At 36.9% G+C, this 57,671-nt stretch carries 57 protein-coding genes (2 of these 57 only partly in view); all 57 read right to left on the reverse strand.

What is annotated here, in order from left to right; genetic code table 11:
• Positions 1-961 carry the 5' portion of a glycosyltransferase gene (locus NSQ40_RS26745; protein ID WP_003202137.1) on the reverse strand. 71 nt of this gene lie to the left of the window's left edge, so only the first 961 of its 1,032 coding nucleotides appear in the window; it begins with the start codon at positions 959-961; its stop codon lies beyond the left edge, outside the window.
• Positions 962-1,169: 208 nt separating this feature from the next.
• Positions 1,170-2,372, reverse strand: coding sequence for a glycosyltransferase (locus NSQ40_RS26750; protein ID WP_033796570.1), 1,203 nt, complete (start codon positions 2,370-2,372; stop codon positions 1,170-1,172).
• 85 nt (positions 2,373-2,457) lie between these two features.
• Complete coding sequence (locus NSQ40_RS26755; RefSeq protein WP_018764959.1) at positions 2,458-3,075, reverse strand: acyltransferase; 618 nt, start codon at positions 3,073-3,075, stop codon at positions 2,458-2,460.
• The gene (locus NSQ40_RS26760) at positions 3,068-3,835 is read right to left on the reverse strand and encodes a glycosyltransferase family 32 protein (RefSeq protein ID WP_033797516.1); all 768 of its coding nucleotides are present in this window, start codon (positions 3,833-3,835) and stop codon (positions 3,068-3,070) included. The genes NSQ40_RS26755 and NSQ40_RS26760 overlap by 8 nt, the downstream gene beginning before the upstream one ends.
• Positions 3,836-3,896: 61 nt before the next feature.
• The gene (locus tag NSQ40_RS26765; protein ID WP_033796569.1) at positions 3,897-4,964 is read right to left on the reverse strand and encodes an EpsG family protein; all 1,068 of its coding nucleotides are present in this window, start codon (positions 4,962-4,964) and stop codon (positions 3,897-3,899) included.
• Positions 4,965-5,116: 152 nt separating this feature from the next.
• Positions 5,117-6,019 (reverse strand): glycosyltransferase family 2 protein, encoded by a 903-nt coding sequence (locus tag NSQ40_RS26770; RefSeq protein ID WP_003202126.1) that lies wholly within the window; start codon positions 6,017-6,019, stop codon positions 5,117-5,119.
• Positions 6,020-6,046: 27 nt separating this feature from the next.
• Positions 6,047-7,159 carry a glycosyltransferase family 1 protein gene (locus NSQ40_RS26775; protein ID WP_033796568.1) on the reverse strand — a complete coding sequence of 371 codons (1,113 nt, stop codon included), beginning with the start codon at positions 7,157-7,159 and terminating at the stop codon, positions 6,047-6,049.
• 11 nt (positions 7,160-7,170) lie between these two features.
• Positions 7,171-8,238, reverse strand: coding sequence for a glycosyltransferase (locus NSQ40_RS26780; RefSeq protein ID WP_033797518.1), 1,068 nt, complete (start codon positions 8,236-8,238; stop codon positions 7,171-7,173).
• Positions 8,201-9,367 (reverse strand): glycosyltransferase family 4 protein, encoded by a 1,167-nt coding sequence (locus tag NSQ40_RS26785; RefSeq protein ID WP_033796566.1) that lies wholly within the window; start codon positions 9,365-9,367, stop codon positions 8,201-8,203. Before NSQ40_RS26785 ends, NSQ40_RS26780 begins: the two co-directional genes overlap by 38 nt.
• A 111-nt stretch (positions 9,368-9,478) precedes the next feature.
• Positions 9,479-11,293, reverse strand: coding sequence for a polysaccharide biosynthesis protein (locus tag NSQ40_RS26790; protein ID WP_003202117.1), 1,815 nt, complete (start codon positions 11,291-11,293; stop codon positions 9,479-9,481).
• 384 nt (positions 11,294-11,677) lie between these two features.
• A complete protein-coding gene (locus tag NSQ40_RS26795; protein ID WP_016112647.1) occupies positions 11,678-12,337 on the reverse strand; it encodes a CpsD/CapB family tyrosine-protein kinase in 660 nt (219 codons plus the stop codon).
• A complete protein-coding gene (locus NSQ40_RS26800) occupies positions 12,327-13,025 on the reverse strand; it encodes a YveK family protein (RefSeq protein WP_003202114.1) in 699 nt (232 codons plus the stop codon). The genes NSQ40_RS26795 and NSQ40_RS26800 overlap by 11 nt, the downstream gene beginning before the upstream one ends.
• Positions 13,026-14,049: 1,024 nt before the next feature.
• On the reverse strand, positions 14,050-14,931 hold the full coding sequence (gene galU / locus NSQ40_RS26805; protein ID WP_041488624.1) for a UTP--glucose-1-phosphate uridylyltransferase GalU: 882 nt from the start codon (positions 14,929-14,931) through the stop codon (positions 14,050-14,052).
• Between the two features lie 83 nt (positions 14,932-15,014).
• The gene (tagH, locus tag NSQ40_RS26810) at positions 15,015-16,688 is read right to left on the reverse strand and encodes a teichoic acids export ABC transporter ATP-binding subunit TagH (RefSeq protein ID WP_003209146.1); all 1,674 of its coding nucleotides are present in this window, start codon (positions 16,686-16,688) and stop codon (positions 15,015-15,017) included.
• Positions 16,689-16,703: 15 nt separating this feature from the next.
• Complete coding sequence (locus tag NSQ40_RS26815; RefSeq protein WP_033796564.1) at positions 16,704-17,507, reverse strand: ABC transporter permease; 804 nt, start codon at positions 17,505-17,507, stop codon at positions 16,704-16,706.
• Positions 17,508-17,509: 2 nt separating this feature from the next.
• Entirely contained in the window at positions 17,510-18,709 is a 1,200-nt protein-coding gene (locus NSQ40_RS26820) for a CDP-glycerol glycerophosphotransferase family protein (RefSeq protein ID WP_033796563.1), read from the reverse strand.
• Between the two features lie 46 nt (positions 18,710-18,755).
• Positions 18,756-19,763, reverse strand: coding sequence for an NAD(P)H-dependent glycerol-3-phosphate dehydrogenase (locus tag NSQ40_RS26825; protein WP_098158662.1), 1,008 nt, complete (start codon positions 19,761-19,763; stop codon positions 18,756-18,758).
• A 133-nt stretch (positions 19,764-19,896) separates the two neighbouring features.
• Entirely contained in the window at positions 19,897-22,401 is a 2,505-nt protein-coding gene (locus tag NSQ40_RS26830) for a glycosyltransferase (protein ID WP_258248642.1), read from the reverse strand.
• A 131-nt stretch (positions 22,402-22,532) separates the two neighbouring features.
• Positions 22,533-23,699: a CDP-glycerol glycerophosphotransferase family protein gene (locus tag NSQ40_RS26835; protein ID WP_141521832.1), complete on the reverse strand. Its 1,167-nt coding sequence runs from the start codon at positions 23,697-23,699 to the stop codon at positions 22,533-22,535.
• Between the two features lie 6 nt (positions 23,700-23,705).
• A complete protein-coding gene (gene tagD / locus NSQ40_RS26840; RefSeq protein WP_003202099.1) occupies positions 23,706-24,101 on the reverse strand; it encodes a glycerol-3-phosphate cytidylyltransferase in 396 nt (131 codons plus the stop codon).
• Between the two features lie 349 nt (positions 24,102-24,450).
• Positions 24,451-25,452, reverse strand: a complete 1,002-nt coding sequence (locus NSQ40_RS26845) for a rod shape-determining protein (RefSeq protein ID WP_003202097.1) — start codon at positions 25,450-25,452, stop codon at positions 24,451-24,453.
• Positions 25,453-25,614: 162 nt separating this feature from the next.
• Complete coding sequence (gene spoIIID / locus NSQ40_RS26850) at positions 25,615-25,887, reverse strand: sporulation transcriptional regulator SpoIIID (RefSeq protein ID WP_018781193.1); 273 nt, start codon at positions 25,885-25,887, stop codon at positions 25,615-25,617.
• Positions 25,888-26,216: 329 nt separating this feature from the next.
• The gene (locus tag NSQ40_RS26855) at positions 26,217-26,351 is read right to left on the reverse strand and encodes a hypothetical protein (RefSeq protein WP_042511388.1); all 135 of its coding nucleotides are present in this window, start codon (positions 26,349-26,351) and stop codon (positions 26,217-26,219) included.
• A gap of 141 nt (positions 26,352-26,492) precedes the next feature.
• On the reverse strand, positions 26,493-27,416 hold the full coding sequence (locus NSQ40_RS26860; protein WP_097795144.1) for a M23 family metallopeptidase: 924 nt from the start codon (positions 27,414-27,416) through the stop codon (positions 26,493-26,495).
• 162 nt (positions 27,417-27,578) lie between these two features.
• Positions 27,579-28,286 carry an ABC transporter permease gene (locus tag NSQ40_RS26865; protein WP_003202092.1) on the reverse strand — a complete coding sequence of 236 codons (708 nt, stop codon included), beginning with the start codon at positions 28,284-28,286 and terminating at the stop codon, positions 27,579-27,581.
• Entirely contained in the window at positions 28,286-29,128 is an 843-nt protein-coding gene (locus NSQ40_RS26870; protein ID WP_003202088.1) for an ABC transporter ATP-binding protein, read from the reverse strand. Before NSQ40_RS26870 ends, NSQ40_RS26865 begins: the two co-directional genes overlap by 1 nt.
• A gap of 188 nt (positions 29,129-29,316) precedes the next feature.
• A complete protein-coding gene (locus tag NSQ40_RS26875; protein ID WP_003202086.1) occupies positions 29,317-30,324 on the reverse strand; it encodes a LytTR family transcriptional regulator DNA-binding domain-containing protein in 1,008 nt (335 codons plus the stop codon).
• A gap of 125 nt (positions 30,325-30,449) precedes the next feature.
• A complete protein-coding gene (locus tag NSQ40_RS26880; RefSeq protein ID WP_003202084.1) occupies positions 30,450-32,066 on the reverse strand; it encodes a long-chain fatty acid--CoA ligase in 1,617 nt (538 codons plus the stop codon).
• Between the two features lie 241 nt (positions 32,067-32,307).
• Positions 32,308-33,321, reverse strand: coding sequence for a stage II sporulation protein D (spoIID, locus tag NSQ40_RS26885; protein ID WP_003202083.1), 1,014 nt, complete (start codon positions 33,319-33,321; stop codon positions 32,308-32,310).
• Between the two features lie 248 nt (positions 33,322-33,569).
• On the reverse strand, positions 33,570-34,874 hold the full coding sequence (gene murA / locus NSQ40_RS26890; protein ID WP_003202081.1) for a UDP-N-acetylglucosamine 1-carboxyvinyltransferase: 1,305 nt from the start codon (positions 34,872-34,874) through the stop codon (positions 33,570-33,572).
• A 35-nt stretch (positions 34,875-34,909) separates the two neighbouring features.
• Complete coding sequence (locus tag NSQ40_RS26895; protein WP_003202079.1) at positions 34,910-35,617, reverse strand: YwmB family TATA-box binding protein; 708 nt, start codon at positions 35,615-35,617, stop codon at positions 34,910-34,912.
• A gap of 52 nt (positions 35,618-35,669) precedes the next feature.
• Positions 35,670-35,906 (reverse strand): DUF1146 family protein, encoded by a 237-nt coding sequence (locus NSQ40_RS26900; protein WP_003202077.1) that lies wholly within the window; start codon positions 35,904-35,906, stop codon positions 35,670-35,672.
• 262 nt (positions 35,907-36,168) lie between these two features.
• Positions 36,169-37,683 (reverse strand): NADH-quinone oxidoreductase subunit NuoN, encoded by a 1,515-nt coding sequence (nuoN, locus tag NSQ40_RS26905; protein ID WP_033797679.1) that lies wholly within the window; start codon positions 37,681-37,683, stop codon positions 36,169-36,171.
• Positions 37,684-37,690: 7 nt separating this feature from the next.
• Positions 37,691-39,193: an NADH-quinone oxidoreductase subunit M gene (locus tag NSQ40_RS26910; protein ID WP_033797675.1), complete on the reverse strand. Its 1,503-nt coding sequence runs from the start codon at positions 39,191-39,193 to the stop codon at positions 37,691-37,693.
• Positions 39,190-41,052 carry an NADH-quinone oxidoreductase subunit L gene (gene nuoL, locus NSQ40_RS26915; RefSeq protein ID WP_033797674.1) on the reverse strand — a complete coding sequence of 621 codons (1,863 nt, stop codon included), beginning with the start codon at positions 41,050-41,052 and terminating at the stop codon, positions 39,190-39,192. Before nuoL ends, NSQ40_RS26910 begins: the two co-directional genes overlap by 4 nt.
• 29 nt (positions 41,053-41,081) lie before the next feature.
• Entirely contained in the window at positions 41,082-41,396 is a 315-nt protein-coding gene (gene nuoK, locus NSQ40_RS26920; protein WP_018764934.1) for an NADH-quinone oxidoreductase subunit NuoK, read from the reverse strand.
• Positions 41,389-41,913 carry an NADH-quinone oxidoreductase subunit J gene (locus NSQ40_RS26925; RefSeq protein WP_016112671.1) on the reverse strand — a complete coding sequence of 175 codons (525 nt, stop codon included), beginning with the start codon at positions 41,911-41,913 and terminating at the stop codon, positions 41,389-41,391. Before NSQ40_RS26925 ends, nuoK begins: the two co-directional genes overlap by 8 nt.
• On the reverse strand, positions 41,910-42,329 hold the full coding sequence (gene nuoI, locus NSQ40_RS26930) for an NADH-quinone oxidoreductase subunit NuoI (RefSeq protein WP_003202066.1): 420 nt from the start codon (positions 42,327-42,329) through the stop codon (positions 41,910-41,912). Before nuoI ends, NSQ40_RS26925 begins: the two co-directional genes overlap by 4 nt.
• A 25-nt stretch (positions 42,330-42,354) precedes the next feature.
• On the reverse strand, positions 42,355-43,356 hold the full coding sequence (nuoH, locus tag NSQ40_RS26935) for an NADH-quinone oxidoreductase subunit NuoH (RefSeq protein ID WP_003202063.1): 1,002 nt from the start codon (positions 43,354-43,356) through the stop codon (positions 42,355-42,357).
• Positions 43,356-44,456 carry an NADH-quinone oxidoreductase subunit NuoD gene (gene nuoD / locus NSQ40_RS26940; RefSeq protein WP_003202061.1) on the reverse strand — a complete coding sequence of 367 codons (1,101 nt, stop codon included), beginning with the start codon at positions 44,454-44,456 and terminating at the stop codon, positions 43,356-43,358. The genes nuoH and nuoD overlap by 1 nt, the downstream gene beginning before the upstream one ends.
• A 4-nt stretch (positions 44,457-44,460) precedes the next feature.
• On the reverse strand, positions 44,461-45,717 hold the full coding sequence (locus NSQ40_RS26945) for an NADH-quinone oxidoreductase subunit C (RefSeq protein WP_341286161.1): 1,257 nt from the start codon (positions 45,715-45,717) through the stop codon (positions 44,461-44,463).
• Positions 45,714-46,232, reverse strand: a complete 519-nt coding sequence (nuoB, locus tag NSQ40_RS26950) for an NADH-quinone oxidoreductase subunit NuoB (protein WP_018764931.1) — start codon at positions 46,230-46,232, stop codon at positions 45,714-45,716. The genes NSQ40_RS26945 and nuoB overlap by 4 nt, the downstream gene beginning before the upstream one ends.
• The gene (locus NSQ40_RS26955) at positions 46,223-46,591 is read right to left on the reverse strand and encodes an NADH-quinone oxidoreductase subunit A (protein ID WP_003202297.1); all 369 of its coding nucleotides are present in this window, start codon (positions 46,589-46,591) and stop codon (positions 46,223-46,225) included. The genes nuoB and NSQ40_RS26955 overlap by 10 nt, the downstream gene beginning before the upstream one ends.
• 389 nt (positions 46,592-46,980) lie before the next feature.
• The gene (locus tag NSQ40_RS26960; protein ID WP_097786663.1) at positions 46,981-47,769 is read right to left on the reverse strand and encodes a DUF975 family protein; all 789 of its coding nucleotides are present in this window, start codon (positions 47,767-47,769) and stop codon (positions 46,981-46,983) included.
• A gap of 191 nt (positions 47,770-47,960) precedes the next feature.
• Complete coding sequence (gene atpC, locus NSQ40_RS26965) at positions 47,961-48,362, reverse strand: F0F1 ATP synthase subunit epsilon (protein ID WP_003202292.1); 402 nt, start codon at positions 48,360-48,362, stop codon at positions 47,961-47,963.
• Between the two features lie 20 nt (positions 48,363-48,382).
• Positions 48,383-49,777 (reverse strand): F0F1 ATP synthase subunit beta, encoded by a 1,395-nt coding sequence (gene atpD, locus NSQ40_RS26970; RefSeq protein ID WP_006096653.1) that lies wholly within the window; start codon positions 49,775-49,777, stop codon positions 48,383-48,385.
• Positions 49,778-50,013: 236 nt separating this feature from the next.
• Positions 50,014-50,874 carry a F0F1 ATP synthase subunit gamma gene (atpG, locus tag NSQ40_RS26975; RefSeq protein WP_003202288.1) on the reverse strand — a complete coding sequence of 287 codons (861 nt, stop codon included), beginning with the start codon at positions 50,872-50,874 and terminating at the stop codon, positions 50,014-50,016.
• 215 nt (positions 50,875-51,089) lie between these two features.
• Positions 51,090-52,598, reverse strand: a complete 1,509-nt coding sequence (gene atpA / locus NSQ40_RS26980; RefSeq protein WP_003202286.1) for a F0F1 ATP synthase subunit alpha — start codon at positions 52,596-52,598, stop codon at positions 51,090-51,092.
• 11 nt (positions 52,599-52,609) lie between these two features.
• The gene (locus NSQ40_RS26985) at positions 52,610-53,152 is read right to left on the reverse strand and encodes a F0F1 ATP synthase subunit delta (RefSeq protein ID WP_018764928.1); all 543 of its coding nucleotides are present in this window, start codon (positions 53,150-53,152) and stop codon (positions 52,610-52,612) included.
• Positions 53,149-53,655 carry a F0F1 ATP synthase subunit B gene (gene atpF / locus NSQ40_RS26990; protein ID WP_003202282.1) on the reverse strand — a complete coding sequence of 169 codons (507 nt, stop codon included), beginning with the start codon at positions 53,653-53,655 and terminating at the stop codon, positions 53,149-53,151. The genes NSQ40_RS26985 and atpF overlap by 4 nt, the downstream gene beginning before the upstream one ends.
• A 126-nt stretch (positions 53,656-53,781) precedes the next feature.
• Complete coding sequence (gene atpE, locus NSQ40_RS26995) at positions 53,782-54,000, reverse strand: F0F1 ATP synthase subunit C (RefSeq protein ID WP_000052064.1); 219 nt, start codon at positions 53,998-54,000, stop codon at positions 53,782-53,784.
• A 61-nt stretch (positions 54,001-54,061) separates the two neighbouring features.
• Positions 54,062-54,781 (reverse strand): F0F1 ATP synthase subunit A, encoded by a 720-nt coding sequence (atpB, locus tag NSQ40_RS27000; protein ID WP_033796583.1) that lies wholly within the window; start codon positions 54,779-54,781, stop codon positions 54,062-54,064.
• A 7-nt stretch (positions 54,782-54,788) separates the two neighbouring features.
• Positions 54,789-55,181, reverse strand: a complete 393-nt coding sequence (locus NSQ40_RS27005) for an ATP synthase subunit I (protein WP_003202279.1) — start codon at positions 55,179-55,181, stop codon at positions 54,789-54,791.
• Positions 55,181-55,405 (reverse strand): AtpZ/AtpI family protein, encoded by a 225-nt coding sequence (locus NSQ40_RS27010; RefSeq protein ID WP_001171217.1) that lies wholly within the window; start codon positions 55,403-55,405, stop codon positions 55,181-55,183. The genes NSQ40_RS27005 and NSQ40_RS27010 overlap by 1 nt, the downstream gene beginning before the upstream one ends.
• A 26-nt stretch (positions 55,406-55,431) precedes the next feature.
• On the reverse strand, positions 55,432-55,545 hold the full coding sequence (locus NSQ40_RS27015; RefSeq protein WP_003202277.1) for a DUF4024 domain-containing protein: 114 nt from the start codon (positions 55,543-55,545) through the stop codon (positions 55,432-55,434).
• Positions 55,546-55,918: 373 nt separating this feature from the next.
• The gene (gene upp / locus NSQ40_RS27020; RefSeq protein ID WP_003202275.1) at positions 55,919-56,548 is read right to left on the reverse strand and encodes a uracil phosphoribosyltransferase; all 630 of its coding nucleotides are present in this window, start codon (positions 56,546-56,548) and stop codon (positions 55,919-55,921) included.
• Between the two features lie 451 nt (positions 56,549-56,999).
• Positions 57,000-57,671: the 3' portion of a serine hydroxymethyltransferase gene (glyA, locus tag NSQ40_RS27025; RefSeq protein WP_003202273.1), read on the reverse strand. It continues 570 nt past the right edge of the window; only the last 672 of its 1,242 coding nucleotides appear in the window; its start codon lies off the right edge, out of view; it ends in the stop codon at positions 57,000-57,002.

Below are 57,671 nucleotides of genomic sequence, written 5' to 3' on the forward strand. Positions count from 1 at the left end.
TTATTATTAACCGCTCATATCTTCCTAGCTTGTTATAAATTTCACTATAATATATAGGTAGTGCCTCTCTCACATGTTTATTTCGTATCATACTTTTTACGTATTTATACCGCTTATTGAAACTTACATCTTTAGATGGTGTAAAATAAACATGTATATAGGACATTACACTATTAATAAACTTTATTGACCTTAATTTACTTATTCTTACTCTATCAATTTTATCAGTATATATTTGGGGTAATTCCATAGTATATACTTCTACAGCCCTCTGAAAATAATCTTTTTCGGATATGTTTCTGGTAGCACTACCAGCTACCTCCTTGTAATGGTAACCTACATAATCTACATATTTCATACGAGTTGCACCACTAAAGAATGCAACGTTAAACATTCCATCTTCCCCCAATGCAATTCCGCTTGGGAATTTAACGTTATTTTCTTTAATTAAATTATTTCTATAGATCTTATTTACAACAGTATTTAAATTATCTGCCTTAAGGAAATAAGGTAATACTTCTTGCTCTATATAATCTTTTTCAAGAACAATATCTATAGGAAATGGATATGTTGTAATTACCTTATGCCCTTCCGTCTCGCCCTTAAAATTTGATATAACTACATCACAATTACTTTGTTTTACTGAGTTATATAGTGTTTCATACATATCCTTTTCTATACAATCATCAGCATCAACAAATCCCACATATTCTCCAGCGGCTAAATGTAAGCCCTTATTTCTTGCAATACTTACACCTTGATTTACTTGATTTATAAGTATTATCCTGTCATCTACTTGTTTATATCCCTCAATGATTTCTCTGCTATCGTCTATCGAGCCATCATTAATAAATATAAACTCACACTCTTGGAGTGTCTGATTTAAAAGTGACTCTATGCACCGAGTGATATATTTCCCTGCATTATAAACTGGTATTATTACACTTACTTTTTGGCTCATGCCTAAATCACACCTTTACGAGAAATCTCTTACGCTATCATCATAAATACACCTTTATTGTTGTCTCCTATACTTGATGTATTGATTGTTTAGGCGCCTATAAAGTGAAACTTTAATTAGTTGAACGAATCGGGCTTTTACGGGCAGTTGATCCCCCACCTAACTCCTTTGTTTTCGCCGAACTTTGAGGTGGAGGTCTTACTACCCGTTAATGCGGGATAATTTTATATAGCTTATTCAACTCAGCGTTATTACTGTAATCTCTATCTCGCAAATTATTAATTAATGTTTTCCTTAGTTCATCATCTCTATATAAATTTTCGATGCCTTCGACTAACCCCTCTACACTTGAATCACATATAATGCCCTCAATTCCATCATCCAATTGGCTGGCTGCAGTAGGATAATTAGTTATCAATATAGGCTTTTCAAGGATTTTAGCTTCCGTAACCGTAACTGCCTTTCCCTCATATCTGGACGGTTGAACGTATAAATCACATAACTTCATATACGGATATGGGTTAGTTTGTTTGCCTAATAGTATAAAACTGTCTTCTAACTGTTGTTCCTTTATCAATTCCTTAAGATTAGATTCATCCGATCCGTATCCTATGACATACCATTTTATATTGTTTAACCCCTTATTATGTAATGCTTTAAGGGCTTTTATAGCAACATCAAACCCTTTCGCATATGACAACCTTCCAACCGATAAAATATTAAAAGCACTGTTACTTTGTTTATTAAAACTTACAGTATCTTCAGCCATCTTCTGAATAAATTTGGGTGAAGTAATATTTTCTATTTGTAAAATTTTATCTTTTAGCGATGGATATACAGTTAAAAACGCTTTTGTGCATTCATCTGATATAGATGCTATGTAATCAAATTTATTCCACATAGCAAAGTCAATTTTATTATCAATTTCTAGTGTGCTATAATCTGTGTGAATCCAAGCTATCTTCTTATCAGCACTTACAGTATCAGCTAAAGGATTATGTGGCCATGCGTAACTAATCGCAAAGTCATACTTTTTTTTCTGTTTAGGCAAAAAATATGCTGCATACTTTGACACAAGCTGCATCTGAATATATCCCGAACCTTCCTTTAACTGTCTTTTTTTCGATATTCTCCCTGCCATATACTTACTTATTATTCTTGTGATTCCTGCCCCAAAATATCCTTCACGTATACATTGCACAATTGACTTCCTAAAGACGGTATATCCACCTATCTGTGGTAGTACGTTAACTTTATTAGGTACTAAATTTAAGAACTCTCCAGTATGATTAAATATCAATAAATCTATGTTGTATGTATCATAGTCGAAGCTTTCCAGCATATTAATTAAGCTTCTTTCTACTCCACCAATTTCCATATCATAGATAGAGATTAAAACATTTTTTTTCATACGCTTCCTCACGTTCATGTTTTGTTTTGATGTAAGTAAATGAAAGCAATCGCAGTATATGAATTCATATGGAATAAACTTTTTATTAGCTGCTTAAACTAGTGCGATCAATACACATATTCTCTCTTTTATTCACAAATAACGTATTAGAAGGAATATGCCCTTTTACAACGCTTCCGGCGGCTATTACGGTATTATCACCTATAACAGTATCCTTCAATATAACTACATTAGAACCAATCCAAACATTCTTCCCTATCTTTACCTCACCTTTTACCAGATGGCTATCTGCAGGGTTTTTATAATTATGATCGTGGTCATTAATACTCACATTTGGCCCTATTTTTGTACTTCTTCCAATCGATATTCTATTTACACAGTTGATATTACAGTTATCATTAATAAATACTTTTTCTTCTATATCTAATACTCCGTCAAAATCCAGTCTAATGCTGGCATTCTTTCTTACAAATACAAACTTTCCAATATTGACTTTTGAACGCTTATTGAAAATCTCAATCTTGCTATTTGCTTGAAGAAAAAAGATTGAACACTTTATATTACGAAAATATATTACCTTATAGAAGGCACCTCTTAATGCACCAATTACATGCGAAATATTCATTAGTATAGTAAAGTACAGTCCTCTATTACGGCTTTCTGCAACTATCGTTTGAACTATTTTCTTGAATACCTTAATCATGTGTATTCTCCTTAAAAGCTTCTTTTCCCATCACATATTTTCTTAGCCTAGCAATGTTATTTCCACCTATGATTTTCGCTAAAATCAATTTTATATTACTCTTGATTCTTACTTTAAGAGGCAACCAACTTTTATAAAAATGATGCATTGCATATGTATTTTCAGTTATAAATTTTCTGCAATTGATATAATCATATGGGGAAAAATAAGTTTGTGGATAAAAAGCTCCCATACCGCTTATTTCTTGATATTCTCCATTTAATTTCAATCCTGCATTTTTTAGTATATTAGTTACAACCGCCACATTGGTTAAATCATCATGTTTTCCATCCTCTTTGATGAATCCTTTTCCTTCATATGAATCCAAAAACATTTTGATCAGCTTATTTCCTTTCATAGCTCCTATAGTACTTGTCGCTATGTAATTTTCTTGTTCAAATCCCCAAAATGAATCATGATGGAGCATATTATCAAAAGGTTTGAATACCTCTACATCGGTATCTAAATAAATACCTCCAAACTTATAAAGAACATATACCCTTACATAATCACTTACAAATGCAAATTTTTTCGAATCATAGGCTTCTTTGACATATAAGTTACATTCTATGTCAAAATTATTTTCATTCCACTCAATAATTTCATATTCTGGGAGGTTCTTCTTCCAGCTATCTATGCATTTTTGTACAATCTCAGGTTTCTCTCTACCACCAAACCAACAATAATGTATGGTTGATGGAATTTTCCTCACGTTCTCCAATTGATACACGCTCCCCCCGATATGCTTAAATTTATACTTAGAAGTAGTGTTACTGAAAAATCTATAAAGATAGATATTTACTTGTATAAATGATACCTAAACTTATTACACTCTCGTAAAAATAATAAATGAGATAACACAATAAAAGTCCGTAATATACGAAATTCCTATCCTTTTTAGAAAATAATACAACAATCCATGAAATTAAAATTAATTGATATAAACTGAAATAAATGGTGAATCTTGCAAATATCCAATTTTGCGTTGAAATAATCATGAACACTAAACCAATTAAAGACATGTTTACAATGTAATCACTTTTCGGAAAGACTTCTCTTAATTTTTCTCTTCCAAGATATGCAAGAACTATTGGTACAGCACTAACTGCAACACGTAATACATTTGCTCCTCCCTCTGCAAAGTCCTTGTAGTGTCCATACTGAGTTGATTCTAATGCCGAGAACAAAGCTGATGAGAATTGGTTAAACCCAATTACTATAATGACCGAGAAGAACAGCAATACGTACGTATCCCATGCCCAAGCCTTTCTCCTAACCAAAAAATAAATTGGGATTAAAACAAGCGCTGACTTATGAATCATAGCTGCTAAAAGTACAACTAAAATATATTTTTTCCAATTTCCATTAAAAATATATTTTGTGGCCAGAAAGACAATAGATGCTGCTAAAAACTGCCTGATTCCATTCATGGATACTAAATACATTCCACCTGTAATATATACAAATAAGGCTAATTCAAGCATCCGGGAGTATTTATAAAGAGTTATTACAATTAATACATTTGTCACTAAGGCGACAAAAAATACCATTATCTGCGGATCTTTTGAGAAGTGTTGCAGAAACATCTGTAAAAGATCAAACCCAAAATCCCCTGAGAAATCAATATTGCTCCAACTGAATTCATTGTGGGCATAGGAATACATGTAAAAATAAGTATCACCAATATTATTTCTAAGTCCCGATACAATAACAAGCGATGCCATTGCCAAGAAACTAAGCATTTTATTTGGTTGAACTGGAACGATCCCATTGCTCATGCTCTTTGCAGAATATCTTGAAAAAAAAGATAAAATGTAAACTACAAAAAGGTTTATCCATAATATAGTCATTCCATAACTCCTTCCACACAGCAAACAAGCAAGTAACTTAGACATGCAAAAGCACTGAAGAAAATAGATATATTTACACATAAATATATTAACAGATTCATTAGCCAATTATTGCAAGCTTACACAACAATTACCGGTATACCTTCAGCTTCTTAATGGCGCTTCGAAACGGTTTTATTACTTGTATTCTGTATATAAAGATAGAGAAGAATCCCGAAAGGTATCGCCAGGAAAGTAGTACCCTTACATGGTGATTCTTTAAGAAAAGCATAATTTCTAATCATCAGATTACTAGATACATAATGTATGGATTCTCGAAATCTCTCCTTAAAAGAAGGAGCATACTGCATAGCAACCTTTCTGAAGAATAAAAACCCACGCGGATTTTTCTTATATTGTTTAATCATGTTCATACTCGAACCATCATCTAAATATTCCACATGGCATAAGACTTCATTCATAATAAGTAAAGGACATTGTTGATCAATTAAAATATACTTATAACTGAGCGGACAGTACTTTTCTCCTGAAAATATAGGATATGGCAAAGAATTTCTTGTCAATTCCGAACGATAAACTAGTTTCTTATCGCCTCTGACCCCATGAAGACCATACAAACCTGACAGTGTGGAAGATTTAATATTAGATGGCATTTTAGTTCCAATGATTTCTCCATTCTGTTTCGCATCCAACCCGACTATTCCAGCACACTTCTTACTTCCATGTGCCTTCCAAAATGAAGCAATCTTTTCAACAGCATCTTCAGCCATATAATCATCCGAGTCTATACACACATTTAATTCTGTATCAATTAATTCATAAGCGGTATTGTGTGCTCCATGCATACCTTGATTTTCTTGGTAATGATAACGAATGGGAACGACATCTTCTACAATCCAAGTATCAATAAGTTCCTTTGTGTTATCATTAGAGCCATCATCAATAATTAACCAAATAAAATCTTTACATTTTTGCCTCTTTAAACTTTCATAACATAAATGAAGGGTATATGCACGATTATATGTAGGCGTAAAAACGGTTAAGAGTGGCGTCATTGCAAACCCTCCTGCATCAAATTTTTATTATTTATAGGCATGTGCATAATAGTAATCTGTCAACCAGTTTGCCATAGTAGCCGTATCATAGCCACTATTTTGCATTACATTTGTTGTATCCTCATGCTCCAATGATGAGGAAAGAATATAATCTGCCCATAATTCCGTTGAACTCTTTAAGCTCATAAATTTCATTCGGTCAGTCAAGTTAGACTCACTAGTAATTGCATCAGACACCACACAATTTAAACCTGCAGCCTGTGCTTCCACTAGTACAACTGGCAAGCCTTCAAAAAGCGAAGGAAAAAGAAAAATATCAAATCCTTGCATCAATTGCGGGATATCGGTTCTAGTTCCTAGAAATCTGACTTTAGAAGACAACCCTAAGTCAGCGACTTTTTTTTCAATGCTTGCACGTAGGGTACCCTCTCCTATGAGAGTCAGTATGGATTCTGGGTTCTTTTTATGTACAGCATGGAAAATATCTATTAAGAATTCATGATTCTTTTGCTTATTAAATCTTCCTACATGCCCTATAACTAACGTATTATCATTTGCCCCAATTTCTTCTCTTACTTTATTTCTTTTACTTTCATTATATTTAAATTCTTCAACATTCACTGCGTTATTTAGAACCGTTACTTCATTAGAATTTGTCTGTTTCTTTCCAAACAACCATTCTCCTGCTTTTTTCGAACATGCAAAATATGCAGTCGGATTGTCTTTCATCATAAATCTTGCATATAGTCGAAAAGGAAGTTTTATATCAATACCTAAATCACTTAAATGACTATGCGCAATACGGCATGGAACACCTGCATTTTTCGCTGCTCTTAATACAAAACTACTGTTCTCATTGATATGGGAATGTACTACTTTATATTCAGGATTAGTAGCAAAGAACTCTTTGAGTAATTTAAAATAACGGCGATAATTTCCAGGTCGTATCTGTGGCATTCGATAAATCTTCCCGCCAAGCTTCATTATTTCATCATCATAATGTCCCTTATCTGTTCTATGTACCATAAAATCAAATTGAATCTTACTACGATCTATTCTTCGATAATAATTCATCAACATAGTTTCAAGCCCGCCGCGATTCATGACGGTAACTACTTGAAGTATACGAATAGGTTTCAAGAGTACCACTCCTATCTCATCATCTTTCTGAGTGAATCTATTGCCACTAACATAAAATAATACCCTGCGGTAAACCTATATTTTACGCAAAAGTAAAACGCCTTCCAAACAATAGGGAAGTGATTCATCTCTAATTGTTTAAAAGAACGCCTTATCCGATTATCATTTAGTATTTTACTTAATCTGTTAAATTTCGTTAATGGAGATATGCGATTACTTTTACTCATTGTATTTAAGCCAAGTCCGAGCGTATTAAGACAAATACGATTATTTAAGGCTAATCGAAAATTTCCTGATAGCTGCTTATCTTCTAAAAATTGCTCGATTATGTCATAAAGGTTAAACCATTGGTTCATCAATTCCGGTTTGTAATTAGACGTGACGGAAGCTGCATTTGTCTTCCAGTAATGATAAAAAGACTTATTTAAAAAAACAAATTTATCAACATAATAAAATGTCTGTATATTAAATAATGAGTCCTCATTTGTACCAATAAAACTTAAATCCACAAACTGAATCGCGTTTTCTTTAATAACCTCAGAGCGATAAAGCTTTGACCAAACAGTTCCCCAAGCATCTAAGAATTCTGGATTTCCTATTTCTTCATTTATAGGACCGATTAAACGTCTCATTACGTTTTCTTTAATTTCTTCGCCTTCATAACAAACTTTTTCAGGAAGATCAAATTTCTTCTCTTTTGAATGACTTCCAAATTCACGAGTATATGTACACATAACAACGTCTGCCTTACCTTGAACTGCTTCCCGATACAAGGTTTCATACATGTCCATGTCTATCCAATCATCCGGATCAACAAACCCAATATATTCTCCACTCGCGGTTTGAATACCTGCATTTCTTGCTGAAGAAACACCACCGTTTTCTTTTTCAATCACTATAATTCTTTTATCTTTCTTTGCGTACTCATTAAGTATACCTGCACTCTTATCTGTTGAGCCATCGTTTACCATAATGATTTCGATATCTTCAAGTGTTTGTGATGTTAGGCTGTTTAAACACCTTCCTAATAAAGTTTCAACATTATAGACAGGAACTATTATACTGATTTTCGGTTTCATCTGTTTCCTCCAGAATGTATTTCCCATAAATAGAACTCAATTCAGATTCAACTTGAATAATCGAATATTTATGCATTTTCTTTTTGCTTTCAATACCCATTTTTACAAGTAAGTCTTTTGATTTGTTCATCTCTAGTACTCTTAAACCAAACATTTGAGCATCTTGATTGGAAATGATATAGCCATTTACTTTATCTTCTACAAGTTCCAAATGTCCTCTGTTCTCACTTGCAATTATCGGTAACCCACAAGCCATGGCCTCCATAATATTAACCGGCAGACCTTCGCGAAGACTCGATGCAACCGCAATATCGCAGACGGATAAAATTTTCGAGATATCATTCCGATAACCAAGAAAGTCCACCATTTCAAATACGCCAATTTGCTTAGCCAAATCTTTACAATCCTCTAGTGAGGGACCGTTTCCAGCCAATAGAAGCCTTGCGTTTGGGACACTATCCTTTATTAAAGCCAATGATCGAATCAAAAATTGTTGATTTTTATTTTTATTAAACTCAGCCGCATAGAACATCAAGAAATCGGTGGGCTTATATCCCATCTCACTCCTCAGACAAAGCTTTTGAATCTCATCAGCTGGTTTAAAGTATTCTGTGTCTACTCCCACTCCGTGTACTTGTTCAATTTCAACTGCTTTGAAACGCCGCTGAACAGCCAGATCATAATCCTCTTGATTTATTGTGATCAGACAGTCTGTGTAATTTGCCATTACTTTTTCAATAGGATAATATAATAACCAATTTATTAGCGGGGCACCTTTACAAAAGTGGAATCCGTGAGCAGTATATAAAACCTTTGTTCCATATTTTCTAGCATTTCTTGCTGCCAAACGTGTAAGGGCTCCCCCCATTGGTGTATGGCAATGAATAATTTTATATCCATTTTTATCAATGATAGCTTTCAACTCTTTATAAGCCTTAATGTTCTTGAGCTGCAAAGGGGATCTTTGAATAGAAAGTTCATACTTCTTATCCACGTATGGAAGGTCCATGTTGCCGGCAGCAGCAACATGAACTTCCCATCCCTGTTCTTTAAACCATTTCATATACGGCAAGTGAAATGCTTTAAAATGAATATCTACTGTTGCACAGAACAATACTTTATTTCCCACATATATCACCCTACACTCGTTATAATCTGTCTAACCAGCCTGTAACCTGTACATACTTCATTTTTCTAAATAGTAAAATACGTATCTAAACGCACGTATTCAAATCGACATTCACACTATATTTTGCGAAGCTATACGGTTATTTGCCAATGCCAATACCTGTTCTCTCAATTCTAATTTCTCAAGATTAGGGTATGTTTGAATAATTTCTTCAATTTCTTTTATATAAAGATTTGATGTTTTACCTATGTAAATTTTAGGATGGATTTGTTGCTCATGCACTTCTTCCTTTTTCAGCAATTCTTCAAAAAGCTTCTCTCCAGGTCTCATTCCAGTGAACTTTATTTGTATCTCATCTAATGAATGTCCTGATAATGTAATTAAGTTTTTCGCAAGATCCACTATTTTGACAGGATCACCCATATCCAAAATGAATATCTCCCCACCTTTAGCTAATGCCCCAGCCTGTATTACAAGTTTAGATGCTTCTGGAATTGTCATAAAGTAACGAATCATTTTTGGATCAGTGACAGTCACTGGTCCCCCTTGCTTAATTTGCTTTTTGAACAATGGTATAACACTACCACGGCTTCCTAATACATTTCCAAATCGTACAGCCACAAATTTCGTACTACTTGTTTTGTCTAAGTTTTGGATTACCATTTCAGCAAGCCTTTTTGTCGCTCCCATTACACTCGTAGGATTCACAGCTTTATCTGTAGAAATCATTACAAACGTCTCAACTCCATGCCAACTTGCTGCTGTTGCTACATTTGTTGTCCCGATCAAATTATTTTTTATCGCTTCTTCAGGATTACGTTCCATTAAGGGTACATGCTTATGTGCAGCAGCATGATAAACAACTTGAGGATGATATTGACTCATGACTGACATCATTTTCATATCATCCTGCACATCAGCAATTTCTGTAGTAAAGATAATATCGGTGTCACTGTATAGCTCTTTTAATTCCATTTCAATGGAATAGATACTATTTTCACCATGACCTAATAAAATCAATTGTTTTGGGTTAAAATGTGCGATTTGACGACAAATTTCAGACCCAATTGAGCCACCTGCACCAGTTACTAAAATAACTTTATTAGTTATAAAATCTGAAATACTTTCAATATCTAATTCAACCGGCTCACGCCCTAATAAATCTTCTACCTGAACATCACGAAATTCATTTACTGAAACCTTTCCAGTCACTAAATCCTCTAACATCGGAAGAATTTGTGTTTTCATTTTTGTCTTAGAACACTCTTGGAAAATCATATTTAATTCTTTCTTACTAAGTGAAGGAATTGCTATTATGATACTGTCGATGCCTAATTTCTGAACAGTAGATTCAATGCGATTCACTCCCCCGACCACTGGTATTCCAAGTATATCCAGTCCGTGTTTCTTTATATTGTCATCAATAAAAGCAACTGGTAGTAATTCTGTTTCATTATTATTCAACAACTGCCGTACAACCATTGTACCTGCAGAACCTGCACCAATAATTAGCGTTCGTTTTTTATTGTCACCCTTTTGGATATAAGCATCTCGGAACATTCGCCATAAAAAACGTGATCCTCCGATCAATAAAACATGGATCATCCAAGTAACAACAAGTAGACGGAAATAAATATCATGGAGTAATATTTTTTGTACTACTGCTGTTGTGATAATAGAAAGTGTAACTGCTTTCAAAATAATGAGTAGTTCGCCTATACTTGCATACTCCCATGCTTTTTTATATAGCTTATAAATAAAAGAAAAAATATGATGGCTAAGAAGCAAGGTCATCGCACTTGCTACAATAGGCAATGTTATAACGTGGAAATCAGCACTTACTAAAAAGCGACTAAAGAAAATCGTGGTTAATACAATTAAGGAATCTACTAAAATTAATAGAAACAATCTTTGATGATACGTCATAATAGGCCCCTCTCTCAATTTTTTGTAACTAATATTTTTATCTATATATCTAACTAAAGATTTAAGGAAGGAAATAAATGACTAACTAATATAAAGTTCCTGTCTACAAGATCCTTCAAAAAGACTTTCTAGACAGAAACTTCAAATAAACACGGGCATTTAACCCTCCCTCACATCACGCTCTTGACGACTAACGTCTAAGGTGTTTTAACCCACAGCATAATCGAGTGCCTCCATTGATAGCGGTAAGGAGACATCACCGTACCATATACTTTTTTTATAGGTGACCTTTCATTCTCTACCGAAGAATGTCCTTCCTCCTTACCCTATGAGCTAAAAAGTACTGTATGAGCATCGCCCGCATAACTGATTTGAATAAATCTCTTATACCTTTTTATTCAAAATAGCCCCTAGAAACCTACTGTTGCTTAAACCTAACACTCTTTCTGCTTCAACTACCGCTTCACTAGCAGTTTGATTGCAACTTAATACCAACAATACGCCATCACACTGACTAGCTAGTATACTCGTGTCTGTTACTTCCAAAAGAGGTGAAGAGTCAAATAAAATAACGTCATATTGTTCTATTACTTTGTTAATTAAATCTTGCATGGATGGTAAGCTAAGCAGCTCAGCTGGATTATTAACTTCAGAACCACTTGTTAAAACATGTACATTTTTGATTTCCGTCTGAATTACCGCCTTCTCTAGCGTTGCTTTTCCCTCTAGGATATTTGTTAATCCCGATCTATTTTCTATTCCAAAAATTTTATGTAGTTCTGAAGTTCTTAAATCCGCATCAATGACTAAGACCCTTTCATCCTGCTGAGCCATAGAAACCGCCAAATTTGCCACAGTAATGGTTTTCCCTTCCCCATATCCAGGAGAAGTAATTATTATAGTTCTTTTTTTATCTGCTTCAGATACAAACTGAAGATTAGTACGAATTGTTCGATATTCCTCAGCAACCTTCGAATTTGGAGCTGTATGCGCAATTAAATTACTATTATCAAGAGGACGACTTTGTTTTTTATTAAGAATCAAATGTTTTTCCTCCTACCATTACACTTTCTTTCTTACTGTTTTTATCTACTATATTATTTTTTTTCATTTGGGAAACACTTCCTAAAACAGGGATCGGTAGTAACTTTTCAATATCACGTTCCGATTTAATTGTTTCATCAAGGGAATCCAATAAGAAAACGATCCCTATACTCAATATAAATGCGGCAGCCATGGCCAGCTCTATCGTACCTGCATGATTTAAGTTTATTGGCGAAGGGTTTCCTTGTGCGTTTGCTTCTGTTAAAATACGAACACTTCCGAAATTCATAACAGATTTTGCTTCTTCTTTATAAACATTTGCTGTAACATTAGCAATTTGGGCAGCCTGCACTGGATTAGTATCTATAGCTGTTATAGTGACAATCTGTGATTCTTCCACCTTCCCAACACTTATCTGTCCGCTTAATGCGCCTGCTGATTTTTTCAAATTTAGTTGCTGCGCTACTTTTTCTAAAACAACAGGTTCTTTAATCATCACTTTAAGTGTACCCATTGCTTCAGGATTTGCCGGAATAAGGATCCTTGCGGAAGATGAATATAAAGGCGTTTTCATAAAAAAACTGTATATCCCACCAACTAATCCGGCCAATATTGTGATTACTGCCATAATCCAAAATCTTCTTTTTATAATATTAAACAAGCTTTTTAAATTTATTTCCTTCTCCATACTTCCCCTCCACTATTATTTAATTGATTAAAAATGAAGTTAAATATATATTGAACAACATCATTTAATTTACATCTGAATATATTTACAAATCACCATCCGAATATACATATTTCCACTTGTTCAAAGATGTACAAAATCACTCCTAATTTTCATTACAATGACTGACCCTAAAGCATGAATAAATCCTCAAAAATTCCTTTATAGTGTTACACTATTTCATGTAACACTATAAAGGAATTAGTGTTAGTATCCTCCACATAGAACATTGCACAGTCTTTTAAACAAAGCCTTACTCTGTAAGGTTTTAACTATATACCTATGTATATTTACTTTTCATAGTCAGGGGAAATCAATCAAAATTATACATATTTATCCTAGCGTTAACACGTATATTTAAATTAATATTTATATATTTAAATTAATATTTATATATTCAATGTAATTTAATGCAAGATAAGAAAATTGAACTTTTCAAGTATAGATTTGATTAACAAAACAAACGTTCCGTTTCATTAATCATAATATACTCATGTATTATTCATTTTAGTTCTTGATAATACCCCCGTCAATATAAATTTATACGTCCAATTCACTCTCTACCTAGAATATCCCATTCAATTATCTTCATATAAATTCACACATAATCTCATAAATAATTATTTCAAGGAAGTAAAGATCGTATAGTCATATGCATATTACCCAATTAAATTCTTGTGACGGTATCTATATGTCCAACAACCGCTTATAAAAGAGTTTAAAAACAATTGTTGAATTATAGAGTTGAGGTCCTCTTATTAAAAAATGAAGCAAAATAGTAGCATACTATAAGTAACCGATAACCATTTATAAATAAATGAAACAATATTATCCTCTTTTGACGATTAATGAAAGAGAAATAACATTAGAAAGTCCCATTCCAAAACTAACATAGACTTAACTTTTCCCCAACATATTGACTGAAATCTACAAAAAACTTATTTCTAATGAAATAGACTTAAGTTCTTTTTTGTATCGTTAAAGCTTAGTTACAAACCATTTCGCTTTCCACTAACTTTTTCATATAATCTAATAGCTCTTTTTTTAACTCTTCATGTTGCAGTGCCATTTCAATTGTTGTTTGAATAAACCCTAGTTTTTCTCCGACATCATAGCGTTTTCCTTCGAAATCATATGCGAATACACGTTGAATTTCATTTAAACGCTGAATCGCATCTGTTAACTGAATTTCTCCGCCTGCCCCTGTTTGTTGATCTTCTAAGAACATAAAGATTTCTGGCGTTAACACGTAACGTCCCATAATCGCTAAGTTAGATGGTGCTGTTCCTTTAGCAGGTTTTTCAACAAATTTACTCACTTGATAACTGCGATCCTTTTGCTCTAACGGATCAATAATACCATAGCGATGCGTTTCATTCTCTGGAACAGTTTGAACACCAATTACTGATGATTGTGTATTCTCATATTGATTCATTAATTGGCGTAAGCACGGCGTATCCGCTTGAACAATATCATCACCAAGTAGTACCGCAAATGGCTCATTTCCAATAAATTTACGAGCACACCAAACAGCATGTCCTAGACCTTTAGGCTCTTTTTGACGAATATAATGAATGTTGATCTTTGAAGATTCTTGTACTTTTTCAAGAGTTTCATACTTTCCTTTTGATAGTAAGTTTTGTTCTAATTCAAAGGAATGATCGAAATGATCTTCAATTGCACGTTTTCCTTTTCCTGTTACGATAATAATATCTTCAATTCCAGACGCAATGGCCTCTTCCACGATATATTGAATTGTTGGTTTATCAACAATTGGTAACATTTCTTTTGGCATTGCTTTTGTTGCTGGTAGGAAGCGAGTCCCTAATCCAGCTGCTGGAATAATAGCTTTTCTTACTTTTTTCAATGATATTCCTCCTAGTAATATATAATTTTTTATATTTACTTGATTGAACAATTAACAAACACACTTATTATATCAATATTTCCTTATTTTAATATATCGAAGATGGATATTTGCTCAATTGTTGAACCATTAGAAGCAAACTTAAAATCAAACTTATCAGATCGATAAATTAATAAAGAACTATCTTCGTTTTTCAATTGTGCTTCACCCAATTGTTCTAACAACGTTGCCTTCAATATATTTACGTTCTTAAGACTTACCTGTTTAACAATCAATTGATTATTATATAAAACATCAATTTCTTTATATTTTGTTAGTACTCCTTCTGGTACTTTTTCTTCATTTTGAGGAATACCTATTATACTAGTTACATCCTCTTTACGCTTACCTAAAAAAGTAAGGGCTTGTTCCAGATTTTGAGAAGTACCTTCTAATTTTTTTATTTTATTTACAACATCCTCATAAGATAATGCATGAGTAAATGGAATTGAGCTTACTATCTCTTCACTAACCCATCCTTCTTCCCCATTATCATAAATAACCTTCAACCAATTGACCCCAGATTTTTCATCTTTTTTCTGATCCTTTACCACAAAAGGTGTTCCAAATACCATAGTAGCAATCGCTTGTCCCTCTAACGCTGGCACACTTCTCACACGAGCTTTAGCAGAATTTACATACCGAACATCTAAATCAGCTAATGGATTCTTCTCTTGTTTAACAACTTTTGCTTGTCTAGATTGTTCTTTCTTTTGTTCTTTAGCCTGTAAAGGAGAAAAGATATTATCCCTTTGCCAATACGTCAATCCACTTATAGTTGTAATTAGTAATACACCAATTAAGCCAGCAATATACTTACGTTTGATTCGATTATTCTTACTGTGAACATGCGCTCCACTTAATCTAGGTGCATAATTGGAAGCTTCTTTTGGAACCTCTTTTGAAGCAATATTTACCTCTGCCAACCCTTTTCCTGCCTGTTTCTCCATTGCTTCTTTTTTGAAGTTTTGCTGCTCTTCTTTACTCATTGCCTTATATTCTTTTAAGAAACTTTCATACTTCGGCATTACTTCCTCAATAGGACCATAATCTCTAATTTCACCGTATTCAAGCCATAGAGCCTTTGTACAGAATTTTTTCACTTGTCCTAAAGAATGGCTAACAAAAAATATTGTTTTTCCTTGTTCCTTAAATTCATTCATACGGTTTAAACATTTATCAGCAAATGTTTGATCACCTACTGATAAAGCTTCATCAATTACGAGTACATCTGGATTAATACTAACTGAAATTGCAAACCCTAAACGCGATTTCATCCCGCTAGAATATTTTTTCACTGGCATATCAATAAACTTACCTATATCAGCAAAATCAATAATTTCAGGTGTTAACTTTTCAATTTGTGCTTTACTCATTCCCATCATTAAGCATTTAAGCTCAATGTTTTCTCTACCTGACAATTGATTATTAAGACCAGCTGCGATTGCAATAAGTGCGACTTTCCCTTTTATGTCGATACTTCCAGTTGTAGGCGGTGTAATTCCAGCAATCAAATTAGACATTGTAGATTTTCCAGAACCATTTACCCCAACAATACCAATAACATCGCCTTTTTGAGCCTCAAATTCTAAGTTTCTTAATGCATAAAAGTCTTCACCAAATCCTCCAGGATACAGAATATCCTTTAATTTCTCAGAGTTTTTGCTATGCATTTTATATTTTTTTGTTACATTATGAAACCTCACTGATTCATTCATTTTTTACAACCCTCATCATAGATAATCTGCAAAGTGCTTTCTAAATTTCACATGTAGCGTTGCACCAATTAATAATACAACAAGAACAAAACCCCAAAAACATAGTGCATAATTTAGATCTTCATAAAACCAACCTGTTCCTAGTAAGGAAGCCCGATATCCATCAACAATATAGCAAAATGGATTTAACTGCATAATTTTTTGAAGAAACGATGGTAATTTTTCAGGTGTCCATAATATAGGCGTTAAGTATAGCAACATTCGCATAATTGATTGAACAATCATTTGAACATCTCTCACAATTGTTGCTAACGTTGACGTAATTAAGGAGAGTGAAAATATTAACATAAGGGTAGCAAACATATAATAAACAAGCTGAATATAATGAATAGAAATACCTTGACCCGTTACTAAAAATAAAATTGTCACAATACCGATAAGTATCAAATGCTGATAAAGATTAGACATAATTACAAAGCTTGGGATAACACTCATTGGAAAACTCATCTTCGAAATCATATTTAACCTTGTATAAATAGACTTAGATGCTTGTAGCATTGCTGGTTGTACAAAAAACCATACAACAAGCCCTGCAGATAACCAATAAACAAATGGTACTCCATTTACTCCTTGACCACCCCGAATCCCAAAGCCGAATACAAACCAATAAATACTCATCTGTATGAGAGGATTCAAAACTTCCCACACAAGTCCTAAATAATTATTATTATTTGTACTTTTTACTTGATAAATAGATAAACGTTGAATTAAATATAGACTGTTTACCTGTTCTTTTAATACCATAATCATTGAGTTCATCTTTACTGTGCCTCTCCGAAGAATATTTTCTCTACTACTCGTTTAGAAGCAAAACCATCTTCTAAATAACAATAATTATTATAGAAGGTATTATATTCCCCTGCAAATTCACCTAAACCTAGAGTTTCGAATCTTAATATTTCCTCAAGCACTTCTTCCGTATTCATCACAACTGGACCAGGAGCTTCTGTCTCTAAGTCAAAATAAAAACCTCTTAACTTATCACGATACGAGTCAATATCATACGTGTAGAAAATGATTGGTCGTTTCAAATTCGCATAGTCAAAAAAGACTGAAGAGTAATCTGTAATTAACAAGTCAGATAGTAAATACAGCTCATTTATATCGACATGCTTAGAGAAATCATACACAAACCCTTTATACGGTTCTAAATCAAACTGTTCTGCAACTAAGTAGTGCATGCGTAACAAAATGATATAATCTGAACCTAATTGTTTCTGCAAAAGATTTAAATCTAATTGTAAATCTAATTTATATCGACCTTTACTATAAAACTGATCGTCTCGCCACGTTGGGGCATATAAAATAATTTTTTTATCTATAGGTAATCCATTCTGTTTCTTTAATGTATCGATTGCCTTAGAATTATTATTTACATATAAGAAATCGTTACGAGGATATCCTGCTTCAACAACAGTTTTTTGAAATTGAAAAGCCCTCTTAAATATTTCAGTCGAATATACATTAGGGGAAAGTAAATAATCCCAGTTTTGTGCTTCACGATGAAAGTTGTCCTTATACTTTTCAGTTGTTGTACCTGGCATATGAACTTCTTTCATATCACCCGCTAATTTCTTAAGAGGTGTACCGTGCCAAGTTTGTATATAAATAGTATGCCTTGGCTTAGGAAGCCAAAGTGGCATTCTACTATTTGTTATCCAATACTGCGCACGTGCCAATAAAATAAACCAACGAATTGAAAATCTTTTTACATATGGGATATTTTCTTTATCAAACTGCGCTGTGTAATTTTTATTTACACTCCAAACCATTTGAAAGTCCATGTCATTTTGTAACATATATTCATACATAGCTCGTGGATTACAACTATATTGTTTTCCGGAATAACTCTCAAATAAAATTAACTTCCTTTTGGGAGGCAAACAACTACAGAAAAGAAATACTGCCTTACATAGTTTTTTTACAATACGGTGATTTTTTATTCTTCTTATAAATCCCATGTTATTTACACACCTTCTAATTCAGTCGCTTCATACTTACGATACATTAACGCGAAACCTCGCCTTTTCCCGTTCTTCCCATTAATGCGTCTACCTCTTCTTTTGCATTTTTCCCATTAAATAAAACATTATATATCGCAGTCGTAATCGGCATTTCAATACTCATTTTTTCAGCTAAATGATATGCTGCCTCAGCTGTACGAACACCTTCTACCACCATGCCCATATTCTCTAATACTTCTTCTAAATTATGACCCTTACCAAGTAAATTTCCAGCTCGCCAATTTCGACTATGAACACTTGTACAAGTCACAATTAAATCACCGACACCTGTTAATCCCGCAAAAGTAAGCGGATTTGCTCCCATCTCACACCCTAATCGTGTAATTTCCGTTAGTCCCCTGGAAATTAACGCTGCTTTTGCGTTATCTCCGTAACCAAGACCATCTGAGATTCCTGCGCCAAGGGCAATAATATTCTTTAGTGCCCCGCCTAATTCAACACCAATCACATCTCGATTTGTATAAACACGGAAATTTGTATTCATAAATAGCTTTTGTGTTTTTTCTGCGGCCTGTAGATGATATGACGCAGCAGTTACAGTAGTAGGATGACGAAGACTTACCTCTTCTGCATGGCTTGGTCCTGAAAGAACAACAACACTTTCTATTAACTCTTTCGGCATCTCTTCTTCAATCATTTCTGAGATACGTTTAAATGATCCTGGTTCAATTCCTTTACTCGCATGGATAACTGTTATCGGTTGTTTTACGACGTCCTTTAGTTGCTGCATTACACTACGAATCACTTTCGTTGGAACAACTAATAGTACCGTATCTATCCCATCCATTACTTCCTCTAGAGACTCGTATCCTTTTATTGTTTTAGAAAGTTGAATCCCCGGTAAATATGCTTCATTCGTATGCTTCTCATTAATTTCATGGATTTGTTCCGCTTTATTTCCCCAAATTCTTACTTCATGTCCGTTATCCGCAAGAACCATAGATAACGCTGTTCCCCAGCTTCCTGCACCAATTACTGTAGTTTGTTTCAACACAATCCCCCTCTTACCACCTTAAAAACGTTAGAAACATCACTATTTACGTAAGAAGCTAAGTGATTTATATTGTAAATCACTTAGCTTCCACATTTCATTATTCTATTACATTTTTCACTTTGATTACATCCTATTCCTCTTTAAGAGCGCATACTTCATCGTAAAACATTTCAAGAGCATGCTCATTATACTTTTGAAAATCAAATTCTTTAAAAGAAGTTTGATTTAATATAAACTTCTGCATCCCAATTACCAAACCAGTTGTATTATTTTCAACTAGCTCCCCATAACCTTCTTCTAAAATACTTCTTGACCCTGCAATGTCAGTGGCAATAATAGGTTTACCTAGTATTAAAGCCTCTAACAATACCATTGGCTGTCCCTCGTGATTAGATGAGAGAACAAAACAATCGCATTGATTAATAAGTAAGAAAGGATTACTCATTTGACCAGTAAAAATCACTTTGTCCTCTAGATTTTTTTCTCTCACTAAATTCTCTAATTCTTCTTTTAAAACTCCGTCTCCAACAATATAAAGTCTAATATTATCATAGAGTTCCGTAACTTTTGCAAAAGCATGTATAAGCTTTTTTTGATCTTTTTCAGGTGACAACCTTCCCATATTAACAAAATTTATGTTCTCTTTTTGAGGCATTTCAATTCCTGTAATTTTAAGCTTACCATTTCCGTGAATATTTTCTTTTAATAAATATTCTTTCTCATCATATTTATATATGTCGCCTTCTTCAATCTGTTTAAGTACTTTATTAGGGTCAATGGCATTATGGACATAAACACCTTGTTTTAGTGTAATATAATCTTTCAAATTCTTCCTATTTAAGTTTCTTGTGTGTTCTGCAACAGCTACTATTTTATCAAACTCCTTATACAACGGGAAAATAATATTTAGATTAGCTCTATGCTTAAATTTACCTTTAATTTTTTTGGAGTATTCTGCCCACATATCATTATGTTGATAGATACTTCTCTTTTTAAAATCTCCAAACGCAAATAACAATGTCCAAAATGGGACATATCCACTAAAGTCAATAGCTATATCAAATTCCGCATTACCAAATAACCTTAAAATTTCACGCTTGTATAGTTGCTTTGGTAGCACCTTCTGAGCTTTTTCATTCTTTAGCCCCATTTTCATAACATAGTTATTTTGATAAGATTCTTTTAAAGTGGTGTTTAAACTACCTACTCGATAAAACTTTTTCACATTCGAATTAATTTGATTGAAATTATCTCTTGAAATTTGATCGTACTTCCCTTTATCAATAACTGCCACATTGTATTTTGAGTAATCAATATTATTCAAAAGGTTAATAACTGACGTAGTAATTCCATTATTCAAAAATCCACCACAATACATTAGAATATTTTTCTTATTCTCATTTGTAACTTTATATACATTAGCTGTATGCTTTTCTCTGAAAATAATGTCAATCGCTCTTTCTGTAGCATTCCCATCATCATGATAGCAATATTTTTTCAATGTTTCTTGGTATTTAACACTGTAATCATGTTTTACACTCTTAATGTTTTCAATACTATGAATAACTTCGTCTACCGTATGGCATATTGGACCTGGCATATCTTCTAATTGAACGTATAAACCTCGTTGTTCCTCATACTCTTCCTTATCATACGCTAAGAAAATGATTGGTTTTTCTGTTACCATGTAATCAAAGAATATACTAGAATAATCTGTCACTAAAACATCTACTATTGACATCAACTCATTAGGATCCACCCAATCTGGTATACAAATTTCTCGTAAACTTTCGTCATCTTTAATAAATTTATATGTCAATGTATGAACCTTTAACAAGAGTTGATAATCATTAGGTATCTTAGAGTACATTTGTTTAACAATATTGTTAATTTCATCTTTAATATTATTTACCTGATTTACTCCACCACGCCAAGTTGGTGCATATAAAATGATTTTTTTTGTATCATCAATTTCTACAAATTCTTTTAAATATCCTCGTACTTCTTCTGGGTTTACTTGTAGAGTAAGGTCAATTCGTGGATAGCCTTCATCAACAACATAGCCATTGTATAACCCTTCTAAATCATGAGAATTTACAATAGTATCTGCAGTAAATTTATTAGGATTTAATATATAGTCACAATGCATAAAATTCCTTTGGATATTTTTATGTTGTCCTATTTCTCCCTTCATATCTTTTCCTAATGTTTTAATAGGTGTTCCATGCCAAGTATTCACATAGATTTGCCCTTCTTTTTTCTGGAAATAAGGTGGAAATGTCGTATTGTTAATTAAATATTTCGCTGTTGTTAAATATTTTAAATACTCTTCACTATGAACTTTAACAAACTTAACATTTTTTTTATTTTCATAACGTTTAGCATAAAAGTTATTTCCATCATTCAATGCCCAAACATGTGTATAATCCTTATACTCTGGATTATCGATAATTTTTTTAAAAATTGCGTATGGACTATCTGTCATACCTTTACCATGGAAAGATTCATATAATATAACTTTCTCATCCAAGTCTAATTTCACATAAAAATCTGTATACTTAACAGTTCTCTTAAACCCTTGGTCATTCGAATATTTTTTCAGTGGACCTGATAAAAAATTAATACGATTTTTCATTCTGTTAATCTTCTTCTTGATTTGCAATATTAAAACCTCTCTTTAATCTATTTCTAAAGCATACTTCCTATAAAAAATCTTTTACCTTTCTCTCGAACACATCATTATTATAGGAATGCATGACTACCTTACTATTTCTCTTTAAAAAGCATATTTACAAAGTTCTTACTTGAATCACCTATCGAATACTCATTCCATTTCAAAGTAAAATTATTTATACTATCTATTTTGAACCTACCATCTGTTATCACCCTTACCACTTCTTCAGTTGTATATACAACTGGTCCTGGCACATCAGATACATAATCACCAATAATCCCTCTTTTTTTCATATATTTCTTTAAATCGTATGCAAAAAAGATTATTGGTTTATTTAATAAGCAAAATTCAAATGGTATAGAGGAATAATCAGTGACTAATATATCCGTCACTAGAAATAGATCATTTATATTTGGATAAAGGGAATAATCATATAAAAAACCTTCATACTTTTCTTCGTAATTACATGTATTTCGTATTGCTGGGTGCAACTTAACTATAAGGATATACTCATCTTTCAATTGCTTATACATCTCATCGATATCTAGATGTAAATCAAAATCTACTAGCTCTTTATCTCTAAAGGTTGGCGCATATAAAATAACCTTTTTATCTTTTAGATTTGGATTTACTATAAAAATATTATCTTTAACTTTCTGTTGTCTCCGTTCATCAAAAAACAAATCCGTTCTCGGAATACCTGTTTTTAATATATTATTATCAGATAGAGCAAAAGCTTCTTTATAAATGTCAGAAAGCGCTTCTGATCCTACAACAATTTTATGGAAGTTTTTATAAACATTCATAAATCTATTTTGGGCTCGTAAACTTCTTTTTTTAAAAGAAGGAGCTAATAATCCGAATTTTTTAAAAGCACCTGCTGCATGCCATATTTGAATACAATCTACGCCTTTTTTAAATTTAACTTTCGCTAATGACCCAAAATAATTATCAACAATGACGTATTGAGAAGTGGATAAATGATAGATAGATTTAATAGTGTGAAGTATGTTCTTTGTTTCAAATTTATAAGATTTCACATTCGAGTAGCTATCCACCTCATATTTACATGTAGGTTTATATAAAAAAACCACCTCGTAATTTATACCTTGACGCTGTATTTCCTCATAAATAAAAAATAAATTTTCACCATAAGACATAATAAAAGTTACTTTCTTTTTAATCGGAAACACTTGCATCATATTATGTAAAATTCCAAATAAAATTAGGTAGATTTCTACCATCAATTCTCTAATCATGTACACTTATCTAGCAACTCGTACTAGTTCCTTTTTTATTTTTGTTGTAGAAATCCCGGCTGTACGTGGCAAATATACAACTTCGCAATGCTCCTCTAAGAAATCAAACTCACCTTTCCAGTCATCGCCCATTACGAAAACATCCACATCACGGCTTTGTACGTCTTTTACTTTCTGCTCCCAATTATGTTCAGGAATTACTTCATCCACATACCGAACCGCTTCTAGAATCATTTTACGATTCTCATAGCTATGATAAGATTTTTTATTTTTTAATTTGTTAAATTCATCTGAAGAAACGGCGACAATTAAATAATCTCCTAAATCTTTCGCTCTCTTCAATAAGTTAATATGTCCCCAATGCAATAAATCGAAAGTTCCATATGTAATAACCTTTTTCATGATCGTGCCCCCTGTGAAATGTTATTATTTTATAATTATTTAGTTTAGAAGTATATTTAAATTAGAGCTTCTCCTACGCCTATGAATGGTAAGAACGACTCAAATTCACCAATGTAAATCCAAAACAAATTTACATAGATTTTACATTGAGTTCACACGAAATTCACAAAGATGATTATACCATAATTTTTATTTACAAACTATGACAATAACCTAACAACTATTGTCATATCCGGCACAAGAAAACGCTTTCTTAATTGGTATTACAAACCTCCTCTTACTTTCTTTTATTTACAAAAAAAGTGCGAAGGAAATAGTTCCTTCGCACTTTTTACTACCCTTTATATGACTATTTCAACATACGACGTGGCAATTTATCAATATTCTCTAACATAATGCCTGTACCAACAGCAACACAGTGCATTGGGTTTTCAGCGATTAGTACTGGTACTTTTAATTCTTCTGCTAGAAGCATGTCGATACCATGTAATAATGCGCCTCCGCCTGTTAAGATCACACCGCGGTCAATGATGTCTGCAGATAGTTCTGGTGGTGTACGCTCTAATACACCTTTTGCAGCTTGTACAATGACAGCCGCATTTTCTTTTAATGCTTCTGTAACCTCTTCTGAACATACTGTGATTGTACGTGGTAAGCCCGTTACCATGTCACGTCCGCGAATTTCAAGTTCTTCACTACGTGCACCTGGGAATACTGTACCGACTTTAATTTTAATATCTTCTGATGTACGTTCTCCGATTAATAGCTTATACTTACGTTTAATATAGTTTAAGATCTCCATATCAAACTTGTCGCCAGCCATTTTGATAGAGGAGGAGGTAACAATATCACCCATTGAAAGCACGGCAATATCTGTTGTACCTCCGCCGATATCAACAACCATATTTCCGCTCGGTTGGAAGATTTCCATACCGGCACCAACAGCAGCTACTTTTGGTTCTTCTTCTAAGAATACTGTTTTACCACCTGAGCGCTCAGCAGCTTCACGAATTGCTTTTTGTTCTACAGATGTAATGTTTGTTGGACAACAAATTAAAATGCGAGGTTTTGAAAAGAAGCTCTTCACGTCCAGCTTGTTAATAAAATGCTTTAACATTGCTTCTGTAATTTCGAAATCTGCAATTACACCATCTTTAAGCGGACGAATCGCTACAATATTACCAGGTGTACGTCCTACCATACTTCTTGCTTCTTCACCTACCGCTAATACTCTTCCAGTATTGCGATCAATTGCTACAACAGACGGTTCGTTTAAAACGATCCCTTTACCCTTTACATGAATTAATACGTTAGCTGTGCCTAGGTCAATTCCGATATCTCTCGCAAACATTCCTGTGTTTTCCTCCTTGATATTCAAAATCAGGTTGTACCCGAATTCTTTTACACCTAATTTCTGATTTTATCATAAATTTAACGAAAACGTAATATTTGAAAAGATAATTCTTCTGAAAAATGTTCCGTCATGACCAAGGAATGTTTGCCGTATAATGAATTATTGCTGCACGATTCTTTCTGTATCTTCTTTTCGGTACTTCTGCTTCGTCGCTTCCCCGCCTCTTAGGTGGCGAATCGACTTATGATAATCAAGAATTTCTTTCACTTCATTTGCGAGCTCTGGATTAATCTCTGGTAAACGTTCTGTTAAATCTTTATGGACTGTACTCTTTGATACCCCAAATTCTTTTGCAATCACACGAACTGTTTTTCTTGTCTCCACGATATACTTGCCAATCTTGATAGTTCTCTCTTTGATGTAATCGTGCACACCACTCGCCTCCCTAAATTGGATGTGAGAAGTGTGAAATGAGACTCGCTGCATATGACTAAGAAGTAAATTCGAGTGCTGTTTGTAAGCTTTAAACATTCTGGAATTTATAATGAAATGACCCACGATTTCTCACCTCAAACACTCTCTTTGCATTGGTTTATATCATTGTATTGCCCGCACTACTGATATATGCTACAAGTTCGGTATTTTTACGGACTAAGTTAAGAAAAATTACAAATTCGTGTGAGAAATACGTTAACAATGACAATTTTCACTTGATGGATTGCCCTACAAAAACCAAAGAATGACGCCTCTTGTCAAAGGCGTCATTCTTCATGATCACATTCTTCTTCTAATAATTGATGGTGGGGAACTTCTTTCTTACTGGCAATGTAATAATATAAAGTAAATAAAATAAACAACAAAATAAGGGCAATCGACAGAACAAATACAAATGACAGAGTAATCCCCTCCTTTTCTTAATATATATTCGAGAATTCCGTCAAATTTCCTTGTTATTGCTATTTCCCTCTCGAAATGAATCATTTTTATATAAAAATAAAAAAATCAACTCCCTAGTGAGAGCTGATTTTTTCGTTTTATTATTCTTGTGTAGAAGAAGAATCGCTAGATGATTCCGTAGAACCATTTGTTGATTTTTCTTCTTTTTTACTTTTTTCATCAGCTGCGCCATTTGTTGATTTCTCTTCTTTTTTACCTTTTTCGTCAGCTGAACCGCTTGTTGATTTCTCTTCTTTTTTACCTTTTTCGTCAGCTGAACCGCTTGTTGATTTCTCTTCTTTTTTACCTTTTTCATCAGCAGAACCATTTGTTTCTTTTGCTGCTCCTGCTTCTGCTTTTACGTCTGTCGCAAGTTTGTTAAGGTAACGCTCTGGATTGACAGCTACATTATCTTTACGAACTTCAAAGTGTACATGAGAACCTGCTTCCTTATTCATTGCACTTAGACCGGATTTTCCTAATACTTCACCTTGTGCAACTTTTGCACCTTTTTCTACTTTTACACTGCCTAAGCTTTGATAAGATGTTGCAAGACCATTTCCGTTATCCACTGTTACGACATAACCGAGAAGCGAATCTTTTTCAGCTTTTGTTACTGTACCACTTAAAGCAGCTGTAACATCGAATTCTTTTCCATTTTTCGCAGCAACATCGATTCCTTTATTAGGAGAATATGTGTTGTTATAAAAGACAAGTGCTTGTTCTTGCTCCTCTTCTGCTGCTCCATCTTCATAAAACTTCTTCTTCACAACAACATCTACATTCTTTGCAGCTGGCATTTTCACAACTTCTGAAGACTTTGTTACTGGTACTACTGGATTTTCCGTTTGACCATACGGCGCACTTTGCTCTTTATTAGGCGCTTTCTTTGGATTAGCTGCCTGGAACCATAGAGCAACCGTCAAGATTACCGCTGCACATGCAATATAGATTGCCGGAAATACCCACCGTTTTTGAAATAAATGAACTACCTTTTGCGACTTTTTATTATTCCTTCCTCGCATTCTATCATCACCTCAGCAATCATTTTGAACAATATTCATTCATCCTATACAACCTATAACTAATTACTTTTCGACAAAATCTGTAAAAATATGTATAGGAATTGCGGAATTTCCGAGGAAATGATAGAAAAAAGAAAAAACTGAGCGGATTGGCTCAGTTTTTTAGTCTAGTTGTTTCTTTTTGTAGACGAAGAGGCAAACAATAATTGAAATGACTAACCAAATAGAGACATTGATTAGATTTGCAGCAATTGCAGAGAAGCCTTTCCCCTCCACAACACTTACGAACGCTTCAAAAATATGATTAGTCGGTAGATACGATAGTATGTTTTTCAAAATGTCATTTTTTATAACATTACTTAAAACTGGAGTCATGAGTAAGACCATTGCAACCGGTGATGCAATAACAGAAACTTGCACTAAATTTTTAGCTAAAAGAGCGATAATTGTCCCAAATATGATGAACACTAATGTTCCTAATAACACTAACAGAAACATGAACAACATATTCCCTTGTAAAACATCTAGTATAAATAAATTAAGAAAACTTATAGCAAACGTTAAAACAATGATTGGTAGTGCTTTTCCAATAATGATTTCAAATGGAGAAGCAGGAGATAGCATAAGCACTCGTAACGTATGTTTCTCCTTCTCTTCCGCAATAAGAGTTGCCTGTGAGATTGTTGTAACCATACATAATATCATGACGATTACAAAGCCTCCCATAAACTCCTTCCCTTGTCCCATTTGCTTATAAAACAATGCCAATCCAAGTGGTAAAATCGCCATTAATAATATTTGTGCGTTATTCTTCAAATCCTGCATCTCTTTCCGTAAAATCGCCGATACACGTCTCATTGAAAATGTCATTATAATCCCCTCCCAGTTACTTCAATAAAGATATCTCCTAGTGTTGGCTCATAAGAATGAATCGATAATAATTCACCATTTTTCATCCACTCAGAAATACGTTTTGCGCCTAATTCGTCTTTTTTCACCGTTTCTTTTTTCTTATCCTTTAGCACGACTTCGATTTTGTCTTTCGCGTATTGAAGTCTTAAATTTTCTGGTGTATCAAGTGCTACAATTTCCCCTCCGCATAAGAAAGCAATGCGGTCACAAAGCGTTTCTGCTTCATCCATATTGTGCGTCGTTAAGAAAATCGTTGTTCCTTCTCTATTTAGGTCCTTTAAGATGTTATGAATGTTTTGGACGTTGACTGGATCAAGTGCTGATGTTGGTTCATCTAAGAAGAGAATATCCGGTTTATGCAGAATTGCTCGTGCTAGCGTAACGCGCTGCTTCATCCCTTTTGATAATTTTTTGACTGGTGTTTTTTTATCTTCTAATAAATTCACTTGGGATAGTACTTCATCAATTCTTTCTTTAGGACAATCGTATAAGTCGCAAAATAATAGTAAGTTATCATAAATGCTAAGTCTTTCATATAGACCACTGTTATCTGTTAAAATACCAATTCGTTTGTAATCGATGCTGTTTGGACCTGTAATATCTTTTCCTAGTACTTTCACTTTTCCAACACTGTGAAGCAATTGGGAAGTTAAAATTTTCACTGTTGTTGTTTTCCCTGATCCACTTGGTCCTAGAAACCCGAAGATTTCTCCTTGCTTTACTTCAATACTTACATTTCGAAGTGCTGTTTTTTCATTAAAGGTTTTCATTACATCCTTCATTTCAATTGCCAATATCATTTTGTCATCCCCTTTGTTTTTCTTCTATAGATAATTTCGCTTCAGCGACTCGTTTGCCGCCTCGGCTTGTTGTGTTCGCTGTTCTTGGCTCAATCATATGAAAAACAAAGGGGTTACGCAGTAAAATACCGGTAAAAGGAGTCTTTTTATCGGTGAATGAATCCTATTTTCCGCTTACTGGAGCATCATTATAGTCCAATGACACCTTTTAATTCATCCATTCGACCTTTAGAAAGTGGAATAGAGCTTTTTCGTTCATCATCCAAGATTAAGCTAAAGCTATTACGAGTCCAAGTAATCACTTCTCGTACGCGCTGTAAGTTAACAAGATAAGAGCGGTGACATCGAAAGAATCCAAAACCTTTTAATCTTTCTTCTAACTCACTTAATGTTAACGCACATACAAAGTCCCCTTCGCGAACATGAATATGCGTTGTTCCATTTTGCGTTTCAATAAAATGAATTTCCATCGGATCAAGCAAAATGATTTTATCGTTCACTTTTGCTGGGATTCTTTCGAGCTTCATTTGTGGAATCATTTGAACGATATTTTCTTGATCTATCTCTTCCCCTTCTTCCTGTTCGATTTCTACTTTTTTAACGCCATCTGGATTTAATACATACACATCTTCTGTTAAAGAAAGTGCATCCGATAAAAAGGATGATGTAATAAAGATGGCCTTCCCTTGTTCTTTCATCTTCATAATTGCTTTTCGAATGATAATTGTACTCTCTATATCTACATTTTGCTCTGGCTCTTCAAAAATAATTAAATCCGGATTATGAATCATGACCCGCCCAATGTGAAGACGGCGTTTTTCAGAAAATGATAGCTTTTCAATTTTGACGTTCATTTTATCTAGTAAACCAACATACTGGACAACTTCTTCTATGCTAATATTCGAGTCATACAATCCGGATAAAAAGGCGAAGTATTCTTTTACTTTTAAGCGGTTATATGCCTCATCTTTTAAAAAACAAAAACCAATGCGCGAGTAGACTTGCTTTTGAATCGGTTCCCCGTCAAATAAAACACTTCCAGCCGATGCCTCTTCTTCACCGATTATAATGCGGTGTAAAATCTTCGCCGTATGATTGTTACATTGCAGCACAACACATTGCCCTTTTTCAATTTCAAGCTGAATCGCCTGCAACTGGTTCGTCTTACCCAATTGTTTTAACTCCAATAACGCCATGTTTTCTCCTCCAGATGAGTTTTTATCTCATTATACCAAACAGTTAATGGAAGATTATGATATTTATCTCAAAAATAAAAAGGAGCTAAATTAGCTCCTTTTTGATTGATTTTAGCATACAACTATTACTGCTGCTTCACCATATAACTTTTCAGCTGATCACGAAGTGCCCTTTTCAGGAATTTCCCGACAGATGTTTTTGGAATCTCTTCCACGAATAAAATGTCATCCGGCATCCACCATTTCGGGAACTGGTCTTCTAATAATGCATAGAGCTCCTCTTGTTCTACTGTTTGTCCTTCTTTTAAGACAACGCAGGCAACAGGGCGTTCTTGCCATTTTTCATGTGGCACGGCAACGACAGATGCCTCTAGTACTTTGTCATGTGCCATTAAAGCGTTCTCTAAATCAACGGAGGAAATCCATTCACCGCCGCTTTTAATTAAATCTTTCGTACGGTCAGCAATTTTAATAAACCCTTCTGGATCAACAGTTACAATATCTCCTGTATGTAACCAGCCATCCTGCATGGAATCTGCTGTACGTTCATCGTTATAATAACTACCCGCAATCCAAGGTCCGCGCAGGCAAAGCTCTCCCATTTCTTCACCATCCCATTTGATCTCCCCTTCTTGACCAATTACCTTCATTTCAAGGCCTGGGAATAAGTAACCTTGGCGGGAGCGTAGTTCATAATATTCTTCTTTCGGTAAATCGCGCTGATATGACTTTGGACAGTTAATTACAACAGCTGGGCTTGTTTCTGTCATTCCATATATTTGCCTAAAAGCAATTCCATATTTCTCCTCATATGTGCGAATCATGCTTCCTGGTGCTGCTGATCCACCTGACCATATCGTACGAATACTACTAATATCATACGGATATTTTTCAAGCTCTTGCAGTAACCCAATCCAAATTGTTGGTACACCAGCAGTAATTGTCACTTTCTCACGCTCAATAAGCTGAGCTAATATTTCCGGTGTAAAGTGTGGTCCTGGTAAGACGAGCTTTGTGCCGAACCATGTACCTGCAAACGGAAGCCCCCATGCGTTTACATGGAACATCGGAACGACAGGCATACAAGTGTCTACTTCTGATAGATTCCCGCCGTCCACAAGGCCGAGCGTATAACTATGGAGTGCAATACTACGGTGTGTATACACAACGCCTTTCGGTTTTCCTGTCGTTGCGGAAGTATAGCACATACCCGCAGGTTCTTTTTCATCTAAGTCTGTTATGAATGGGAATGTTTCGTCGCCTTCTTCGAGTAGTTTGTCGTAATGATATACTGGTGATAGTGTTGTGTGAGGTAGTTCGTGATCATCTGTCATAATAATAAATGCTTTCACATGAGGAATTTCGTGTTGAATACTTTCTAATACAGGAACCATATCTTCATCAACGAGAATGATTTTATCTTCGGCGTGGTTAATGATGTAAGAAATATGCTCTGCGGAGAGCCGTAAGTTAATCGTATGTAACACCGCCCCAATTCCTGGAATTGCAAAATATGCTTCCAAATGGCGGTGATGGTTCCAAGCGATTGTTCCAACTTTGTCCCCTCTATCAATCCCCATTTTATTTAGTACACTAGCAAGCCGTCTTGTCCGCTTCGCAATCTCTCCGTATGTTAATGTTTGAATACGCGATGCAGTGCGCGAAACAACTTCCTTTTTTGAAAAATATTTCTCCGCCCGTTCCATCATTGCTGGAATGAGAAGTGGTACATCCATCATCATATTTCATGCCCCCTGTTATTATCTTATATATACACATACAACTGTATTATAACACAACAAAACGAGACAAAAGCCGTTAACATTTCTTTCGTTTTCTACAAATAATGACAAAAGGAGCTCATTGGGATGAGCTCCTTTGTTGTCAAATAATCACTAAGTTTTGTCGAACAGTTGATATATTCCAAAAAGCGCCGATATATTTTCAAACGAGCAGCACCCAACTGTCAGTAACCCTTAAGCATCAGTTCTTCGCCATTAACTTTCCTTCATACTCGTTTAGCGTTTTAATTTCGATACCTTTATAGTAATGAGCAACAATATCCGTATATCCTTTCCCTTCTTTCGCCATTCCATTGGCACCATACTGGCTCATGCCAACGCCATGGCCGAAACCTTTCGTTGTGACGACAATGCTCTTTCCTTGTTGTTTCCATGTAAAGTCAGAGGAGCGTAATCCCAGTTTTGTTCGTACTTCTTTCCCTGTTAACGTTTTTCCTTGAAACTCTACATCCTTCACCCGTTTTCCTTCTGTACGGTCTTTTATATTACCGACTTTTCCATTTGCAAGCACCTTTACGCCAAGACGCTTTTGAAAATCATCTACAGTAAAAATTTGCTCACTCGCAAATTTTGGAGAAGCTTGATCCCATGGACTGTCTACGCTTTTTAAATATGGTAAGTCGCTCCCCCAGTAGTCTGCAGCATTTTCTGTATAACCGTTACTTGTTGAGAAGAAGGACGCCGTAATGGGACTACCATCATAAGTTAAAACTTGTCCGGCTGTTTTAGACACAGCTTCTTCAATCTTCTTCAAATTTTTCTCATAATCTTTGCCCCATGTCTTCTTTAGCTCTTCTTTACTGTTGTACACTTGATCATTAACCGTATCTGTCACATCCGCATTGTTTTTCTTACTTCCGCCTAGCATACGCTGTACAATAAATGTTCTCGCTGCCAATGCCTGTGCTTTTAATGCCTCCATTTCAAAGCTAGCATTCATCTCAGAAGCTACTACACCTGTAACATACTCTTCCATCGGCATCGTTTCTACCTTCTTTTGTGCATTACGATACACAGTAACTTGGACAGCAGTATTTACCTTTTTAGGAGCTGGCACACTTTGCATGGCTGGAGGATGTTCGGGCGGCTGACTTACTTTCGCTTTCGTAAACGGAATAACAAGTACGGTCGGTACAATAATGACGAGCGCCACTAAGAGCGCCATTGTAATGAAAAGTGGCTTTGAAATTTTCATCTTTTTCCCCCGCTATGAAATTAGACTCATTTCATTCTTATGGAACGTGGCAAACTTTTAGAACATATCGGGAGGAACTTCTGCAAAGGGAAAATATAAAGTACTGATATGACAGGATTCAATTTCAAAGGAAAGAATTTTCTAAATTTTTCAGGTGGACAGGCATAAAAAAGGAATTTGTTGACTATAACAATAATAGCCCAATAAAAATAGCCTCTATGTCAAAAAGACATAGAGACTACTCAAACTTAAGCGTGAAGGTCAGAAACTTGTTGCTTCGTCACTTCTTCTACTTTTTCATTTACACGTTCAATTATTGCACCTAATGCCGCTAGTTTCTCATGGAAGTTTACATATCCACGATCAAGGTGTTTTAATTCTGTTACACGTGTGTAACCATCTGATACTAAACCAGCTAGAATTAATGCCGCTGCAGCACGTAAGTCAGTTGCTGCTACTTCTGCACCTTGTAAGTTGTTAGGTCCATTCATAATAACAGAACGGCCTTCAATTTTGATGTCTGCATTCATACGACGGAATTCTTCCACATGCATGAAGCGGTTTTCAAATACCGTTTCTGTAATCATGCTTGTTCCATCCGCATGTAATAACAATGCCATCATTTGTGATTGCATGTCTGTTGGGAAACCTGGATGAGGCATTGTTTTAATATCAACGGCTTTTAATTTACTTGGGCCGATAACACGTACGCCTTCGTTTTCCTCAATAACCTTAACACCCATTTCTTCCATTTTCGCTGTGATAGAACGTAAATGTTCTGGTACAGCATTTTCAATTAAGATGTCTCCACCAGTAATTGCTGCTGCAACCATAAACGTTCCTGCTTCAATACGGTCAGGAATAATAGAATGGTGTGCACCATATAATTTATCAACGCCTTCGATACGAATCGTTCCAGTTCCAGCTCCGCGTACTTTTGCTCCCATTGCATTTAAGAAGTTAGCTAAGTCAACGATTTCTGGTTCTTTTGCTGCGTTTTCAAGTACTGTTGTCCCTTTTGCTAATGTAGCAGCAGACATAATGTTTTCTGTTGCACCTACGCTTGGGAAGTCTAAGTAAATTTTCGCGCCTTGTAATTGTCCATCTACATAAGCTTCAACAAAGCCATTACCAACTTTTACTTTCGCTCCCATTGCTTCGAAGCCTTTTAAATGTTGGTCAATTGGACGTGAACCAATTGCACATCCACCAGGAAGTGCAATACGAGCACGACCATTACGTGCTAATAGTGGTCCCATTACTTGAACGGACGCACGCATTTTACGTACATATTCAAATGGCGCTTCAATATTTAACTCCTTTGAAGCATCAATTGTTACTTGGTTATTTTCAAATACGACTTCAGCATTTAAATGACGTAATACCTCATTAATTGTGTATACATCAGACAAAACTGGTACTTCAGATAGTACATTCTTTCCGTCACTCGCTAATAGGGCTGCAGCGATTATAGGTAATACAGCATTTTTTGCGCCCTCAACACGCACTGTGCCATTCAACCGCTTTCCGCCACGGACGATGATTTTTTCCAATTTATTCCCCTCCGTGTCCTTTTTTCAATATCTATTCAATACTCAGAAGTTATGATCGGTGTGCCAACCACAATTGTATCTTTGCTGTCTGTAGAGCGTATTGCTATTTGCACATTGATTTTCTCTCTATTTGTTGAAAGAGCGTCATTCCACTTTTTATTATATGCGGAGACTGACACAAATGCTCTTTCTTCTATCTTCTCGATCGCTCTTGCTGAAAGATCTTTCAAAACCTGATTGGTTTTATTTTGCAAAACACCTTCAATCTTATCACTCAGTACACCTTGAACACAAGTGTAAATTGTAGGTTTTGTACTAAAAATTTTATCCATTTCCCGAATGTTTTTAGGGTCCCATTTTGACCCGCTTGCTTCAAAGATAATGAAAGTGTTTTCTTTACTATTTTCCTTACTCCAAGTTACTACTATTCGTTCTTCATAAGAAGAATTTTTTTTGTATGCTGTTGCTTTATATCCATCATGAGATGTTTCCAATTCCCATTTTTGAATATCCGCTTTTTCTTTCACTTCATTTAACAATTTTTGAAACGTATGTATATTAGAAATGGTTTTGGTTTCTCGTGCTAACCATGACCACCGCTCTACCTCTGCTCCATTTTTTTCAAGAGCTGCGATCATACTCTCCATTTTCTCTTCGTCACTTACGGGCTTTATCTCTTTATACCCGACCAAGAATACGACAATACTTACGACAACAATAAGAATTGTTTTTAAGCTTTTCAAGTTTCATCCCCTCCTATCCCCATTGTTAACGGAGATATGAGGTTCTATACACTTACTTGACTAAATACGTTAAACTCTTCGAATACCCTAAATAATCAAGAAAAAAGTTGCTGACAGATGTCCCAATGGCAATCGTAACAAGAATGAGTAAAATCCTCGTCTGCAATACCTTTCCAGATTTCATCAGGCGTTCGATATGGATACCTTGTAAGGCCCACCATGTAATGGTAATAAACAATAAATGCGAAACAATCGCAATCAGTGCTTGTTGCCCTAAAAGTTGCGCCAAAAAAATCGACTCCTTTTGTTTGGCTTACCATCACCTAGGATGCAAAACGATCCCATATAAATGGAAACCACACTTTTTCCCGCCCAAACAGGCAGTATAAAGTATCCCTCCGAAAGAAGGGGCACTACCTATTAAAGTCTACTTTGTTCGAGCATCACATTCGTGAAGGATAAGGTCTCGCGCTAACGAAAGTTTCACTTTACCCCTCTCATTGCTCCACAATAAAAAGCGTAGAGCGATGACTCTACACTTTTTGTTTTCACTATTGTACCACGTTCCCTGTGAAGAAGAAATCTTTCATCAATGGAAAATATTCATAAAAGAAATTGTAGCCAATTGCCGGTAGAATTCCGAGTAATACAGTTGCAATTAAACAAAAACTAATGACGACTTTCAAATTGATCGGTAAGTGTACCGGATCTTCTTCACTACTCTTTCGAAAGAACATTTGCTGCAAAATACGGAAATAATATACAAACGAGATAACCGTTGTGCCCATCATGACTGATGCCAGCACGTAATGGGCTGGACTAGCAGTGAAGGCACTTAAGAAAATATTAACCTTTCCGATAAAACCAGCTGTTCCTGGAATTCCTGCCAAAGACAGAATGAAAATGGTCATCGCTGCAGAGGCAAACGGAGAGCGTTTGTATAAACCAGAGAAAATTGTGAAATTTTCCTTTCCGCTTTGTAAGATTAATCCGTGGATGACTGCAAAAGCTCCTATATTCATTAACAGGTATGCAAACATATAAAACCACATACTATCCATTGTAAATGGTGATAACGCTACAAGCGGAACGAGTAAATATCCAGCGTGCGCTATGCCAGAATAGGCGAATAGACGCTTTACGCTGTATTGCTTGAGTGCCACGACATTACCAATGATCATTGTAATAATAGCGAGCACGGCAATATATACGCTCATGTTAGCAAATACTGTTTGCTCACTTCCATGAACAGGTATAGCGCCGAATACCATAAGGAACAATCTTATCATCATAATAAAACCGGCGATTTTAGAAATTGTCCCGAGGAAAGTTGTAACAGGTGTCACGGCCCCTTCATATACGTCTGGTGCCCACATATGAAACGGCACCGTCGCAATTTTAAAGGACAGCCCAACAAACAGAAGCAAGAAAGCAAGCGATAACAAAAGTTGAATGCTGCCATCCACACCTTGCATGAGAACTTCCTGCATACCAATAATATTAGTAGCCCCCGTAATGCCGTATAAGTAACTCATTCCAAAGAGCGTAATAGCCGTCCCAATTCCGCCATTAATAACATATTTCATCGCCGCTTCATTCGAAGCACGATTTGTCTTTCGAATCCCAACTAAAATGTACGAAGACAGTGATAACAACTCTAGGCCAATAAAGAGCGTAATAAAGTCGACGCTAGACGCCATAAACATCGTCCCGAGAACTGCCATTAAAAATAAATAATAGTATTCCCCTTTATCTTGAATCGGCTCTTTTTTATCATCGCTCATCGCCATACATAAAACGAGGATGGCTCCGATTAATAGTAACGTTTTAAATCCTTTTGAAAATCCATCTAGTACAAACGAACCACTTAAAATGTCTCCAGCCGGTTCACCATACAATGTAATTAATGCGATTAGCGATAGCACTGCCGCTCCAATCGCCCCAAGCCCTAAATACTTACGATCAAACTTTAGAAATAAGTCAAGAAGCGAGAGAAGGATGGCCGCTCCAAGAATGATGAACTCCGGTACCATTAAATGCCAAGATAAGCTAAGTAATGTATTCATATCCATCCTACCTCACCCCCAATATTTTTACTGTGTATTGCAGCGGCGTTCCTAACAGTTCTGGCATAATACCAATTGCAAGAATACAAGTGAGCAAGAGTACAATCGGAACGTATTCCCAGCCGCGGACATCCGGCCTCGCTGCCAATTCCTTCTTTCCAAATGTCACTTGAAGCGTAGCCCTTAGGACATATACCGCTGTTAAAATGATTCCAAGCGCACCGATCGCCGCGAGCATTGGCTTCCCTTGAAATAGTCCGAGGAATGCAAGAAACTCACTAACAAACCCAGACATGCCCGGAAGGCCAAGCGAAGCCATGCTTCCTGCTAATAAGAAACCACTTAACACAGGAACTTGTTTTGCAAGGCCACCAAGCTTCGTAATGTCAGACGTGCCAAAACGCCCCTCAATCATGCCGAGCAAGCAAAATAGTAGCGCTGCAATTAAACCGTGAGATACGACTTGAAATAGCGCTCCCTTCATACCGGCTGCATTCAGTGCCCCAAGTCCCATTAAAACGATTCCCATATGCGAAATACTGGAATAAGCGAGTACCTTTCGAAAATCTGTTTGAATGATCGCTAGAAAAGCACCGTATAGCAAGTTGATTACCCCTAAAATCGCCAGTAGCATCGCAAAGTCTTGAAACTGCTCCGGGAATAGCCCCTTCCCAAAGCGAACGATGCCGTATGCTCCAATCTTGAGCAGAACACCCGCATGGAGCATCACCACAGCAGGATGGGCCTCGACATGCACATTCACCATCCAGCGATGCAAAGGGAATACCGGTAGCTTAATAGCAAAGGCTATCATAAGTGCAATGAATAAACCGAGCTGCAATGAACTTGAAATATCGCCCAGAAGCGCCGTGTCCACCCCAGTCAAAATATCTTTTAAATCTGCAATATTTGTTGTACCCGTTTTTGCAAAGAGGATAGAGAAAACAATGAGTAAAATCGCTGATCCAATTCCGTTATAAATCAAATAACTATAGGCAGCTTTTTCACTGTTCAATTTCCCCCACTTTCCAATAAGCAAAAACATCGGTGGTAATGTAATTTCAAAGAAGACAAAGAATAGAAGTAAATTTTCTGCTGCAAAGACACCGAGCATCCCAATTTCAAGTGTTAATAAAAGCATGTAAAAACCTTTTATATTTTTTTGAATGGAAAAGGCAGTAATCGCCGCAAGTGTTGCTAAAAGCGCCGTGAGTATCATCATCACAAGCGAAAAGCCATCGATACCAAGCTCATAGTAAATAGAAAACAACTTTTCATCTACGCCCGGAAAATGTCCGAATTGAATCCATTTCACCTTTTCAGCAAACATCGTTAAGCTCTTTCCGGAAGCATATGTACTAGCCAGAACAATCGCGATGCCAAGCGGAAGAATTGTTCCGAACAAACCGAGGACTCGCACTGCACGCACTTCCGTTTTCGGTATTAACGTAAGTAAGAGAATCCCTAGAAGCGGGGAGAAAATGAAGAATGATAATAATAATGCATTCATTGCCAATACCCCCCCGTATATAACAGAATGACAACTAATGTCGCCACGGAAACAGCCACTGCGGTTCCGTATACTTGTACGTTTCCGTTTTGAAGTTTAGAACCAACAATGCTTGCTCCTCTCACAATACCTCTGATTAACTGGGCGATTCCTTCCACAATATAGACCTCACATAAGTGAAGCACATAAGCGATTCCTTTTACGAGCGGGAGCACAGTCACACTATACAGTTCATCTACATAATATTTTTCCTTAAGGAGGCTATATAGGACTGTTTCTTTTCCGCCATCCCGATCTCTAGAAATAGATCGTTTCCCATAGATAAGATATGCCGCGAGAATGCCCGCAAACGAAACGAGTGTCGCAACAATCATAATCCACACCGGACCATGACTTTGCTCTACTTGGAACGGGACATTCTTTGTAAGCCAGTCCCCAAGAAACGTGCCAAACCAAGGCGTATTGATATACCCTGCCAAAACTGCAAGAATACCAAGGACAATCATCGGAAATGTCATGACGCGCGGAGATTCATGCACATCCTCTTCTTTCTTCGCCTCTCCTGTAAAAACGAGAAAGTATAACCGGAACATGTAAAACGCCGTTAAAAATGCTGCGAGAACCGCAAGGACAAACAAAACATAATTGCCGTGCATCCACGTCGCCGCCAAAATTTCATCCTTACTAAAAAAACCTGAGAAGAGCGGGACACCACTAATTGCTAGCGTGCCGATTAAGAAGAGTAGCCCCGTCACTTTCATTTTCTTCTGCAATCCGCCCATTTCATTAATGTTTTGCGTATGCACCGCATGAATGACGCTTCCTGCCGCTAAGAAAAGCAATGCTTTAAAGAAAGCATGTGTCGTCAAATGAAAGACTCCAGCAACGTATCCTGCCGAGCCAAGCGCGAGCATCATATAGCCGAGCTGGCTCACTGTTGAATATGCGAGGACTCTTTTTATATCCGTTTGTACGAGGCCAATGGACGCAGCAAAGATTGCAGTAAAGGCGCCAACAACCGCGACTGTTTGCATCGCTGCAGGACTTGCAGAGAATAGCGGAAACATCGTTGCCACTAAGTACACACCTGCTGCAACCATCGTTGCCGCGTGAATGAGCGCAGATACAGGCGTTGGCCCTTCCATCGCATCCGGTAGCCACGTATGAAGCGGAAACTGACCTGATTTCCCCATGGCACCAATAAAGATCAAGATTGCCGTGAGCGTTATCATAGTAGGTGATATGTCTCCCATTTTCATCGCTTTAAAGATTACTTCATATTCAAAGCTACCAGCCTGCCAGAAGAGTAAAATCATCCCGATAAATAAACCTACATCTCCAATACGCGTCATAATAAATGCTTTTTTCGCAGCAGCCTTCGCTTCCTCTTTAAAGAAATAGAAACCAATTAGTAAAAACGAGCCAAGTCCAACTAATTCCCAAAATATATAAAGCTGTAGTAAATTCGTCGAGATAACAAGCCCGAGCATCGCAAATGTAAAGAGCCCTAAATACGCATAAAATACGGGCAACCTCTCATCACCATGCATATACCCTTTTGAATACACATGTACAAGGAAGCTAACGAGTGTCACAATAAAAAGCATCAAAGCATTTAATGCGTTAATCTCAAAACCAAACGAAAGATCCACATCACCAATTCGGAGCCATAACCACTGATGCTTTACTGTTTCTGATGAAAACCGTTCTATTAATACAGTCGCCGCACCCACAAAGGAAAGAAATGTGAGAAAGATACCAAGTAAGCTGCTTCCTTCTCTCAATTTTCCCCCAAACATAACGAGCAAAAAAAACGAGGTAAGTGGGAAAAGCGGTATGAGCCATGCATAATCGATCATTGTTTCCTTCCCCCTTTTCGGTCACAATGCTAACCCTTAAGCGAATCCATTTCATCTACGTTAACTGTTGCATGTTTACGATATAACGCAATTAATATTGCAAGTCCAACTGCTGCTTCAGCTGCGGCAACAGACATCGTAAACAGTGAAAAGATTTGTCCTGTTAAGTTCGGAAAAAAACCTAATTTACTAAAGGCGACTAGGTTTAAATTCGCCGCATTTAGCATCAGTTCAATACAAACTAAAACAATGACCGTATTCCGCTTTGTTAAAGCCCCGAATAAACCGATGCAAAACAGAATAATGGCAAGAGCTAAGTAGGCGGAAGTTGGAACACTACTCATTGGAATCCCCCTCTTTCTCATCCTTCTTCGCAAGTACAATTGCCCCAACAAGTGCAACAAGTAAAATAACCGACGTTAATTCAAATGGAATGACATATTTCGAATATAAGAGTGTACCAATTTGAAGTGTGTTTTGTTCATGAAGTGGTACACTTCCTTGTACACTTCGATTTGTAAAATCTATATTATTAACAGCGAAATACATCACCCCGCCAAACACTACTACTGCGAAAAAGATGAGCCATTTACGAAAACTAAAACTAGATTCATTTTCAGCGTCATGTTTCGTTAACATAATGCCAAAAATCATAATAATCGTAATCGCCCCGGAATAAATTAAAATTTGCGCTACTCCAACAAACTCTGCCGATAATAGAAAATACAATCCCGCAATGCTAAGAAACGTAAACACAAGCGCGAGCATCATATGCATGACTTTCGTTAAGTTCAGCATAAGAATACCACCGATAATCGCCGTTAAGGATAGTAAAAAAAACGCTATCAACTCGCCGTTCATGCTTTATTCTCCTTTCTGACGTTCTCATCATTTTCATCTAGCCACTGCAAATTTTTAAACAAATCATCACGCGTATACTCCGCTAGCTCAAAATTGTTTGTCATAACGATTGCCTCTGTTGGACAAACCTCTGTACATAAATCGCACAGAATACAAATTTCAAAGTTAATATCGTACGTATCAATGATTTTTCCTTTTTTCGCCGGATCCGGATGCTTCTTCCCTGTTAGTTGAATACAGTCAGTTGGGCAGATGTTGGCACATTGGTTACAAACAATACACTTTTCTGGATAAAATTTTTGAATCCCTCGAAAGCGATCTGGTAGTGGCAATGGTTGATTGGGATAATCGTACGTTACTTTTTTCTTACTTAAGTTGCTAAGCGTATACTTTAATCCTTTAAATAGTCCTTTCATATCTTAGTGGCACCCCCCTCATGGATTAGAAGAACAACTCCTTAATCAATGCCGTTAAGAAAATGTTCGCAAGTGCGATTGGCAATAATACCTTCCAGCCAAACTCCATTAATTGATCGCCCCTGATACGTGGAAACGTAACGCGGAACCAAATTAAGAGAAAGACCACCGCGCTAAACTTTAAGGCAAACCATACAGCTCCAGGAATAAAACCAAGGAACATAACTGGATTCCATCCTCCTAGGAAGAGCACCGTAATGAGCGAAGCCATTCCAAAGAAGTATACATATTCAGAAAGCATAAAGAATGCCCAGCGAAACCCCGAATACTCTGTATGATATCCAGAAACAAGTTCCGATTCCGCCTCTGGTAAGTCAAACGGCGTCCGGTTCAACTCTGCAACCGCTGCGATTAAGAAAATTACAAAACTGATTGGCTGTGCGAAAATGTACCAAACCTTCTCCTGCGCCGCTACAATTTCATTTAAATTAAGACTGCCAGCTAATAAGACAACACCAATGACGCTCATTACAAGCGGAATTTCATAGGAAATCATTTGCGCTGCCGCACGCATCCCGCCTAAAAGTGAATATTTATTGTTTGATGCCCATCCCCCGGTCACAACACCAATCGTTGTAATCCCTGATACAGCAATATAGTAAAGAAGCCCGACTCCAATATCTGCAAACTGAAATTTATCCGTAAATGGAATGACTGCAAGCACCATAAAAGCTGGTGCAAATGCAATAACAGGTGCCAATATAAACAGCGGCTTATCTGCGGCTTTCGGAATGCTATCTTCTTTTAATAAAAGCTTTAAAACGTCAGCAACTGTTTGCAGTAAACCGAATCTGCCGCCGACCTGGTTCGGACCAATCCGCCCTTGCATAAATCCCATCACTTTTCGCTCTGCTAAAATCCCATATGTAACAAATCCAAGGACAGCAAATAAAAGAAGCACCGCTAACCCAAAAAAGATGAAAAAATTTGTCCAGCTTGCCGATGACTCTAAGAGCCGCTCTATCATCACCCATCAACCTCCCCAAGCACAATATCAACGCCACCTAAAATCGTAATTAAGTTCGCGATATTTTCGCCCTTCAAAAGCTTCGGTAAAATTTGAAGGTTGTAGAAAGATGGCCTGCGGAACTTTAAGCGATACGGCTCTTTCTTTCCTTCACTAGCAATATAACAGCCAATTTCTCCGCGCGGCGACTCGATCCGGACAAATACCTCGCCCTTTGGTGCCTTAATAATTTTCGGCACTTTCGCCAACACTGGCCCTTCTGATGGGAATTGCTCAGCCGCCTGCTCAATAATTTTGAGAGACTCCTCAATCTCTCCCATCCGACAAACGTAACGATCCCAAGCATCCCCCACGTTTCCTACCGGAATATCAAAATCAAAGCGATCATAAATAGAGTACGGTTCATCCTTGCGAAGATCCCACTTCACACCTGTGCAGCGTAAATTTGCCCCGCTAAGCGAATAAGAAAGCGCATCTTCCGCGCTATATATTCCAACGCCCTTCACACGATTCAAGAAAATTTCGTTTCCGCTCACAAGGTCGTGATAGCCTTTCAATTGCTCCCTCATATATGGAACAAACTCACGGACCTTTCGGATCCAGCCATCTGGAGCATCCCATTTTACACCGCCCACTCGCATGTAATTAAACGTTAGCCGCGCACCACAGAGTTCATTTAAGAGATTAATAATCATCTCCCTCTCCCGGAATGCATATAGAAACGGACTAACCGCTCCAATATCAAGAAGGTTTGTTCCCCACCAAACGAGGTGACTCGCAACGCGGCCAAGCTCCATTGCAAGTACTCGCAAATATTCTGCACGCTCTGGAATTTCAAGGCCCATCATTGTCTCAACAGCGTGACAAATCACATAGTTATTCGTCATCGCTGATAAATAGTCCATTCGATCTGTATAAGGAATAATTTGTGTATACTGCAAGCTCTCTGCGATTTTCTCTGTTCCACGGTGTAAATACCCAATGACAGGTGTAGCCTCCTTAATAATTTCCCCATCAATTTTAATAACAAGCCTAAATACACCGTGCGTACTCGGGTGCTGCGGTCCTACATTTAAAAGCATTTCTTCTGTACGGATCATAATGCTACACCTCCACATCCAAAGGCTCATAATCTTTTCGAAGCGGATAACCCGCCCAATCATCTGGCATTAAAATACGCGTTAAATTGGGATGACCTTCAAAGACAACACCAAGCAAATCATACGCTTCTCGCTCTGGCCAGTTCGCCCCGTGCCATAGCGGCGCAATCGATGCTACCCGCGGCGCCTCCCTATCTACCTTCACCTTCACTGCTACAGATTGACGCTTTCCATATGAAAACAAATGGACATACACTTCCATATGTGTAACGAAATCCGTCGCATGTAACTCCGACATATAATCAAAGGCAAGTCCTTCATGACACTTTAATAATTCCATCACTTCATAGTAATTCTTCGGCTCAACAACAAGCGTTGGTACATCTTTTGAAAGTTTATTAATATAGTAATCTACTAATGAATGTTCGCCTGTCTTCTCCTTAATAATCTTTACATAAGCATCTAAATATGGCTGATTCGATGATGGTTCTTCCTGCTCCGGCTCTTCTTCCTTCTTACCCGCAGCACCTTTTGCCTTGGCAGCAGCTGCCGCCTTTGCTTTCGCCACTGCAATTGCCTTTGCCTTTTCATCGTTAGATGGCGCTCCGCCTTCTGTTGCTTTTTGTTTTGCCAACGCGGCTGCCTTTGCTTTTGCTGCTGCCACGGCTTTCGCCTTCGCTTTTGCCCTTTCCTCTTCCGATATCGCTTCGCCTTCTGCTCCTTTCTGCTTTGCTAGCGCTGCCGCTTTTGCCTTTGCTACTGCCGCGGCTTTCGCCTTCGCTTTTGCCCTTTCCTCTTCCGATATCGCTTCGCCTTCTGCTCCTTTCTGCTTTGCTAGCGCTGCCGCTTTTGCCTTTGCTGCTGCCGCGGCTTTCGCCTTCGCTTTTGCTTTTTCCTCTTCCGATATTGCCTCGCCTTCTGCTCCTTTCTGCTTTGCTAGCGCTGCCGCTTTTGCCTTTGCTGCCGCGGCTTTCGCCTTCTCTTTTGCCCTCTCCTCTTCCGATATCGCTTCACCTTCTGCTCCTTTCTGCTTCGCTAACGCTGCCGCCTTTGCTTTTGCTGCCTCTACGGCAAGTCGTTTGGCTTCCTCTATATTTATCTCCACATCTTTTGGTAGCGCTTTCTCTTTTTCTTCTCCTTGTACCTCATCCTTAGACAGTTCCGCCTCATGCCTAGCAGCAAGCCGTTTCCGCGCTTCTTCTTTCGCATGTCTTGCCGCCTCTTTTTTCATGTCCTCTATCTCTTTATTCGGATCGCTCATCTATTCGTCACCTGCTTTCCAGTCTTTGCTTCGTAACGAATCTTCTCTTTTAATTTATTAATCCCATAAATTAAAGCAGCTGGGTTCGGGGGACATCCTGGAATGTACACATCTACCGGTACGATTTGGTCCACCCCTTTCACAACAGCATACGAGTTCACATACGGGCCACCAGCTGTTGCACAAGAACCCATTGCAATAACCCATTTCGGTTCTGGCATTTGATCGTATAAACGACGCACAATTGGTGCCATTTTCTTTGTTACTGTTCCTGAAACAATCATGACATCTGATTGCCTCGGCGATGTCCGGAAAAATGACCCAAACCGGTCTAGATCATAATGCGATGAGCCAACTCCCATCATTTCAATCGCGCAGCATGCAAGTCCAAATGTCATCGGCCATAAAGAATTACTACGCGCCCATCCTTTTATCTGTTCAAGTGTTGTAAAAAAGATATTTCTCTCTAATTCCGCTCGTTCCCCTGGATGTAAATCTTCAAAATTTATAACCATTGTAACACCTTCTTTTTCCAAGCATAGGCCAAACCAATGAGCAACATAATGACAAAGATCAACATTTCAATAAGCGCGAACAAACCAAGCTTGTCATATGCGACAGCCCACGGATATAAAAATACAGTTTCCACATCAAAAATGACAAACAATAATGCAAAAATATAATAACGAGCATGAAAACGAACATTTGCATCATGATAGGGTTCAATTCCGCTTTCGTACGTCGTTGCCTTTGCTGCACTTGGTTTATGTGGGCGCAGCAGCTTGCCTAATGTAAGAGCCACTACCGGCAGTAATATGCCCAATAGTAAAAAGATGCCAACAATCATATAACTATTTTCATATACATTTGCCACCCTGAAGCCCTCCCCCCTAAATTAAGAACAAGTTCACTTAGTAAACAATATGTCTCACCTGCATTATTTATTATTTTTAAATTTTTCTAAATAATGCGATTATTTATTATTATAACAAACTTCAAATTCCCATGTCGATATATTGGGAAAAAGAAAAACCAAGTAACTAGAGGATGACTTCGCTCTATGTTGCTTGGTTTACAGCAATTATAATTAATTTCACTCTCACAAAAAAACTAGCACGAATGATTAATTTCATGCTAGTCGGTTTTTTTAAAAGTAGTATCTTCTTTTTTATAATATTTCTTTGAAATTTCCTTATAAAACGCAGCAGATGTCGTGTGAAAATATGGAGCTAACCATAGGAAACCAATTCCTAAATAAAGATGCTATGCTTTCTCTGATACATACTGATAAAAATGAGCAGTCGTTGTACTAATATATGGACAGAGCCAAAGCAACCCAAACCCGAAAGGAATCATCGCTAATATTCCCCAACCAATGAAACTAAGCCATAAAAGGAATAAATCCATTTTATGTCCTTTCATTATTTTTTTACTTTCTTTCATCGCTTGTAAAACACCATATTCCGGATTGTCTATCATAACATAATAAGTCATCACATATGAAAAGGATGCAATAATAATGACAATAAATGAAACAAATAATAAAACAAAAAATGCGATTGCTGATCCTTCCCCAGCACCCCCTGTCTCATCTCCTAACAAACCGACAATAATTAATAGCACGAAAGGAATCCATATTCCAGAATATAAAAATATTAAAATCATCGCCTTTGCAGCATTCATCATTCTTCTAAAGCCGCGAAAACCTTCAAATAAAGCATCTATTGTAGCACCTTTTCTCCTGCTAATATTTAAAAACACATTCGTGTAACCATACGCTGTAATACCATATGACATAAGACTCATAAACATCATAAGTCCATACAAAATAACGAAAGTAACCGTAAAGCCGATTGTCACCGTTTCCCCTTCAAATAAATCGATAGAATCACCAAGTAACATAAATAAGAGAACAAAAGGAATAATAACAATAAGAGTTGCAAACAGTGATAGAATATAACTTAAAATACCATATAACAGTGTTGAACCTACGCCAAGCCCCCATTTTCCCCTTAATGACTGTAAAGCTTCTCGTTTCATTTCACCAATCACTTTCTCATCTCCTTTTCTAATCACAGTTGTAAAGCGTTTCCCTAGATATATTCAGAATAATTATACCATTTTGGGGGATTTTTTTTTCATTATATAATTAGATTTTGATATAACAAAGTCTAAAAAAGAAAGCGTTGTTACCCATAAGTTATAAAAAAGTCCGTAAAGGAATGAACCTTTACGGACTTTTTTTATTTCATATCAGAAACGTTCAAACGGTTTACTGCACGCTGCAGCGCCAGTTCTGCACGCTTGAAGTCAACATGTACTTGTTTATCTTGCATACGTTGCTCAGCACGGCGCTTCGCTTCGTTTGCACGATGAATATCGATATGGTTTGCTTCTTCAGCAGATGGTGCTAATACTGTTACTTTATCTGGACGAACTTCGATAAAGCCACCGCTTACTGCTATATAATCAGTGTGACCGCCATTTTTCAAACGAACCGCACTAATTTTCAGCGGTGCAACAGTTGGAATGTGACCTGGTAAGATCCCCATTTCCCCACTTTCTGCCTTCACGCTTACCATTTCTACTTCTTTTTCGTAAACCGGTCCATCAGGAGTTACAATACTGACTGGAAATGTCTTCATAATTCGTCCCTCCTAAGGCCTTACGCCATCATTTTCTTCGCGTTTTCAATAACTTCTTCAATACTACCAACAAGACGGAATGCATCTTCTGGAAGGTCATCATATTTTCCTTCTAGAATTTCTTTGAAACCACGAACTGTTTCTTTTACAGGTACGTAAGAACCTTTTTGACCTGTAAATTGCTCCGCTACGTGGAAGTTTTGTGATAAGAAGAACTGAATGCGACGAGCACGTTGTACAACTAACTTATCTTCTTCAGAGATCTCATCCATACCTAAGATAGCGATGATATCTTGAAGCTCTTTATAACGTTGAAGAGTTTGCTGTACTTGACGAGCTACTTCATAATGCTCTTCTCCTACGATTTCTGGAGAAAGTGCACGAGATGTAGATGCTAATGGATCTACCGCTGGGTAAATACCCATTTGTGTTAAACGACGCTCTAAGTTTGTTGTTGCATCTAAGTGAGCGAACGTTGTAGCTGGTGCTGGGTCAGTATAGTCATCGGCTGGTACATATACCGCTTGGATAGACGTGATAGACCCTTTATTTGTAGATGTAATACGTTCTTGTAATTGACCCATTTCTGTTGCAAGTGTTGGCTGATAACCTACCGCAGATGGCATACGACCAAGAAGGGCAGATACTTCAGAACCCGCTTGCGTGAAACGGAAGATGTTATCGATGAACAATAGTACGTCTTGTCCTTGCTCATCACGGAAATGTTCAGCCATTGTTAAACCTGTTAATGCAACACGTTGACGTGCACCAGGTGGCTCGTTCATTTGTCCGAATACCATCGCAGTTTTCTTGATTACGCCAGAATCGCTCATTTCATGGTATAAGTCGTTACCTTCACGAGTACGCTCACCTACACCAGCGAATACAGAGATACCACCGTGCTCTTGGGCGATGTTGTTAATTAATTCCTGAATTAATACTGTTTTACCTACACCGGCACCACCGAATAGACCGATTTTACCACCTTTAATGTAAGGAGCAAGTAAGTCTACTACTTTAATACCAGTTTCAAGAATTTCTACTTTTGTAGATAACTCTTCGAATGCAGGTGCTTGACGGTGAATTGGATCACGGCGTACATCTGCTGGAACCTCACCATCTAAGTCAATTGCATCACCTAATACGTTAAATACACGACCAAGTGTTGCATCACCAACTGGAACAGAAATCGCTTTGCCAGTATCTTCTACTGCAGTACCACGAACAAGTCCGTCTGTGGAAGACATCGCAACTGTACGAACTGTATCATCACCTAAGTGAAGTGCAACTTCTAAAGTTAAGTTAACTGCGTCTTGTTTAATTCTAAGGGCATTGTAGATTTCAGGTAGCTTTCCGCCGTCAAACTTAACGTCTACAACCGGACCCATGATTTGCGTAACGCGCCCTTTATTCATCGGGTTCCCTCCTAGCTTTCTTTAAATTAGCCAGCTTTCTATGAGAGTCGGCTTTCATTTTTTATTAGTATAGCTTGGGCGACTCTTCCAAAAGAGCCGCTTCCGCTTTTTATTAATCTAGCTCCAGCGGTTAGAATGCTCGGTGACTTCGCTTTTTCCTGCGAGGCAAAGAGCGCCTCTACGTCAAAAGCTCCATCCCCCTCCCATTCTGAACGAACCGCTTCCGCCTTATATTACTATTCTAACGCTGCTGCGCCACCAACGATTTCCGTAATCTCTTGCGTAATCGCTGCTTGACGAGCACGGTTGAATGAAAGTGTAAGTGAATCGATAACTTCCATCGCGTTGTCTGTAGCACTTTTCATTGCTGTCATACGCGCTGCGTGTTCACTTGCTTTACCGTCTAGTAATGCACCGTACACTAAGCTTTCTGCGTATTGTGGCAATAACACTTTTAAGATATCTTCTTCAGAAGGTTCAAATTCATAAGCTGTCGTCGGTTTGTCAGACGTCACTTCCGTAAGCGGTAAAATTTTATTTTCCGTTACTTCTTGTGAAATTTTACTTACAAAATGATTGTAGTAAATGTACAGTTCATCATAAGCACCATCTGCGAACATCGCGATTGCTCGAGAAGCAAGGTCTTTAACATCTGTAAATGATGGGTGGTCAGATAATCCAACTACTTCATCAATAATGTTAAAGCCGCGACGTTTTAAATAATCACGTCCTAGTCGTCCAAGCACAATAATTGAATATTGGTTTGAATCCATATTATGACGTTCACGAATTACGTTACTTACTGTACGTAATACGTTACTGTTATAACCACCTGCTAGTCCGCGATCAGATGTAATAACGATGTATCCTGTACGTTTTACAGGACGCGCTGTTAGCATTGGATGATTGATCCCTTTGCTACCTTGCGCAATACTCGCTACTACTTCTTGAATCTTTTCCATATACGGAACGAAAGATTTAGCATTTTGCTCTGCACGACTTAACTTCGATGCAGATACCATCTCCATCGCTTTCGTAATTTGACTCGTTTTCTTAGTCGAGTTAATTTTCGCTTTTATATCGCGTAAAGATGCCACAGGTTTTCACCACCTTTTTTCCGGAAGTTGGCACGATTAGTAAGAATCCTTTTCGTTCATCTTTCTAATCTACGTTGCAAGATATTCTTGCTCATGATTGAAGGAAAAGAATAGGTGCACCTACTCTTTTCCTCTACATAACCGTCAGCAATTCCTGTAAGAGTTGCCTGTTTATATAATCTAGTTTCAGCGGCAGAAGCCGCTTCCGCTTTTTATTATTCAGAAGCTACGAATACTTTTTTGAATCCGTTGATTGCTGCTGCAAATTTATCGTCATCCGCAAGTTTCTTTGTTGTGCGAATTTCACTTAATAGCTCAGCTGCATTTGAATCTAACCAAGCATGGAATTCTTCTTCAAAACGAGTGATATCTGCTACTGGGATATCATCTAAGAATCCACGTGTTAAAGCGTAAAGAATGATAACTTGTTTCTCTACTCGTAACGGTTTGTGTAATCCTTGTTTTAATACTTCAACTGTGCGAGCACCACGGTTTAATTTCGCTTGTGTTGCTTTATCAAGGTCAGAACCGAACTGAGCGAACGCTTCTAACTCACGGTAAGATGCAAGGTCAAGACGAAGTGTACCCGATACTTTACTCATCGCTTTAATCTGAGCAGATCCACCAACACGAGATACTGAAGTACCTGCATCGATCGCTGGACGTACGCCAGAGAAGAATAAATCAGATTGTAAGAAGATTTGTCCATCTGTAATAGAGATTACGTTTGTTGGGATGTAAGCTGATACGTCCCCTGCTTGTGTTTCGATGAAAGGTAGAGCTGTTAAAGAACCGCCGCCTTTTGCATCACTTAATTTTGCCGCACGCTCTAGTAAGCGAGAATGTAAGTAGAATACATCCCCTGGATATGCTTCACGACCTGGAGGACGACGTAATAGTAATGAAAGCTCACGGTAAGCAGCTGCTTGTTTTGATAAGTCATCATATACTACTAATACGTGTTTACCATTGTACATGAACTCTTCACCCATTGTTACACCAGCATAAGCAGCTAAGTATAATAATGGAGCTGGTTGAGAAGCTGATGCAGTTACAACGATTGTGTATTCTAACGCACCGTGCTTACGTAGTGTTTCTACTACGTTACGTACTGTAGATTCTTTTTGTCCAATTGCAACGTAGATACAAATCATATCTTCATCTTTTTGATTTAAGATTGTATCAAGTGCAACTGCTGTTTTACCAGTTTGACGGTCACCGATGATTAACTCACGTTGACCACGACCGATTGGTACAAGAGCATCGATCGCTTTAATACCTGTTTGAAGTGGCTCATGAACAGATTTACGATCCATTACACCTGGTGCTGGACTTTCGATTGGACGAGTGCTTGTTGTATTGATTGGGCCTAAACCATCTACTGGTTGACCTAATGGGTTTACAACACGACCGATTAGTTCTTTTCCTACTGGCACTTGCATGATGCGACCAGTACGACGAACTTCGTCACCTTCACGGATTTCTGTGTAAGGTCCTAAAATAATGATACCTACGTTATTTTCCTCTAAGTTTTGTGCTAGTCCCATAACGCCGTTAGAGAACTCTACAAGTTCACCAGCCATAACGTTATCAAGACCATGAGCACGCGCAATACCGTCACCAACTTGGATAACTGTACCAACATCACTAACTTCGATTTCAGACTGATAGTTCTCAATTTGTTGCTTTATCAGTGCGCTAATTTCTTCAGCTCTGATGCTCATGTGCTTCACCCCTATCTATTCTTCATAAGTTCACGCTGAATACGTGCTAATTTTCCTTGTAAACTGCCATCATAAATGCGATTTCCAATGCGTACTTTAATGCCGCCTAGTAAATCTTCATCTACAACATTTTTTATACGGATTGCATCTTTTCCTGTTCTTTTTGCAAATGATTCTGCAATGTTAAGCTTTTCATCTTCTGATAGAAGACGAACTGAATATACAGTTGCATCAGCTACGTTACGTTCTTCATTAGCAAGAGCAACATATTCATTTGCAATTTCAGGTAGAATTTCAATACGTTTGTTATCAACTAAAATATATAGCGTATTTAAAATTGATTCAGAAACAGAAGCAAACACGTTAGAAAGAAACGTTTTTTTCTGCTCCTTTGAAATGTTTGGTTGTGTTAAAAAGCTATGTAGTTCTCCGTTTTTTACAAAAACGTTTTGTACAAGGCGTAATTCTTCCTCAAACATTTCTAATACGTGTTTTTCTTTTGCAATTTGAAAAAGAGCGACAGCATAACGTTTTGCTACAATCTCATTGCTCATCGCGCTTCTCCTACTTCTTTAATATAATCGCGAATTAACTTCACTTGGTCTTCTTCTTTTAATTCTTTCTCAATTACTTTAGAAGCAATTTGAACAGATAAAGAAGCGACTTGTTCTTGCAGAGCAGCAATCGCATGCTCTTTTTCGCGTTGAATTTCTTGTACAGCAGATGCTTTAATAGATTCTGCTTCTTCTTTTGCAGCAGCAACAATAACATCTTTTTGATCTTCTGCTTGCTTTTTCGCTCTTTCGATTAACTCTTGTGCTTCAACACGTGATTGTTTTAACATTTCACGTTGTTCTTCTACTAATTTCTTCGCCTCTGCATTGTTTTGTTCTGCAGCATCGATTTCACTAGCAACATGCTCTTCACGTTCCTTCATAATTCCCATCAAAGGACCCCAAGCAAATTTACGTAGCATAATTAATAAAATTAGGAAAACTAACAATGTATAAGCAATCGTTCCAAATGGAATGGCAGCTCCTAAAATTAAAGTTGGCACAAGGATTCACTCCCTTCGTGATATCTAAATTGACTATATGAAAAAAAAGACAACCATTTCGTTCATAAAGCAATGGCGAAGAAAGTCCAAAAACACTCTTCGCCATCTATGTAAGGGGAGTCTCCCTTATTTGTTCATTACGATGAATGCAATAACTACACCGATGATTGGAAGTGCCTCAACTAATGCAACCCCGATGAACATAATTGTTTGAAGTGCGCCTTTTAATTCTGGTTGACGAGCAACACCTTCGATTGTACGTGATACGATAAGACCGTTACCAATACCTGCACCTAATGCTGATAAACCAATTGCAATTGCAGCTGCGATTACACCTAAACTCATTTAATTTGTCCTCCTTTGTATTATAAAAAAATAGATTTTTTTACTTACTTATTAAAGTATATTAATGGTCATGACTTACTTTATGAGCCATATAAACCATCGTTAACATTGTAAAGATAAACGCTTGGATTGAACCAACGAATACACTGAATCCCATCCATGCTAACATCGGCACAATAGCACCTAATGCTCCAAGTACTGTACTTCCGCCTAATTTAGCAAGTAATCCTAATAAAATCTCACCAGCATAGATGTTACCGAATAGACGAAGACCTAACGTTAATGTGTTAGCAAATTCCTCAATAACCTTTAAAGGAAATAAGAACTTCATAGGTTGGAAAAATCCTTTTAAGTATTCTTTTGTACCCTTCATCTTAATTCCATAATAATGGGTGAGGGTAACTACCATCACGGCTAATGTTAATGTGACTGCTGGGTCAGACGTTGGCGATCTCCACCATGCAATGTGTTCACCAGCCTCAGTTGTTGAATACATGAATGGTAGGCCGAGCATGTTTGATACGAAAATAAACATCATAAGTGTAACGCCGAGTGTTAAAAAGCGTCCACCTGTTTTCCAGTCCATCGTACTGTTAATAATCCCTTTCGCAAAGTCTAAAATCCACTCAAGAAAGTTTTGCATTCCTGTTGGACGAAGAGCTAATGTGCGAGTTCCAATAACAGCGATTAAGAAAACAATAATTGCTGCCACAGTAACCATCATGACTGAGGACAAATCGAACGTTAAACCTAGAAATTCAACTAATTTACCGTGTTCCACTAGTAATTCACCTCTCTTCCCTGCTCTTATACTCTAAATAAAGAAAATCTATGATCATGACAAGATATCCTGTCAGCAATCCTACACCTAAGCTCCACATCGCAATTAAATGCTGATATTTCGCGGCAAATAAAATTAATAACCCAATCGTGGCAAATCTCGAATATGTACTAACAGCCGTCGCTTTAAATTTCACGTGTTCTCCATTTGTAACGCGATCTAATAGCTTGTCTGTTCTACGTGCAATGATGCGCAAACTAAGAAAACTGAAAATCGTTCCGATAATCAGTCCAAGAAATACATCCTTGTAAGAGGTAAATCCCCATCCTAGCACTAGAAGCGCAAGCAAGTAGTACATATATTTCTTTTGTCTGTGGACAAGTCCATGTACGTCTATCATCATTGCTCTCCCGAATAGTAATGTCGAATGAGTCGAATCATTGCGTAAATCCCTGTTCCTAATCCTAGCAATAAGCCTATAATAAGAAACAACGGAAACGTTCCAACCTTACTATCAATCCATTGCCCACCAAAAATTCCAACAAGAATGGAACCAACTAATTGAGCAAGAATACCTGACATTAAAGCATAAGCTTTTACCGGGTTGCGATCGTTTTTTTGCAAGGATTCATCCCTCCAATATGTAACCCTCATTCACGATGTGTTAATAATAACTCATTTTCTTGCATAAATTCTATACAAAATAAAAAGTTTACTTTTTCGTCACGGAATAGATGCAAATTTGTCACTGAAAGCCCTACCATCCATCCCCGTAGTTAGCATACAATAGGGTATTAGCACTGTCAACGAGAAATCGTAAAAAATCAAAAAATTTGAGTATTAGTAATTTCTTGCCAAAAATGAAAACGTTCCCCTTCTAAATACTGGTCAAAGATATCTGATTCCTTCAAGTTTTCTCCTTATAATAGAAGAAAAAGTTCACAAGTTTGTCACGATTATATTTTTACGATATAACGTTTTTCTTCTATAATATAGGGCTTATTAGACGTTTGACTTCTATATTATATGTGAAAAATATGCAAGTTATGTTGCATATACAAAAAATACCACACTCCTCCCCTGCCCTCAATATTTATACAAAAAAGACGAGTGGGGAATTCCCTCTCGTCTGTTGTCTTACTTCGTTCCAAATAAACGGTCACCAGCATCGCCAAGACCTGGAACAACATAACCATGGTCATTTAATTTTTCATCTAATGCCGCCACATAAATATCAACATCAGGATGTTCTTCTTGTACTACTTTTACTCCTTCTGGTGCAGCTACGATACACATTAATTTAATTTGCTTCGCACCGCGTTTTTTCAGAGAGTTAATTGCTTCAGCTGCAGAACCACCTGTTGCTAACATCGGATCAAGTACGATAAAGTCACGTTCTTCTACATCCGTTGGAAGTTTCACATAGTATTCTACCGGTTGCAATGTTTTTGGGTCACGGTATAAACCAACGTGTCCTACTTTTGCTGCTGGGATTAATTTCAGAATTCCGTCTACCATTCCTAAGCCTGCACGTAAAATCGGAATTAGACCAAGCTTTTTACCAGCGATCACTTTTGTTTTCGCTTTGCTTACAGGTGTTTCAATTTCGATTTCTTCAAGTGGAAGATCGCGTGTAATTTCAAATGCCATTAAGCTTGCTACTTCATCCACTAATTCACGAAATTCTTTTGTACCTGTATTTTTATCGCGAATATATGTAATCTTATGTTGAATTAACGGGTGATCAAATACATACAGTTTTCCCATGTGAATCTCTCCTTCAGATGATATTCATGCGTGCGTACACGCCGTTTTACACTATTTACGATTGTAAAGAAAACGCTACTAATATTCAAGGGCAAATTTGGAAAAGTTTCAAATCTATTATGAACCTACTTAATATCTTTACCAATTATGGAAGTCGTATCCTTCATTATATATCCAAAAATTATTCATTGTTTGTATACATACTTCGGAAGTTATCTATGTTCTCACTTAGCTAACCCGCTCTCCTATGTGAAAATATCCAAATTTCACTACCTTAAAACCCATTTATCCTGCCACTCGCAGACAGAGAAAACTAGAATTTCATATCTTCTACGGTAGAAACTATCACTTATAGAAGGTATTCTGAAAAACTATCTATTAAGAACTTGTGTTTCAAATGAAAAAAAGACTGCTGAAACAATATATGCTTCAGCAGTCTTCATCTAATCTATTATAGGTCTGTATACATTGGGAACTTATCTGTTAATGCTTCTACACGCTTACGTGCTTCTTCTAATGCAACTTCATCCTCATGATTTTTTAACGTATGAGCAATAATTGCTGCAATTTCATCCATTTCTTCTAATCCGAAGCCACGAGATGTTACCGCCGCTGTACCAATACGTACGCCGCTTGTTACAAATGGGCTTGCTGTTTCAAATGGGATTGTGTTCTTGTTTACAGTAATACCAACTTCATCTAATACATGCTCTGCAACTTTACCTGTAATATCTAGGTTACGAACATCGATTAAGATAAGATGGTTGTCCGTTCCACCAGAAACAAGTGTAAGTCCTTCCTTTTGAAGACCTTCTGCTAAGCGCTGTGCATTATTAATGATATTTTGTGCATATGTTTTAAAGTCTTCTTGAAGTGTCTCACCAAATGCAACAGCTTTCGCAGCAATTACGTGCATTAGTGGTCCACCTTGAATACCAGGGAAGATTGATTTATCAATTTGCTTTGCAAATTTTTCTTCACATAAAATCATACCGCCACGTGGGCCACGTAATGTTTTATGTGTTGTTGTTGTAACGAAATGTGCATGTGGTACTGGGTTTGGATGTAAACCTGCTGCAACTAAACCTGCGATATGTGCCATATCTACCATTAAGTATGCACC

The sequence above is a fragment of the Bacillus sp. FSL K6-6038 genome, assembly GCF_038050455.1.
Taxonomy (GTDB): domain Bacteria; phylum Bacillota; class Bacilli; order Bacillales; family Bacillaceae_G; genus Bacillus_A; species Bacillus_A pseudomycoides.

What these genes read in the sequence shown, in the direction of transcription:
- NSQ40_RS26875 (WP_003202086.1), bottom strand. Translation starts at nt 30,324, where the DNA reads ATGGCGTTATTGGAGTTAAAACAATTGGGTAAGACGAACCAGTTGCAG.
- NSQ40_RS26845 (WP_003202097.1), bottom strand. Translation starts at nt 25,452, where the DNA reads ATGTTTGCGAGAGATATCGGAATTGACCTAGGCACAGCTAACGTATTA.
- atpD (WP_006096653.1), bottom strand. Translation starts at nt 49,777, where the DNA reads ATGAATAAAGGGCGCGTTACGCAAATCATGGGTCCGGTTGTAGACGTT.
- upp (WP_003202275.1), bottom strand. Translation starts at nt 56,548, where the DNA reads ATGGGAAAACTGTATGTATTTGATCACCCGTTAATTCAACATAAGATT.
- atpA (WP_003202286.1), bottom strand. Translation starts at nt 52,598, where the DNA reads ATGAGCATCAGAGCTGAAGAAATTAGCGCACTGATAAAGCAACAAATT.
- NSQ40_RS26780 (WP_033797518.1), bottom strand. Translation starts at nt 8,238, where the DNA reads ATGAAACCGAAAATCAGTATAATAGTTCCTGTCTATAATGTTGAAACT.
- NSQ40_RS26910 (WP_033797675.1), bottom strand. Translation starts at nt 39,193, where the DNA reads ATGAATGCATTATTATTATCATTCTTCATTTTCTCCCCGCTTCTAGGG.
- NSQ40_RS26880 (WP_003202084.1), bottom strand. Translation starts at nt 32,066, where the DNA reads ATGATGATGGATGTACCACTTCTCATTCCAGCAATGATGGAACGGGCG.
- NSQ40_RS26860 (WP_097795144.1), bottom strand. Translation starts at nt 27,416, where the DNA reads ATGCGAGGAAGGAATAATAAAAAGTCGCAAAAGGTAGTTCATTTATTT.
- NSQ40_RS26820 (WP_033796563.1), bottom strand. Translation starts at nt 18,709, where the DNA reads ATGGGATTTATAAGAAGAATAAAAAATCACCGTATTGTAAAAAAACTA.
- NSQ40_RS26800 (WP_003202114.1), bottom strand. Translation starts at nt 13,025, where the DNA reads ATGGAGAAGGAAATAAATTTAAAAAGCTTGTTTAATATTATAAAAAGA.
- atpC (WP_003202292.1), bottom strand. Translation starts at nt 48,362, where the DNA reads ATGAAGACATTTCCAGTCAGTATTGTAACTCCTGATGGACCGGTTTAC.
- tagD (WP_003202099.1), bottom strand. Translation starts at nt 24,101, where the DNA reads ATGAAAAAGGTTATTACATATGGAACTTTCGATTTATTGCATTGGGGA.
- spoIID (WP_003202083.1), bottom strand. Translation starts at nt 33,321, where the DNA reads ATGAAAATTTCAAAGCCACTTTTCATTACAATGGCGCTCTTAGTGGCG.
- NSQ40_RS27005 (WP_003202279.1), bottom strand. Translation starts at nt 55,181, where the DNA reads ATGATAGACGTACATGGACTTGTCCACAGACAAAAGAAATATATGTAC.
- NSQ40_RS26765 (WP_033796569.1), bottom strand. Translation starts at nt 4,964, where the DNA reads ATGACTATATTATGGATAAACCTTTTTGTAGTTTACATTTTATCTTTT.
- atpE (WP_000052064.1), bottom strand. Translation starts at nt 54,000, where the DNA reads ATGAGTTTAGGTGTAATCGCAGCTGCAATTGCAATTGGTTTATCAGCA.
- nuoN (WP_033797679.1), bottom strand. Translation starts at nt 37,683, where the DNA reads ATGAATACATTACTTAGCTTATCTTGGCATTTAATGGTACCGGAGTTC.
- nuoH (WP_003202063.1), bottom strand. Translation starts at nt 43,356, where the DNA reads ATGATAGAGCGGCTCTTAGAGTCATCGGCAAGCTGGACAAATTTTTTC.
- NSQ40_RS26755 (WP_018764959.1), bottom strand. Translation starts at nt 3,075, where the DNA reads ATGATTAAGGTATTCAAGAAAATAGTTCAAACGATAGTTGCAGAAAGC.
- NSQ40_RS26945 (WP_341286161.1), bottom strand. Translation starts at nt 45,717, where the DNA reads ATGAGCGATCCGAATAAAGAGATAGAGGACATGAAAAAAGAGGCGGCA.
- NSQ40_RS26835 (WP_141521832.1), bottom strand. Translation starts at nt 23,699, where the DNA reads ATGATTAGAGAATTGATGGTAGAAATCTACCTAATTTTATTTGGAATT.
- NSQ40_RS26830 (WP_258248642.1), bottom strand. Translation starts at nt 22,401, where the DNA reads ATGAAAAATCGTATTAATTTTTTATCAGGTCCACTGAAAAAATATTCG.
- NSQ40_RS26985 (WP_018764928.1), bottom strand. Translation starts at nt 53,152, where the DNA reads ATGAGCAATGAGATTGTAGCAAAACGTTATGCTGTCGCTCTTTTTCAA.
- nuoK (WP_018764934.1), bottom strand. Translation starts at nt 41,396, where the DNA reads ATGAGTAGTGTTCCAACTTCCGCCTACTTAGCTCTTGCCATTATTCTG.
- NSQ40_RS26870 (WP_003202088.1), bottom strand. Translation starts at nt 29,128, where the DNA reads ATGATATTGGCAATTGAAATGAAGGATGTAATGAAAACCTTTAATGAA.
- NSQ40_RS27015 (WP_003202277.1), bottom strand. Translation starts at nt 55,545, where the DNA reads ATGGTAGGGCTTTCAGTGACAAATTTGCATCTATTCCGTGACGAAAAA.
- NSQ40_RS26770 (WP_003202126.1), bottom strand. Translation starts at nt 6,019, where the DNA reads ATGACGCCACTCTTAACCGTTTTTACGCCTACATATAATCGTGCATAT.
- NSQ40_RS26925 (WP_016112671.1), bottom strand. Translation starts at nt 41,913, where the DNA reads ATGAACGGCGAGTTGATAGCGTTTTTTTTACTATCCTTAACGGCGATT.
- NSQ40_RS26790 (WP_003202117.1), bottom strand. Translation starts at nt 11,293, where the DNA reads ATGACGTATCATCAAAGATTGTTTCTATTAATTTTAGTAGATTCCTTA.
- nuoL (WP_033797674.1), bottom strand. Translation starts at nt 41,052, where the DNA reads ATGATCGATTATGCATGGCTCATACCGCTTTTCCCACTTACCTCGTTT.
- nuoB (WP_018764931.1), bottom strand. Translation starts at nt 46,232, where the DNA reads ATGGTTATAAATTTTGAAGATTTACATCCAGGGGAACGAGCGGAATTA.
- nuoD (WP_003202061.1), bottom strand. Translation starts at nt 44,456, where the DNA reads ATGATCCGTACAGAAGAAATGCTTTTAAATGTAGGACCGCAGCACCCG.
- NSQ40_RS26865 (WP_003202092.1), bottom strand. Translation starts at nt 28,286, where the DNA reads ATGACATTTTCAATGAGACGTGTATCGGCGATTTTACGGAAAGAGATG.
- nuoI (WP_003202066.1), bottom strand. Translation starts at nt 42,329, where the DNA reads ATGAAAGGACTATTTAAAGGATTAAAGTATACGCTTAGCAACTTAAGT.
- NSQ40_RS26750 (WP_033796570.1), bottom strand. Translation starts at nt 2,372, where the DNA reads ATGAAAAAAAATGTTTTAATCTCTATCTATGATATGGAAATTGGTGGA.
- tagH (WP_003209146.1), bottom strand. Translation starts at nt 16,688, where the DNA reads ATGAATGAATCAGTGAGGTTTCATAATGTAACAAAAAAATATAAAATG.
- NSQ40_RS26815 (WP_033796564.1), bottom strand. Translation starts at nt 17,507, where the DNA reads ATGAACTCAATGATTATGGTATTAAAAGAACAGGTAAACAGTCTATAT.